We start from the raw sequence: 43,634 nt of genomic DNA, 5'->3' as shown, positions 1-43,634 counted from the left end.
TCTTGCAGGAAGACGTACACAAAACGAAAAAACTCTGCATGCTGACTTAATCCTTGCCGGTATCACCCAGCTCATAACAGTTGTACTTGCTGATAAAATCAAACATCACGAATATATTCGCAGTTTAAAACCGCTAATTGCTTAGGACTTACCAACTTCAAAAGCTGTTAAGCTTATTAAAGTGCGTCAAAAATCTTTCAACATCACCCTCTATCTCTGAAATCGTGTAAAGCACGATTTCTACCTTGTTTTGAATCAAGATTGCGAACTTGTTTCGCAATTACCTAAATTTTCTGATTATAATACATTCAGATACTGTGTACTTTAGATTTCTTTTCTGTAGTTCAACTACTTGAAGGAGTTGATATTTATAGGTTTATACCGTCATTGTGCAGGTTTCTGCGTTGTACGATTCTCCTTCCTTTTATACTGCCTTAAAAATACTGCCCCAAGAACAGACAATGCCGCCAAAGTTACTGCCAGACCTGCAACAGGCAATGCAGTTTTATCACCCGTCTTAGGCAAGCCAACCGGTTTCTCACCATTCGGCTCTTTCAGTTTCTCACCATTCGGCTCTTTCGGTTTCTCACCATTTGGCTCTTTCGGATCCTCTCCATTTGGCTCTTTGGGCTTATCCTCTCCATCTCCTTCCGCAGCAAAACCAGTCACTACCACTTCGCAGCGTTCAGCCACATCAGGATTTATCAAAGATTGCGCTGTGATGAATGCTTTCCCATCCCCTCTCGCCGTCACTGTACCGTCCTGACCAACTACAGCCACTTTTTCATCCGTACTGCTCCAAACAACACCCGAATCACTAACCGCTTCCGGTTTTACCTGCGCTGTTAGCCGCCCGGTAGGAGACTCTTTTGTTAAAACCAATCTGTTTGCCGATAAAATAATTTCACTCACTGTCACCTTCGTCTTTCCTGCATTAACATCATCTATGACATAAGACGCAGAGACAATATCCTCACCCAGCAAATCGCTGTTCTCCCACATATATATGCTTATGTTGGTTATCTTTTCCGCATTCAGTCCAGCATTAGCGCCGAAATATCCTTCCTCCGCGCCCCATACATCCTCAGATTTTCCAAACTCAGCTATCTTTAGCGTTCTTGTATTTTTGGACGGTATTACAAAATAAAACGTTCTGATAGAACCGCCGTTGTCTGTCACATTGACACGTATCTGTATATCAAAGGGGTTAATGTTGGTTACATTCAGTGCTAACGGCATACCATCATCAAAATCCCAACCTTCTGCATTATTTGCCTGAAGCAGACTAAAGTTCCATGCATTAGGGTCTTTCACCAGCTCATTGACCGTAACTCTAAGCGCCTGTTTTCCCTCAGTAACACCTTCCCCAGTCACCCGTGCAATATGCATTGGCCTGCCAGCAGTAATTGTAAAAACATCCTCTTCGCCTTCTTCAAATGAAACATTAGGGAATTTTTTTCGTTCTGATTCCTGAAAACCTGATACTGTCACAGCGCAGCTTGCCGCGAGCTGCCGGTTATCCTTGGATGTCACAGTGATAACTGCCGTTCCATTCTTATGCGCCGTCACAAGACCGTCCTGGCTGACTGCCGCTACCCTTTCATTCGAGCTGCTCCATAATACTTCCCGATTACTTGCCGTCTCCGGCAGCACCTCCGCCGAAAGCCGCAGGTCACGTTCCGCCGGTGTGAGGGAAGCCTCGCTCTGGCTTATTGATATACTGGCGGCGGCTGTATAAGTAAGCCGAATATCATAAGCACTTTCATTGACTGCCTTGGCTGCTGCGACCAGTTCGGCATAGGGCTGATCTGTCATATCTACAAAGCCACAATTAGAATTTTCACCATCCCATGCCCTTCCCAAAACAGGCTGGTCATAGTATTGGAACCAGTGAGCGCCCACAAGATATTCATTTTGGAATACTCCTGTCATATAGTTCGTGTAGGCATTCGCCCTTGCTTCCTGGGTACCGACCTGCACTAACCCCGGTGCAAAATGGCTGCGGTCGCAGGCATTGAAATGAAATTCGCCGATAATAACTGGCTTATCGTAAGTACCCAACTGCATAAACTCCTGTTCTGCATCTGTTTTATAACAGTTAAAACTTACAACATCTGCATATTTCGCACATGCCTGAATCACCTCGCTGCCGCAGCCCCACTGTGCCAGCCGTGAGCCCAGGTACAGAATATCCGGTAATTTCTCCTTCACAGCCGCACTGATTACACGATAGTATTTATCAGCTAATAAACTTAGGCACATAGATGCGTCTTCTTCTGCAATTGCTCCGTCATATGATGACTCAACCGACTCCCATGATGCAAGCTGCGTCCCCCATGCAGTATTCAATTCGCCAATATCCGCATACTTGTCCTTCAGCGCTGCAATAAATTCCTTTTTTGCATAAATATCAGCCTGGTTCGCATCCCTCTTAAATGCTTCTTTGATCACAGAAAATCTTTGAGCCGGAACCCCTGAATTTCCCCAGGCTATCTCATTGTCAACGTAGATTCCCATACAGTAAGGATCAGAATTAACTCCTTTATCAGCAAGTGCCTGCATCTGCCCCATTGCTTCTGCCGCAAACGCCGGATCGAACGGATCCGAAATATCTCCCCATGAACCGCCGCTGGATAACTTTGCATGGTTTTGGTTCACCCATGCATGGGCAACATAAGGGAATTCATATTCCGCCCCTTTTCCATAGAACATGTCCGGATCTGCCCAGCAGCCCATAGAAGAAAACCCCCATGCCTTGAATCTCCTGACAGCATTCTCCTTCCAGGCTTCCTCCCATGTATCCCCATACTTGCGTTCCAGATTCGCAGTATAGAAATTGAATGCCTTGCCCGCGTTCTGTCCAAACGGCGGACGCAGGCAATTTGCAACATCTGCATAGTGTTCGCCTAATTCTCCGTCCTGCGCCGGAAGCCCCTCGAACATAAATTCCCTCCCGCTTACCCATGTCTGGGCATCAGCCAAGCGAATAATATCCAGGCCTGTGGATACATAAGGATACCCTTGAGGATCAATCAGCATCCATTTCCCTTCCAGCTTTTTTGTGTAAAAATGCCCGGTAGCCTCTTGTCTGTAAGCCTCATTCTTCATACCATAATAAGCAGAGATTTCTCTCGCCTTTGTCTGCTCAAGCTGCTCGGCAAGCAATATCTCCTCCGTATTTTTACTTGTCTGGAAGTCTTCATCAGAACGTATTTTATTGCTGTGATCTATCCCGTTATACTGCCCATAGGTATCCACCAGATTAGAATAGGAAGACTGAAGATCCTGATTAGGGTCGCTGATCACGGAGATATTATCAAAAATAAGCGTTGTTTCCTTCGCACAGCCATTCAGCCAGAAGGTAATGTGTTTGATCGCCGAATAATCAACAACACCGGTTCCCCATCCGTAGGCGGCTGACACGCCTGCATTGCTCGGAGGATTCGCCAGCATCCCCAGCTCAGCCCCCGTTGCTGATGCTGCTGTATTTACCTTTATCGTCTTTTCCGCTGGTATAGTCACCTTAAAGACAGCATCCTGACCGACATCATTAGCCACTGAACAGTCAAACTTTACACAAAGCTCCACTGCATTCTGCATTGTATTCGTCACATCAAAACTTAGACAGCTATCTGTTCCAAAATCCCAGACCTTCCCTTCTTCCGCATATAAATGAAATCCAGGCCACAGGCTGGCGCCATAGGTCACCTTCATTGCTCTGTTTCCATCTGTAATTCCTTCATTTTCAATGACTTCTATTTTTACCGGATTAGCCTGGTCGTTTCCATTGCTGTAATTCGTGTATGTTTCCCCTTGCTCAAAAGAAATCTTCGGCAGCGGAATCTTTTCGTCCCCGCTGCGATTTGCCTGCGCCGTTATGTCTGTGTTATTATCCACAACATCTGCCTGATCCATATCTTCTGTCATGGCCTCGTCTTCCTTTCCTTCACTGCCTATTTCTTTTTCCTCATTCGTATCAGCCATACTCACACTCGCATAAGGTACAGACACGGAAAACACTATAGCAGCGATACAACATGTCATCAATTTGCATATAAATCTCTTCACCCTCATTCTTACACCTCTTTCACTGATTTTTCGACGAAATGGTTAATCTTTTAATATACTTGATATATTACGCGGCAAATTCCCCCCCCTCTTCTTTTAGTATTTTATTTTCTTGATTTCTCGTTTTTATTGTATACTATTAATAGTTTTTAATCAACCATTATTGTTTTTTTATAACTTTTTGCCAGTTTATTATCAGTCTTTTTGTGCACAATAGCCTGAATCTTAATTGACTTTGGCATCACAGAACTCCATAATGAAATACCAATCAAAAGCGGGAACCGCATACCGCCAGCCCCCGCCTTGATTTCCGTATCAAAAGATTCCCCGCATCCTCTTCCGGAACTCTCTGGGAGATCTCCCGTCATTTTGTTGAAAAAATCTGGAAAAATAGAACGCGTCAGAGAATCCGAGTAAACCTGCCACTTCCTGAATCTGCATATCAGTCATGAGGAGATATTTACGCGCTCTGTCCAGAAGCAGTATTTCCATATACTTTTTCAGTCCCATGCCAGTATCCCTTTTAAAATTCCGTGATAATGTATAGTAGGAAACATGGTGTGCGGCTGCAATATCTTTTAAGGTAAGCTTTGCGGAAATATGCTTTTCCAAATATGCAAGCAGCTCCTTCTGTTTCCAAAACCCCTGGTAATTCTGCAAACCACCCTGTTTTTTACTGGCTTCACCGAAAAAAATCGAAGCATATTGATAGAGTATGCCTTTTATGCGTAGTGCATCTTCATTCCCGCCTTTATCCAGCGCCTGCATGAGCACTTCCAAATCACGTCCATCGCACTTCTGCCCCATCACCTCATTACAGCCATAAAAACAGTCCAAACCAGAAACCCACTGTATCTGCATATGAAAGTACAGCTTCCTTATATGGCGTATCTCTCTGTAGTCATAACAGGTTCCTGCCGGTATAAAATATACAAAACCTTGTTTCAGCCTTACGCTTTGATATTCATTTTGCACTTCACCCTCCCCTTCCAGCATAAAATACAGCCTGTTGAAGGGGGATATGATCTTGCGGTAATTCCACCCTCCATCGGTTTCCAGCAAGCCATGTTCCAGAACGACCATATTGATTTCATTAAAGCTATTGTCCATTACTTGATACTTCCTATTATTCATGCAATTTTCTCCATGTTTTAAGCAACTTTCCCCATGTACATATTCACCGTCTGAATTATACTTAATTATATAAAAAACTCTTGAAATTGGAAAGGATAATTTAATATGTCATACAAAAATGGTATAAACGCACTGCATTTGGAAATGCCGGATAAAATTCCGCGCACCGAATACTCCGCACATTTCTACTGGGATCTGATTCAAAAAGTGACAGGTATTCAGGTAAATTCAAAGAGCAGTACTGAAACGCAAAAAAAAGCTTCGGGAGAATTCATAAAAGCCTGGGATTATGGCCTTGTCTGGAATGTACTTCCTTTCAGTGAACAATTTGGCGAACTTCGTACAAGAATGGGTCACGCAAACTTCGCTCAGGACGGCGCTGATTTTTCTGATAACGTACATACATTTATAGAAGAGCCTGAAGACGTGTTTGATTTTGACTTTTTCGAAGCCTATGGAAACCGCCCTCCATCCCTGCTCACCCCGCTTTTTAACGAAAACTATAAACAGATGCAAGATGCGTACCCTGACACGGTAAACATGACAGGAATCTATACAACCTGCATGTCCGGCGTCATTGAAATTCTCGGATGGGATATGCTGCTTTTAGCCGCCGGCATTGATTCTGATGAATTCGGCAGCTTCATGAACCGCTATGCAGAATGGAACATGCAGTATTTTAAGGCTTTGGCACACTCTGATTCTCCTGTGGTTATGGTTCATGATGATATTGTATGGACACAGGGCGCTTTTCTGCATCCCGATTTCTACAGAGAGTATATTTTCCCAAACTACAAAAAGCTTTTCGCCCCCCTACACGAGAGCGGAAAGATCATACTTTATACATCGGATGGGACTTACAGCGAATTTATAGATGACATCGCTTCCTGCGGCATCAATGGATTTGTAATGGAGCCAACAACAGATATGGAATACATCTGTAAGAAATATGGCCAAACCCATTCAATTATTGGGAATGCAGATACTCGTATTCTTTTGAAGGGATCTAAGGAAGACATAGAAAGAGAAGTAAAACGCTGTACAGATTTGGGGCGTAACTGCCCGGGCTACTTCCTCGCAGTCGGCAACCATATTCCTTCCAATACACCGTTGGACAATTGTCTGTGGTACAATGATATGTATGAAAAGTATAGCCGGAGATAGCAACTGTTTTTAAGAAGAAAACAAGAAAATGGAGGAACATAAATTGCAAGCAGAACAGATGGAAAACAGACTGGATATTCTAAAGCAACACTTAAAAAAAATTGATGAAGTAATTGAAAATGGCCCCTATAAAGCTCATTGGGATTCCCTTGCTTTTCATAAAGTACCTGACTGGTACAAGAATGCAAAATTCGGCATTTTTATTCACTGGGGCGTATTTTCAGTACCCGCCTATGGAAGTGAGTGGTATCCAAGATGGATGTATAAAGAAGGAACCGATGAGTACAGGCACCATACCAGTACCTATGGTCCACTGGAACAATTTGGTTATAAGGATTTCATACCGATGTTTAAGGCTGAGAATTTTAATCCAGCAGAATGGATTAACCTGTTTAAAAAAGCCGGGGCTCAATTTATTATGCCAGTTGCAGAGCATCACGATGGTTTTCAGATGTATGACAGTGAACTTTCAGAATGGTGTGCCTCCAAAAAGGGCCCCTGTAAAGATATTTTAGGTTTATTAAAAGCAGAAACAGAAAAAAATAATATGACCTTTACCGCCTCCAGTCACCGTATAGAACATTACTGGTTTATGGGAGGAATGCGTCAGATAAAAAGTGACCTCCCAGCCAATCTTCATTACGGCGATTTTTACTGGCCGTCCTATGAGGAACCATTCGGAGATATGGGGCAGGATGCAGTACAGGGATTTGATGTGGAACCACTGTACATGGAAGACTGGCTTGCCAGAACCTGTGAAATTGTAGATAAATACCGTCCGAAAATCATGTATTTCGACTGGTGGATACAAGTAAATGCAATGAAACCGTATCTAAAAAAATTTGCGGCATATTACTACAATCGGGCTCTGGAATGGGGAGAAGAAGTTACAATCAACTTTAAGAACGATGCCTTTATGTTCGAATGTGCAGTACGGGATATAGAGAGGGGCCAGCTGGCAGATATCTCTCCCTCTTTCTGGCAGAATGATACTTCTGTAGCCAAAAATTCCTGGTGCTATACAATAGGCAACGATTACAAAGAACCTCATGAGGTCATATGCGATCTTGTAGATGTTGTGAGTAAAAATGGTTCTTTACTATTAAATATAGGTCCCAGAGCAGACGGAACGATTCCTGATAAGGATAAGGAAATATTAACAGCAGTAGGCAGGTGGTTGGAAACAAACGGTGAGGGAATTTATGGAAGCCATTACTGGAAGAAGTACGGGGAAGGACCTACGCTTACAAAGGAAGGACACTATACCGATATATTAAGAGATTCTTTCACCTCAGAAGATTTTCGCTTTACTTATAAAAACGGGTATATCTATGCTTTCGCAATGAAATGGCCTGAGGATGGTATCGTTAGGATACACCTGCTGGGCAGAAAATCAAAAACCTTCAATGGAGTCATTAAAAATGTACAGATATTGGGGGCAAAAGAAGATTGCCGGTATATGCTTTGTGATGAGTATCTTACGGTTATGGCAGAGGGTATTCACACAAAAGCCCCGGTAGGGATTAAAATTACGATAGATTAATATGAGTATATAAGTAGTCTACAATATTATTTAACAACGGGTCAGGCGTGTTAAACCCTGACTCGTTGTTCTAAGAGAACTTTTAAAACAGTACCTCTAAGCTTCAATACCAAATGACCTGGGAGCATTGTAAAGAGCTTCTATATTTTCTAATGGCACATCACTTTCAAATGCCTGACTTGCCATTAATATGTAGCCGCCATTACGATTTAGTGTTTTCATAAAATATTTCACTTCTTCCTTTACCTCTTCTGCTGTACCAAAAGGAAGAAGGTATTGCGTATCTATTCCTCCATGGAAGGCAATCTTTCCGCCAAACTCCGAATATAGCTCTTCCGGCTCAAGACCCTTTACTTTCTGTATCGGCTCGAGTACATCTACTTTACATTTTATTAATTCTGGAATCAGCTCTCTTACCGCCCCGCAGGAATGCTGCTGATAAAACACATCATATTGATGTGCAAGATCTACTAGTTTTTTTGTATTCTCTTCAAAGAATTCTCTCCACATGTCAACGCTGAATAATAAGGAAAGCTGGGTACCATAATCATCATGTGGGCGCAATATGTCTATCCTGCCTTCTGCAGCTTCAAAAATTCTTTTATAATACTCCAACTCAAATGCAACCATCTTATCCAGAATGTATTTTGCCACCTCCGGTTCCTCTAACATAAGTACAAAAAATTCTTCCATATTCATCAGGCAGGTTACCTGCTGAAATGGGCCCTCATGCCCTGTAATAATTGCTTTATCTGGATATTTGCAACACTGCTCTTTTATGGACTTATAATCAAACCAGTCCGGATCCGGAACTATAAATTTTTCTGCATCAGATTTGCTTTCGATCCCACTTAAAGGATAGTATGAGACTACCGGATATACATCCGTTTCTGTTTTATGCATTGTTGTTTCATACCCCCAATACGATTCCTTTACCTCCTCGCCTTTGGAATTGATATAACGCTTCAGTTCAGGACCGATATAGCACGGCTCAACCGAAACGATATCTATATGGAATTTATCAATCAGCTGGCTATACTCTGAAAATCCATAGCATTTCATAAGCTTTTCTGTTACGCACGCTACTGCTCCATATGCTGCCGGCACCCTGTCTGGATTCTGATGCCGAATTGCCGCCCTTACTCTTTCTCTTGATGTCATCATAGTCATCTCTCCTCTATGCTCTGTTTTGTACGCCTGCGATATTCTGTAGGTGTCATATTCTCTGTCTTTTTAAAAACTTTAGAAAAATATAATTGATCTGAGAACCCCAAAGCCTCCGCGATTTCTTTTAAAGATAATTCTGTCTCTTTCAGCCATGTCTTGCTTTTCTCAATTCTGACCCTCTGTAAATATTCCATCGGTGACTGTTGAAACTGCTGCTGGAATATGGTCCTGATATATGCCGGTACAAAACCAAACTCATCAGACAGGGTCTGATTCGACACATGCATACTATAATGCCCTTCCAAATAATTTCTCACCTCATAAGCAAATTTTTCTTTATTGCCGCTTATTACCGATTCCTCGTAAAAAGCATCGACTATCAGTTTTTTTACCTCCTGATATAGAGCTTCCATGGAATACACGCTTTCTATTATGCTGTTCACAGACTCTTCCAGATAGATGTTATTGTACCTGCATGGAAATTTGCCGCTGTAAATTAAAAAAGCTGCCTTTAACACGCGCAAAATATCATAACGTTTTTTCCCCCGTTTCTCTATCTCTTCCCTCACAGCCTCATACATCTGTGCCGGAAAATGAACAGCTTCCAGTAAGCTCATCTTCATATCCGGTTCTATGGCTTCACATTCTTCCAACTCAAACAGGCCGCTCTCTTCCACGCTCATAGAAAGCATGGCGCCGCGCCGCATCTCCTTCTGCGCCTTGTAGATCTCGTGCATATACAGGCTTCTGCGGTACAAAATAATGGTTAACACGATTGTAGTGTGGGATTCCGACTTTAGAAACCGTCTTAGAAGCTCGCCTAACCGTCCATTTCCCTGGCGCAGCAGGACAAACTGCTCCTGTGCATTTTTCCCAGGAATCAACCAGAATTCCTCTTCATCAAGCTGGGAATGTAAAAACCCTCTCAATCTTTCTTCCATACGCTCCTGTAAAACAGAAATTGTCTGTGTGTATTGCTCAATGGAAAATGCTCCAAAACAGCACAAAGCAAATTCATATTGTACAGATTCTTTTTTGCCGTCCGTCTCTGCCTCCCCATCCAGTCTTTTCGGTGTATCACAGCAATTTCGTTTTATAAAATATTGTTCCGCCTTATTAAGGATCTGCCGCAATTCTTCCATTTTTACAGGCTTAAGCAAATAATCCATCGAACCATGGCGTAAGGCTTGCTGTACATACTCGAAATCTTTATAGCCGCTGACAACAATAACCGGAATTTCTAACTCCTCCTGCTTCATGTGCCTCATCACTTCCAGCCCATCCATTACCGGCATCCGGATATCCAGAAAAATCAGATCAACCGGCTGCGTCCGTATTACTTCCAATGCATTCTTCCCATTCTGGGCCCTGTAGTATACCTGGAAAGCCGGATTGCATTTTTCTATCAGCCGGCAGATATTTCTTAAGATAGGCGCCTCATCTTCTACTACCAATACTTTCATATGCTCACCTTCTCCCTGCTTAATTCGTATATTTTCTGCCTCAGCTTCTCATGATCCCTGGGCGTAACAGACAGGCTTGTCTGAACTGTTCCCATCGGGCAGTTACATTTTAATGCCGCCGCCAAGATAGATAACCGAAAACTTATCTTTTTCACTGACCACCTTAAAAATCATCTCTTCCTTATATTCTAAATAGAGCCTTGTCATAATATTGCGGATGCTTAGTCCGCCTACCTTTAAATTATGATTGATAATCTCCTTGTCACCAGACATTAACTCCTTTTTAAATGCATTTATCTTCTCTATTTCCTCACTTGTAAACCCAATACCGTTATCATAGACCTTAACGAACCATTTCTCCCTTCCCCAAACACAGGTTATCCTGATATTCCATGGAAATTCCTTTGTCTGCAGGCCATGACTGAGGGAATTCTCTATCACCGGCTGCAGGATGAACCGCGGAACCTTTATAGAACCCTCAGGTATATAATTCTCCAGTTCATACTCCACCCCATTTTCGTACCGCATCTTAACAAGCCTCATATAATTCCCAACATGCTCTATCTCATCCTCCAGGTAAACAGACTGGTCTGTAAACTCATTGCTGTATCGTATCATATCTGACAGATGTTCACAGATTTCAATTACGGTCCGGTAATTTTCTTCTCCTGCATATGCCTGTATGATGGACAAAGTATTGTGTATAAAGTGGGGATTCATCTGGGCCTGCAGTGCGAACATATTTGCCTTTACCTCCGCGGTTTTAATCGCCACATTCTGTTCCATAGATTCATGCAGGCTCTTCATCATTTCCTGAAATGCATCAGAGATAACCTGAAATTCATCGTCGTATTTGGGTACTGAATCCAGCACTTCCTTTTCCAGCTTTGTATTTCGGGCGGTTTCACAAAGTGCAAGAAGCGGCTGAGTCAGATGAGAGGAAATCTTTTTCTGGAGAACGGCCAGGACTATTGCCAATATGACCAGTATAAGGGTGGCGTACAGAACAAAAAAAACGATTAACTCCCGCTGTTCCTTTTTATTTCTAAGCGCAAGAATCCCAATACCATATTCCTCAACTGTCACATCCTGTATATAGTATTGTTCTCTGTACTGCTCTTCTACCCTCTCTTCATCCAGAAGATCTTCATCTGTAAGCCCATTCATAACCGTTTTCGGAATCTGGTGAAAAAACAGCGGGGTTTTTGTGCCGGTATTATATACAATATATCCATCCGTACTGGTGTCATCCCCGAAAAGCTGCTTTTCCCACAGCCCAAGAGCAAGCTCCGCCTCAATATAGCCGACAGTCTCCATGCCGAAAATTGGGCTTGTTTTTATTTTACGGACCACAGAAATACGATCTGCATCAAGGCAAAACCAGTCTGCCGCTTCCTGCTTTTGCTTAAACACCTCGGGGATATAGCTATGTTCACGGTACGACACACTTTCCTGTTCATCAACCGCTTCACCTACATAAACAAAGGTGCCTTCATCATTATAAGCACTGATCCTGCTGACCTTTTCACGTTCCAGGATATACGGCCACAGGATCTTATAGACCTCTGTTTTAGCTTCTGTGTCTATGTCAAATAAATCCGGGCTTTGCCGTGCTGCATTTAATTTACCCGCAAGAAAATCATTTGTCCCGGTCTGCAGGCTTACTGTTTTTAACAGTTCTATCTGGTTCAAAATATTGCGTTCTATCCCCCTCAGCTCATTCTGCATATCGGCTGTGGACTCACGTTCTTTAGCATGAACATATACAACAATACTGAACGAAAAAATAACAAATAAAACTGCGAATAGAAGAGCTGTATTAATTGCCCATAGTTTTACGCTGAAGTTCTTTCTCATATCCGGCCTCCCTGGATTTTCCGTCTCCGCACCCCACAGCCTGTTTAAAACTTACATGTAAGTCTCCGGGAGCACAAATAATAACACTTACGATTCTTTCAGCCAATATCTCCGTCCCATAGGATGTGCTTCGTCCCCCCACTCATCCTTATACTCTGACAGAATCTGCTCCAGTCTGAGTCTTGTAAGGCGGCATGCTTCTTCCTCTGCAAGATTCTCTGTTTCATCGGGATTATTTTGCAGGTCAAACAGCTGTGTACAGTTTGATACGTTCCGATACTGGATCAGTTTATAGCGTCTGTCTTTCACACCGCGTATCAGATCATTATAGGCAAAGTACAAAGTTTCCCGCGTTACTGATGTCTCCTCACCAAAAACCTTCTCAAAGCTTTTCCCTTGTACTGTGGGGGGTATGCTTATCCCCAATATATCACAGAGAGTGGGATAGATATCCAAAAGATACACAAATTGATCTCTTACTTGCCCTTTGGGAATCCCCGGCCCTGCAAAGATAAGCGGTATACGGATGCTTTCTTCATAAAGATTCTGCTTTCCCATCAGTCCGTGGCTGCCGATTGCCAGTCCATTATCGCCTGTCAGAATGATTATTGTATTCTCCCACTGCTGATTTCTTTTTAAAGCCTCCATAATTTTTCCTATTTCATCGTCCAGATGAGTAATCATCGCATAATACTCCGCAAGCTGGCGGCGCATCTCTTCCTCTGTTCTCGGATAAGGTGCCAGCAGCTCATCCCGGATTCCGGAAACCCCAAATTCAAAATGCTGCTTCTGAAAATTGACAGGCAGTGTCATGTTTTCCGGTTGGTATAATTCCTTATATTTATCAGGCATCGTCCGGGGGTCATGGGGCGCAAGATACGCAGTATACAGGAAAAACGGCCTGTCTTCTGTATACTCGTCCAAAAATGAGACTGCCATATCCGTCAGCAGTTCCGTTGAATGGATTCCGGGATGGAATCTGTCACAATGCTGTCTGATTACTTTATTTTCTTCCCAAAAATTAGCGACAAAATTAATTTCATTATCATATTTACCCGTTGGGTCATAATAACACGTAGGCACATTCCAGTGATCCCACATGCCGCCAAAAAATATGTTATCTCCCTGGTGGAAACTCCGGGTAAAAGAGGGCGGGCCATTATGCCACTTTCCCGTCCCATAGCAATAATATCCCGCCTCTTTTAAAGTTTCTCCCAATGTCTTATGTTCCACAGGTATGTTCTGCCCTTCATCCTCCAGTTGAAACAGCGTCCGCCCGGTATGTATCATTGCCCTGCTTGGCATACATACCGCTCCGCTGGTTCCCCCCGGAATATGGGCCTGCGTAAATGAAGTCCCGCATCTGGCAAGTGCATCCATATTAGGTGTTATAATCTCCGGATTTCCTAATTTCCTGATGGTGTTATACCTTTGATCGTCTGTAACAATAAACAAAATATTAGGTTTCTTCGAATGTTTCATATAATCTTTTCAGCTCCTTATAATCATAATCTTCATCCCTGTATTTTTCTTTCGCTTTTTCCATCTGCCGCTTCAATTTTTCCTGGATTTCCAGATATGCGGGCTGCCCATATATATTGTTCAGTTCCTGTGGATCCCGGATCAGATCATACATTTCAAATCCGGGCTGCGTAGGCTGTTTCAAAGCCCCCTTCGCATCCAGAGGCATACCATAATAAAACGTCAGCTTATATTCTTTTGTTCTAATGCCGTAATGGGCAGGATTATCGTGATTGTGTGCCAAATGCATCCAATATCGGAAGTATATATTTTCATGATATTCTTCCTGTTTCTTTCCTGCAATCATATTCCGGCATGAGATTCCCTGTATGTCTTTTACTATATCACATCCTGCATAATCCAGCAATGTAGGTGCAACATCTATGTTGGACATCAGTTCACCGCAGACGGTGCCCGGCGGAATTTCTTTTGGATAGCGGACCAGCATTGGTGTCCGCAGGCTTTCTTCAAAGCTCCACCTTTTATCCTGATAATCATGTTCTCCCAAAAAGATACCTTGATCTGATGTATAAATCACAATTGTGTCATCTAAGATTCCCTGTTCTTCCAACTCATTTAAAATATTTCCCACTGACTCGTCAATGGCCGCCACAGTCCGCAGATAATCCTTTAAGTATTTCTGGTACGCGGCATATCCTTTTTCTTCGAAAGACATTGTTTCTGTTTTGGTCAGCGGCCCTGTGACATAATCCGGTCTGCAGAAGTCTTCATACAGGCTGCGTATTTTACTTCTGGGAGTCACTGAGCTCCCCCGCTCTCTTGTAGCGGGACTTCTGTGTACCTTATTCTCAAATAAGCTGCACGGTACCGGTATCTCTTTCTCTGCAAACATGTCTTCATGCCTTTCATGGTATTCCCAAAAATCATGCGGTGCTTTATGGTTGCACATCACAAAGAACGGTTTCGACCGGTCCCGCTCTTTCAGCCACCGCGTCGTCATATCTGTGATAATATCCGTCACATATCCTTCATGCTGTCTGATTCCCTTTTGCCGCTCTTTAAAAAATGGATTAAAATATACCCCCTGTTCACCTGCTTTCCCTGTCCCATCCGATAAATACTTATATTCATCAAATCCCAAAGGCTCACATCCCAGATGCCATTTTCCAAATAAAGCCGTAGTATATCCCCCATCCTGTAAAAGTTTTGCCAGATTAGGCCCTTTCTCTGGATTCCAGTCATCGTCCAGCGTCCTCACTCCATTTATCTGCCCATACTGTCCGGTCATAATGGTTGCCCTTGCCGGTGTACAAACTGCATTTGTAGCACAGTATGCGTCCATGCGGCATCCTTCCTTTGCAAGCCGATCCAGATGTTTTGTGTGAAATACACCAGATAAAATGGACTGGTAACAGCTTATGGCATTTAAGCTGTGGTCATCCGACATGATATATAATATATTTGGTTTTTTCATTATGTCATCCTTTCACGGCACCAGACGTCATGCCTGATACAATATATTTCTGCAGGAATAAAAACAAAATAATAATTGGCAGGACTGTAAGTGTCAAAACTGCAAAGACGTAATTCCAATTTCTTGCAAACATACCAAAAAAATTATAAACAGACAGTGTTACTGTCCATTTCTGCGCCGATCCCAAATAGAACAGCGGAACCATAAAATCATTCCAACAGCTGATTGCCGTAATCACAATATTGGTTACCGTAATCGGTTTTAATATCGGAAGCAGAACCCGGACAATCATCGTAAACGGCCTGCAGCCATCAATCATGGCAGCCTCATCAATCTCACGGGGAATCCCTTTAACAAAGCTGCTGAAACTCATAATGGTAAATGGCATCCTCATGCCTATATAGATTGCAATTACAGCAAATCTTGTTCCGTAAATATTCAGAACTTTTAACAATGCAAATGTACTGGCGGTCTGTAATGTCATGGTAAGCCCAAAAATAAAGTAGTAATATAATCTTTTCGATGTTTTATCACTCCTCCGGCTTATTACTATCCCGGCAAATGCGCCGAACAGTATGGTAAGTACCGTAGCACTGACTGTAATAACAAAACTGTTCATATAGCCTCTGAGTATATTACCATGCTCAAAAACATACGAATAGTTTTCAAAATGAAATGACTTTGGCCAGGAAAGGTCGAACTGAAGTGCCTGGCCGGCATCCTTTACAGAGCCTAATAACATCATGATAACGGGAACCAGAAACATGGCAGCGAGGATAATCATGAAAATATATTTAATAACGGTTCCTGCTTTTATCCTTTTCATCACATTTCTACCTCCCTTTTTGCAAGATATCGGTTCAGCAGAAACGATATGCATACAACGATCAATGATAATATGACACTTGCAGCACTGGATTCTCCCAGCAGCCCCAGACCAAATGCCTTGTAAACAAATGTGCTGAGCACCTGCGTGTCAAATCCCGGGCCGCCTTTGGTCAGCACGTATATCAAATCAAATACTTTTAAGCTTCCGGTAATATTTAAAGTGATAATAATGGTAAAGGAAGGTATCAGCAGCGGAAGCGTAATATGCCTGAACTGCTTCCATTTTGAAGCCCCCTCAATACATGCGCTTTCATAATAGTCTGCCGGGATAGCCTGCAGGCCGGCGATAAAGATAAACATATTAAACCCCGACCACATCCAGCCTTCAATCAGGATCACAGACCCCATAGCCGTTATATAGTCTGCCAGCCAGTTTACCGCCAGGCCGGACAGCCCTATGCCTGATAGCATGTGATTTAAAAGACCGTCATTTGCCAGAATTGACGTAAAGATAACACCTATAATCATTGGACTTAACACACAGGGGACATAGTAAATTGTCCGGAGTACATTATTCAATTTTGATGCCTTTACTAATGCCAGTGCCAGCAGAAGACCAAACAATGTCTTTAAAATTGTAGTGCTGACAGCAAACAGCAGAGTATTTTGTATGGATCTGATAAAGACGGGATCCTGAAAAATCTTTATGTAGTTGCCCAGCCCCCTGAATACTGGATTGTACATTCTTTCAATATTCCAGTCCGTCATGGACAGCACCGTGCTGATCACAAATGGAAGTATAATAAACAATGTGTATACAAGCAGTGCCGGTGTCGCAAAATAAATTGGATATCGTTTTTTGTTTAATTTCTTGTGCATAATAAAACCTCCTTTCAAAAAAGGTACGGCACATCTGTACCGTACCTTTTTGTTTTTATTCGAATCCCGGTGCCTGCTTCTCTTTCATGTATGCATTTACATCCTTCTGGAATTGAGTCAGAAGTTCTTCCCCTGTCATTCCTTTTGCCGGTGCATCCAGATAGTAAACCCATAATGTTGTTTTATATAATGGCTGTATATCATTCAGATAATTATTCATCTCTCCCACGATCTTCCCTTCAGAAGAATACTTTTCATAAAGACTTAAAACCTCTTCATTCATCGGGCCTCCGTCAGCCCCTTCAAAGGCCGGGAAACCGGCATTGTCTTCAAACCACAGGTTTAAATATTCAGGCGTTGCCCATAAATCAAAAATCTTCTTCACCGTATCAAGATTTGGGCTGTTTTTTGAAGCGGAAAAGCCGATAGAGAATAATCCGCTGACCAGTAAATCATTCTTGTTATAATCAAACGGTACATTAAACATCCCGATTGGCGCATCCGGAAACGTCCCTTCTATAGAGCTCAGGATGCCTGCTGAGCCAAACAGCATTGCGCCTTCCCCATTTGCAATACGTTCCAGATTGGCATCATGGCTTACCGTCAGATAGTCTTCATTGAAGTATCCTTTCTCAAACATCGAAAGATACGTATCAACTGCCTCCACCATTTCCGGATAATCTGTAAACTCTTTCTCATGTGTCAGTATACTGTCTGCAATGGCTTTGGCACTATCCACGCTCCCGGCAGCAAGCCCCTGCCCTGTAGACATCCATATCTGTGGTACCCAGTTATCCGCCGGCAGTAATAATGGAGTAATTCCCTTTTCTAATAATGCATCGCACACAGCATCGAATTCCGCCTCATTGGCCGGTATCTCCAGATTGTTCTCCTCGAATACCTGTTTGTTGTACAAAATTCCAGATACCCCGGAACTTTCCTGAAATGGGAAGCCATATATTTTCCCGTCTTTATGTGTTACTACATCCGGATTCTTCAGATTACCAACCCACTCCTCATCCGATAAATCTGCCAGATATGTCTCCGGATCAATCAGGCCATAGATTGCCGGCAGATTATAATCAATCATATCCGGTGCCTCTCCTGAATTGATTTTCATCTGCAGAAGATTATTATATTGGTCATCCGGGACGATCTGAAGATCCACCGTTATATTTTCTTCTTCTTTCAATTTCTCAACCATTTTTTGCAGACCCGGATAATTTCTGGACTGCTGCAGCAATGCAGAAACAGTCACTTCTTCCTTCTTTTGGCTCTTTTCGTTCTTTTCATCCGCCCCCTCTTTTGCAGTACCGCATGCGGCCATGCTTCCTGCCAGACAGACTGTACACAGAACAGCCAGACACTTTTTTACCACTTCTTTTTTCATTTCCTTTCCTCCTCGTTCATTTGATACGTTTAGTTAACCATATTTTCCCCTTTGATTCTATGGAAAATTAATTACATATTTATGTAAAATCAGAAACTTCAAGGAGTGTCATCTACTTTCTCAACCTCCACATAATAAGCTCCAAAGGATTTATGACTGTCATCCAGAAAACCCGCTTCTAAAACCGTATCCTGTGCAGCATTCACCTCCAGCTCAAAACTGATTTCCTGACTGTCCGGCTTTACCGCCTTATATTGCTTCATATGATCCAGCTTAATCCATGCATCAGTATACTTCACGTGACACATTGGATAGTCGGGCTTATATGGCGCCAGTCTGTCAATATCCCCATATTCCTCATTAAGGGGTAATTGCAGTTCTGCCGGCCAGCGTCTGAGTTTAAAGATATATTTTCCGGCACCGCTGAATCTTACAGGCCACCGGCCACAGCTCTTTGCTGCTTTTGCAACCATATCCTGGCTCCACGCCACATCCCCCAAGACATCCATTGCATTCAATGTGGTTGGATTTTCCTTCGGGTGTCCCAGTATGATTGGGCAATAATCCTCCAGAGATTCTTTCACTTCCTCCCACCAGTCTTCGTGGGCTTTGCGCAATTCCCGTGTAATTTCCGGATATTCTCCTGAAACTTCCTGTATCTGCTGGGTATCCTTTTCAATATTGTAAAGTTCCTTCCCTCGCACCAGTCTCCATGGGCCTTTCAGCACAGTATTTTCCCACTTTTCCGGGATGAATGTGTCCTGACGGTACTGGATGAATTCTATTCTTTCTTTATTTACCTCTATTCCTGAGAAAGCCCGGGCGAAGCTTGTGCCATCCATTTTACAGTCCTCAGACAGATCCAGCCCACACAGACTGATCAGAGTCGGCATAATATCCGTATACATGCTCAGGCTGTTACAATCTCTTCCCCCGCTGATCCCCAGTCCAGGACAGCGTATAAAAAACGGCACTCTATGACCGCCTTCGTAATACGAGCCCTTCTTCCCCCGCATCCCTGCATTGAACCCTTTTACCACAAACTCCCGTTCATCAACTACGGCGCCGCCCGATGTTCCATTATCCGTCATAAATATTAAGATGGTATCCTCTTCCAGATTTTCTTCTCTCAGGAAGTCTCTTAATCTGCCAAAGTTTTCGTCTATACAGGTTATCATTCCATAAAATTCCGGGTAACATATGTCTTCTATGTTCTGATACTGCCTGCTGTATCTTTCCTCAACCAGATATGGGCTATGCGGGGCATTCGTTGCAATGCAGGTAAAAAAAGGCTGCCCTTCCCTTTCTTTCATAAACCGCATTGCCTGTTCAAACCAGATGTCAGTGCAGTACCCTTCATACTTCCGTGGAACTGAATTATCAAAATATGTATCATCAAAATAATGATTTCCCCAGAAATCCGGCGTCTGTCCCACGCCTCCGCCTTTATGCGCGACAACCTTTGTAAACCCTCTGTCCTGAGGTCTGTAGGGATAATTATCCCCTAAATGCCATTTTCCGAACAAGCCTGTTATATAGCCGTTATCCTGAAAGCATTCCGCAAGCGTGTACTCTTCCTGCTTAAGTAGCGACCTTCCCCAACAGGTTGCCCATACCCCATTGCGCAAGGGGCGCCTTCCTGTCATGATGCCACCGCGGGTAGGTGCACACATAGGCGCAACATGAAAATCGGTGAAGCGGACACTATCCTGATAAAACTGGTCAATATTGGGGGTATGGATCCGGCTGTTTCCTGTACATCCCAAATCGCCGTATCCCTGATCATCGGTAATCACTAATATTACATTTGGATGTTTTATCAAACCTCTCATAATTCATGCTCCTTTTTAACGAAAGATGTTATTTTGCCGACATGCTATTATTGTACTTCCTGAGGAATGATATGAACATGGCTAAATGGATGCTTTTATATGGAAAAATAGAAATAAACCTATCCACTACTATCTTGATCAAACCGCTCTTTCAACATTTGGATATCAATTTTCAATTTTTCTGACTTAACCTGTAATCCTGTTACGGTTAGTTGACTAAAATGCTGATATTCAATTACTGTGCACGCCAGAAGGTGTGAAAATAACGATTTTCATAATCGAACCTAATTTATACATTTCTTGACATTTTAATGGGACAATTTTATAATTTAAATTATCCATGATTACACAATGAAGTGAATAAAAAATATGGCGTTTCACAAATTCCCTTGCGTAAGGCTTTAAGAATATTATCTGTAAAGGGGTTATTCATTACTAAGCATGGGGAAGTTTCCTTTATTAATTATAGTATCCATTGCTTTCACATAAAAAGACACAAAAAAAACATAGAACAGGAGTACATACAATGCCCGCAATCAGTGTTTTAATGAAACCATCTTCCAGCATGTGCAATATGTCATGTGATTATTGCTTTTACTGCGATGAAGCTCAAAAACGTAATCAGAAGTCTTATGGATTCATGAGTGAGTATACTCTTAAGAATATCATACGCAAAACCATGCTCCGGGCTGAAAGGATGATCAGCTATGCGTATCAGGGGGGGGAGCCAACTCTGAGAGGGCTGGAATTTTTTGAAAAAGCTGTTGCCTATCAGAAACAGTATAACAGGAATCAGATTCAAGTAACAAATGCCCTGCAGACTAATGGATATTCAATTACTGAAGACTGGTGCAGTTTTTTTAAAGAGAACAACTTCCTGATCGGTCTGTCCGTGGACGGCACACCAGACATACACAATACTTTCCGCCACGATAAAAAGGGGGGAGCTACCTATGCCAGAGTTAATCATGCTGCCGAGTTAATGGACAGGTATGGTGTTGATTACAATATCCTTACGGTCGTAACCCCGCTTGTTGCCGGCAATATTACAGATATCTATACTGCCTACAGGAAGCGCGGCTGGAATTACCAGCAGTATATTCCCTGCCTGGACCCCTTATATGAAGGGCATGAGAATACCCCCTATGCCCTGACCCCTGAAGTATATGGTCAGTTCCTAATTGATCTGTTCTTCCTCTGGTATCGTGACCTGAAGCATCAAAAACAGCCATATATCCGGCAATTCGAGAATTATATCAGCCTGGCTGCCGGATACATGGCAGAATCCTGCGACCAGCGCGGCGTATGTGGTATTCAGAATGTAGCCGAGGCGGACGGAAGCATCTATCCCTGTGATTTCTACATGCTGGATGAATATCGTCTTGGGAATTTTAATGAAGACCGGCTGGATCAGATTAATGAGCGCCGTAAAGAAATCAGGTTTATCGAGCGTTCTCGGATGGTTGATGAAGCATGTCATGAATGCCGCTATTACCGGCTCTGCCGGGGAGGCTGCCAGCGCAGCAGGGATTATAATCCGGCTGACGGAACCTATAAAAGCTATTTTTGTAAGAGTTTTCAGATGTTTTTTGAAAAATATTATGACACAATCATGAACATTGGGAGACAGATTTCTTCTCGAATGTGACAAGTCAGGAATTGGAAAAGGGGAGGTAAGTTTATATTTGTCCAGTGATGTGTTTGAAAAATCTTTCCGTTTCATCACCGTTTATCCTGAGGATATCTGCCTGTTTAAGTGACTACCTACCCAAAATCCCTCCCTGAGTCTGCGAATAGATTTTTTTGGGGAGGATTTTTTATTTTGAATGCATGGAAGGGGAAGTCAGTTAAAGCAATCCATTGTATTTTGGTAAGGGATAGTCTATTTCATAGTTACGACAGAGATCAAGAAACGCTTTTGCCGTTGGTGTCAGATATTTGTCTTTATGATGGATGATGTAAAAGCTGCGCCTGAAATCCATACCATCCGAGCCAATGGTGACTACCAGACCACGCTCCAGCGGTCCTTGTATCATTCGGTGGGGTAGAACAGCAATACCCAGACCATTGATAACAGCATTGACGAGGGCGGTGGTGCTTGTTGCCTCCCAGATCGGCTTTATGGAGAAACCTGCGTTTGCTACCGCCCTGTCAAAGACCTCCCTTGTGCCGCTCCCCATCTCTCGCAAAAGAAAACGCTGCTGCCTGAATTGCACCAAGGTTAACTTCTGGCCCTGCTGAAAGCCTTCTTTGGGTGAAGCGATAATACTCAGGCGATCTTCCATATATTCCTCAGTGTACATAGCAGGGTTGTGTGAAGTGCCCTCTATCAACGCAAAGTCCAGTTTGTTATTCATAAGAGCTTGCTCCAGTTGGTCGGATGGGGCAATCGTAACATTTACCTCAATGCCTGGGTGCCTGTGATAAAACGCTTTTACATAGCTGGGAAAAAACTGCGCACCTATGGTAATGCTTGCCCCTATTCGCAAAAGACCGATGGAATCCCAATTCCGCATTTCTCTCTCCATATCGTCAAACTGAGCGGAGATACGAAGTGCATATTGGAGAAAATTTTCTCCTGCCGGAGTGATTTGAAGCCGCCTTCCAATTCGGTCAAAAAGAACAATGCCGTAATACTTCTCCAATTCCTTGATGGCGAGGCTAACCGCTGGCTGGGTCATATTCAAGTTCTCTGCTGCTCTAGTTGTATTGTAGTTCGCATCACAAATGGCGCAAAATATTTTCATATGGCGCAAAGTCATTTTTTCACTCCTCCTTATATCAAAAACCGTATTATTCTGATTTAATTATATTATTTCCATTATCAGAAAACAAGTGCTATCATAATACCCATGGAGGGTGATAACATGAAAAATAAAAAAAAATACTGAGTTAGTAAAACTGTTTTTCTCTGTGTTCAAACTGAGCGCCTGCACCTTTGGCGGCGGATTTGTCATCGTCCCGCTGATGCGAAAACGGTTTGTAGAGGAATTAAGCTGGATCGAAGAACAAGAAATGCTGGATATGACTGCCATTGCACAGTCATCCCCGGGTGCGATAGCTGTAAACGCATCAATTCTGGTCGGATATCATGTGGCAGGTATCCCCGGTGCATTACTGGCTGTATTTGGAACAGTGACACCGCCGCTGATCATTATTTCGATCATCTCACTGTTTTATCAAGCTTTCCGTGCCAATACCATCGTCAATCTGGTCATGGCGGGAATGCTCTGTGGTGTAGCTGCGGTGATTTTTGATGTAGTCATTGATATGTCCAAAACACTCATGCAAACAAGGCGGATTTTACCGGTATTAGTATTGCTGGGCGCATTTGTTGCCGTTCGCTTCTTTTCCGCTAACATTATTCTGGTGATCCTTGTTTGCGGCATCATTGGAGCGTTGGAAACGCTGTATAGAGAAAAGCTGCATAAGGAGGAGAAGCGCAAATGATTTATCTGGAACTGTTTTGGAGTTACTTTCAAATTGGTCTGTTCAGCATTGGCGGAGGGTATGCAGCTATGCCTTTGATCCAGCATCAGGTAGTAGAAGTGAATTCCTGGTTGACCATGGCCCAATTTGCAGATATTGTTACCATTGCGGAAATGACACCGGGTCCTATTGCAATCAATTCCGCAACGTTTGTAGGCACGATGGTAGCCGGTCTGTCCGGTGCTGTCATTGCAACCATCGGCTGTGTATTCCCGTCCTGCGTTATTGTGTTGACACTGGCCTATGTTTACTATCGTTTCCGAGGATTAAGTATTGTACAGGGCGTTCTCGTCGGACTTCGTCCTGCTGTGATTGCCATGATCGCCTCGGCGGGAATCAATTTGTTTTTCACAGCGGTTTATGGCACTACAACTTTGCCTTCTGATCTTGCCAGTATAGATATTCCGGCTTTGGTAATCTTTCTCGTCGCATTCTTTGTACTGCAAAGGTGGAAGGTAAATCCTATTAAGGTAATGTCAGGGGCAGGAGTATTTGGTTTAATCCTGTTTTCCTTACTCTAATTCGGAGGTGAAATTATGCGGTATATGATGAAATCAGGAACACTATCCAACCCTAAAAACGGAAGAATGCTTGCCCAAATCAAGAGTTCTTTTTGGGGAGCAAGGAAAACCATTTTTCTGTCAGATGATGATAAACAGTATCATACAGATATTAACATATTAGGTGCTCCGGCAAAAAAAAGCGGGAATGTTCGTTTGAGAATTTTTACTTTAAATAACAATAACGGCGAAGTGCTGATGGAAGCTCATCCCTGCTACGCTAAAGACGATGATCCTGACATTGTTGGCTGGCCGATCTGTCGTACGCCGAAGATCGATCATGCAGATTTATCCATCGGGGATATCGGGTATCTGCTGGTCATGCACAACAACCAGAACTATTCCCTGAAAGATAAGATTGGCACTATTATACTGCAAATCATGCACAAGGGAATCTCTGGCGGATGGACGATTGATACTACTGAAAAGTTTCCAGCACAAGTGCTTTGTGGTCTGTTTATATTCTGTCGTTACATAGAGCAGGAAAACGAATTTATAGTTGTTTGAGTGAGGACGGATTAGGTATAGCCACGATACGCGCTTCTCCCCCTCTTTTGTCCAAAGCTTCAGCCGCAGCTATTACATTGTATGCTAATGTGCCAGTGACAATGAGCGTTACGTCATCCTCCTTCACATATAACATTACCTTTACCTACGACAAACTGCTGTATTCTTTCGAGGTCCAGCAGTTATTTTTTTACGAAATTTTACTTACCGGTCATCTGTCCTTTCCGCTGATCAAAAAAGAGCCGCACACTAATTACTTAGTGCGACAGCCCCATTAAAACTTTATTTGGATTCATCCCATTGCTGTTTTATATATCCGAATACTTTTTCTTCTTATATATTATAACAACTAATAAACCTATGGCAATTCCCAAAACAATAGTCGGAGTCAGAATATCTGTTAAATCTCCTGTTTTCACTGCCGGATTTTTTACACTATTGCTTATATCCCCCGTATTTGTATCACCAGGATCTGATTGGTTAGTGCTCTTTTTTTCAAATACAGCACTAATCGTATGTTTTCCACTCACATTTTTAAAATAATATTTTGTGACTGCCCCTGCTGAATTTTCATCTACAAAATCATCCTTAATAAAGTATCCCTTATCAGCCTGAATTTTAAACTCCTGAGATTCACCTTCCTTAATTTCCAAACTGTCTGGAGTGATTTTCCCTCCTTTTGACTGCAACACTGTAATCTTATGTTTTACAATCTTTTCTGCATTAACTATAACATTACATGAAGCTGTATAACCACCGTCTTCTGCAGTAACTGTTATTTCCGCAGTTCCGGCTACAAAACATCAACCCAATCGTTCCCATCATGTTTTTGTACTGTCAGACCCATAAGACGATTTCCATTATTATCTCTCTCATATATCTTAATTGTATTAACCCCTGTCATTTTTCCAAAATCCACCTGCAGCCACGGTTCAGGATCAACTGTCTTATCATTCGTTGGTGTCCAGATATTATAATTATTAAATTGCATAATTCCATCAAACGCATACTGTGGTTTGGTAAATACATTTTTATTATTTGTAAATGAAGAGCTGGCTGAATATGCTGCATCACCTAATCCTATTGCAAGATTAGCCGGCTGTTCTAATATTTTAACTACAGCCGTATCCTTAAACGCTTCATTATCTAATGATTTAACTGTCACTTCCAGGGTTTCTGCAGTTTCATTTTTTCCTACTGTCAGTATCCCCTCTTCAGAAATTGAAGTTTCCTGGCTTTCCCCTGTCAGCCCCCATTGAACATCCTTAAAAAATTCACCTTCACCTTTTAAACTGGCATCAAATCTCTTTGTGCTCCCCTGATAAACAGATGTTTCAGAAGGAATAACCATAATTCCAGTTACACTTCCACTGTCAGCGGATCTGAATTCAGCTGTTACCGTAACCTCTTCTGCCGGCATAGTAAAAGTATTCTCATCCATCTTTACAGCTTCGTCATTTACTTTCAGGCTTCCCGGTACCAGTTTATAGCCTTCATCCGGTCTGACATCTACAGTTACGGTATCATACTGCTCCGCACTTGTCACATCACACTCAACAGTGCCATTGTTTCCCCCTGGGACAATAATATTATGCTTTGGCATAGGATTAATTTTAAAAATATAATTTTGTGAAGCTCCTAAGCCATCTATACTGATCGCGGACGCAGCATAAAAATATGCCGGATTTCCATCAACAATATGAATTTCAGGTCGTTCCATACGGGCCAACTTATGATATGTAGCTGTCGATCCGGCCGGGCGTTTGACATAATCGCTAATTACTCAATATCCAATTTGGGTATCAGCGATTTTAAAATTCAACCCATCCTCAGATACCCAGAGCATGCCTGCATTTCCACCACCAGTCATACTTCCGCTGTGGTCATAGGTCATCATAAAATATTTGCCCTTCCATTCGAACACACAGCAATCTTCTGTAGATCCATAATTATCCATCACTCTGTTTTTAACTGTATAAGATCCTGTTAAACTATCTGAAACAGCTACAAAAAAACTAATCCCTGCGTCTGGAACATCTGTTTTAAAATATAAATGATATTTATCCCCTACTTTTATAAGATCGGGATTATCGGCTTTTCCATTATAAGCAACTACTATTCCATCTTCTCCTGCTAACTTCCATGGACCGTTGGGCGAATCAGAAGTCGCCATACAGACTTTATGGCCTTCGCTTGTTTGTACCATGTATAATAGACAATACACTCCATCTATCTTCGTAATCCTGGGATTATGTGCTGCTGTCTGTCCCTCCGGCAAGTTTTCATTCGAAAAAACTGTTCCTACTTCTTCGAATGGGCCTTCAGGGCTCTCTCCTACAAAATGTGCGATCTCACTTACTGTTCGCCATCCCACATCAAAATTAACATCTGACGGCCACCTTGCTACAAACAGATGGGTATTTCCTTCCTCATCATCTACCGCTGAAATACACCAGTAATGATAACGCTCGTCTGAAATTAGAATGAAAGGGCAAAAAAAATTAAGATTGAAAAAATTGTTTGTTCTATGTTTTAGTCTGTTTTTCTTTTCCTCCATAATCTTTAAGCTAAATTCATCGTTTATCTCTATTTTCTTCTTCGTCTTCTTACTATTACTGCAACAAATAAGACTATAGAAAGTACAAGGATTCCGCCCCAAACACCGATGTTTGATGAATCGCCGGTCTTAACACTCTGACTGTTATTAGTTTTCCCAGAATTTTTATCACCCTGGTTCTTATTTCCATCATCTTTATTTCCATTATTCTTATTATCATCTTCTCCATCATCTACCTTTGGAGGCTCTGGATTTCCTTTTGCAGGAATTATTTCTGACTCCTTTTGTCCGCAGTTTTTACATATTCTCTCTTGATTTCCTTCCGCATCGGCCGTCGGTTCATTCACAACGATCCATTCACCGAAGGAATGTCCTGTTGCGGTTCCCTCTGCCTTACAGGTATCTGTCACATCGCAGCGGCTGCATTGCGCTGTTTTTGTTCCGTCCCCTTCACAGGATGCATCGTTATTGAATATGTATTCTGCAAAATCATGCCCCAGTGCAGGCATTGTCTGCTGTTCTTTTATTTCCTCACATTTATTGCAGTGAATGGACTTACTCCCCTCTTCCGTACAGGAAGGAGCTTTATCTACTGTAAAGTCATCATCAAACACATGGTCACAGAATACTTCCAACTCTGCTGCCTCTGATATACTGCTGCCCTTTTTGTTTGTTGCAATACAACGATACCAGCCGCCATTCTCCTGAATGGTCAATGCTTCTGTTGTATACTCTGAGGAAACCGCAGCTTCAATGATCTCCCATGACCGGCCCTGATCCTTGCTCACCTGCCACTGATAAGCCGGCTCTGGAGTTCCTGCTGCCTTTATTGAAAATGTAGCCCACTCTCCGATTTCTGCCCGCTGGTTCTGAGGCTGAATCTCTACCTCCGGTACAGTTGGCATATTATAGACCTCAACCTCCAGCAGGTGTACGAATTTAGAGCTGTCGATTGTCTTTTGATTTGCAACGCGCATGTACTGCTTCGTCACTGTATCAAATCCACATTCCTTAACATTTTCATCTCCATTAAACACAAAATCCTTAGCCCTTACATTGTCCCACTTTATTCCATCATCAGAAACCTGGATTGCTACAGATGAAAAGCGTCCTCCATTAGCCTGTCCATAGTCATAAAGCTTCACAGAATTGAATTCCGTTGGCTGACCAAAATTAACCTGTATCCATGGATCCGTATCACCTGCTTTTGGCGTCCAGATTTTATTCACACCTGTATAGGTCTTCACGCCGTCAAACGCATTCTTGGGGAAACATTTGACCGTTCCCGGCGCATTTTGGTGATGAGTGCTTGCTGTATAAGCACTTTCATCCAGGCCCAAGGCCAGGTTGGAAGGTGCCTCTACTACGAATATTTCTGCTGCTGCAGACTTGGTGGGGTTCTCTACAGATACAGCTTTTACAGTGAGTGTCTGTGCCGGTTCTTCTGCATCTACACTCAGGACACCGCTCTCTGATATAGCTGTCACGCCATTGCCCCCTTCTACACTCCATGTAACCTCTTTTGAACAATCTTCATTCCCTATGACAGATGCCATAAATACCTGCGTCTCGCCTCTCATTGCCTCTGCTGATTTAGGCGTTATCTCAACCTTCTCAACAATACCAGGCTTCTTAAATTCTGCCGTAATAGTCACATCACCAGATGGCATCATAAAGCGGTACTGATCCTCGTCTAATGTCTCAATCTGAGGAGAATAAGGCCGTCCCATTGCATCAACACTGCTGATCTTCAATGTACCGGGCACAAGTACATATCCCTCATCAGGTACTATATTAAGGATAATATCATCGAATATCTCTGCCTCGGCCACATTATCCTTAACTTCAATCTTTCCGCCGTTAATACTGTCATCAATCACTACTTCATGCTTTGGCAGCTGATTGAATTTAAATGTATAGGATTGTGTTACCTTATTTCCGTTTACATCCGCAGAATTAGTTCCTATAAAATAAGCCGGCTCATCATCTTCAAAAACGATATATGGGCGTTCCATACGGGTCTGTCCACTGTATGCATGTGTAGTACCCTCTGGCATATTAACATAGTCCGGTAAAAATCCGGCTGTGATCCAGGCATCCTTGAACGAAAAACCGTATGGCGTACGTGAAGGAATCAGCATCCCCACAGAGCCGGCTCCAGAGATACCAGAACCAAGATCATATGTCAGCATGAAATACTTGCCTTTCCACTCAAATACACTTGGATCTTCTATTGTTGTTTTAGAGTCTGTAGCTTCTCCCTGGAACGTATATGGTCCCTCTAACTTGGAGGATGTTGAGTAGTAGAGAAAATATGGTGCAGATTCTATATTTGGATTTTTATTTCCTTTGAAGTACAGAACATATTCATCCTCACCATTCTCATTTTTCACTTTAAACATATCGGGATTAACAGCCTTAACTCCGTATCTCGTAATAACACCATTAAGCTTACTGCTGTCATCTGTATCGGGAACTAGAGTCCACTTATCTATGGTATCACTTCCCGGTTCTGTGGGCAGTTCATCAATTGTAGCCATGCAAGTTGCCTGGCTTCCTTCCCGTCCAGCCCCCTGGTAGTTATAACGTACGATATATAGCAGGACATACTTATCGTCAATTTTCTTAATTCTTGGGTTATGGGCGGACATCTGTCCGTCAGGCAAATTGGAAGGAGAAAACGGAACCCCTACTTCTGTAAACGGACCTTCTGAACTGTCTCCTACAAAATGTACGATCTCACTAGTGGTCTTCCAGCCAGGTATAAATTTCGTTGCCTTCGGAACCCGTGACATAAACAGATGGATCTTTCCATTATCATCTGTAACGGAAGAATAACACCAATAGTGATATTCATCATCTTGAATTGTAGGCCCCAGATACTCCATATTTGAAGCCAGATCTGAAACTGGCAATTTAAGATTATCCTTTGCATCATTCAAACTCTTCAGACCATTGGCGATATCCATCTTTTGAGTAATTCCGATTTTTTTTAGATTACTTTCACAAAACTCATCTCCTGAATTGTTAACAGCTTTTACTGACAATGTATGCACCCTATTCTCTGTCAAATCTGCAGCTGTATATGTTGTACCTGTGAGCGGAGTGCTGTTCAGTTTCGTTTTGTTTCCATTCACCGGCTGTTCATACACGTTATAGGCAACAGCCTCCTCACCCCCTCCTTCCCAGTTAAGCGTGACAATATTATCCGCAGTCCTGTAGATACTAAGTACCAGTTCATCTGGCTCAGCCGCGCTGACTGAAATCGCACTTGAAAACGCCATAACAAATGACAGTACTAACACAATTAGTGCCCTTAAAGATTTTTTCATTCCACCTTCTCCTTTTTGTTTTATTATGAAATGTGCGCACATTTCACACTTTTTTGTAATTATATCAGATAATATCACCAAAAAACAGATGCTTAAGGAAAGAAAAATCTAAACGTTTAGAAACATTGAAGTAACTTTATACAGGGCATCATGATTCATTCGAATCATGATGCCCTATATTAGTGTTTCTATTTCCCGACAGCCTTTTTATATCGTCATCCACGCGGTCATTCATACCTCCCGTCCCTTTAATGAGCAACACGGTTGACCGCATTGCCCTGCTGCCGCAGCCGCCTCCCGGTTGGATCCTTCCGGAAGCTCTCCATCACCCATAACATAAAAAACTTTCTGCGGTTCTTTTCGCAGACCTAAAGCCATTCCCGCCGCGATCGAAAGCCCATGTTCCAAGACACCGGTATTCGCTTCAACTCCCGGGAGTTTATACATATCCGGATGTCCGGGAAGTCTCGTGCCAAGGTGTCCGTACGTATCTAATAAACGCATAAAATAATGAGGAAATACTTCAAAGAAGGACGCATGCAGGCACGCTACTCATCTCACAACGGCTTTAAAACAATATACCTATATGATTATGGCTTCAAAAAGCAACCAAACATCACGAATCATACAAGCAAAAAACAATCCAAAGAGTTGCTTACACACTTCTCTAAAGAATGTTGTGAGCTTTGCGGTGAGACAAAATCAGAAAACATCGTCCACCACATAAGGAAACTGTCAGAGCTGTCCGGAGCCACAGACTGGGAACAAAAATGCTGGCTATTTAACGAAAAAAACTGATGGTATGCGAAACCTGTTACAGCAAAATAATTAGTGGGTTTAATCAACACAAATGGAGAGCCGTATGCATTGAAAGGTGCACATACGGTTCGCGGGCAAGCACGCAAAAACCTGCCTTGGGGGTAAAAGCATATGTGCTGGCTGTCTTTAACCTTTGTATTGACCGTTACAACGGGGATGCCCGCTTTCTGACAATTATCTATACATTCCGCAATTTCTTCTGCATTGATCGGATTTTACATAATTTTTTTATGTGTTTTTTTGACTATTGCACATATTATGGATATACAGTTCTTTTCTGCTACAATGTTAAATGCAAAAAAGACAAAAAAAATTTTTAATTTTCCACTTTAATGTATTTCCTGATTAATGCGAAACAGAAAACACCTCAAGATTGTCCACATATTCACTGAATATAATCTATATTTTATAAACTAGTCAAATGCTATAATGATTTTAATAAAAAAATTGTAGTGAGGAGGAATTATTTATGAAACAAAAATCAATTGCCTTATTATTGTGTGGTATATTAGTGGCCAGCCTTGTTGGCTGCAGCAATCCACCGTCTGAACAATCCGACAGCGAGAATACTTCGAGTGGAAACAGCGGAAAATTATCGGTCTTAGTAGCTTCTACCACAAATACAGAAGCTCTCCAAAATGTTTACAAAGGGTTTGAAGAAGAAACAGGAATCAAGACCGATGTTCAGGTTGTTCCCGGAGCAACAGATCAGTTTATGCAGATTGTGCAGTCAAAATTAGCAACAAAGGATTATCCCGATGTTATGATTTACTTTGGGTCGCCGACCTATATTGCACAGATTCAGCCGGATAAGCACGCAAGAGCACTTGATAATACAGAATGGATTGGCCAAGTTATGGATGGGATATATGACCTTGGCGGAAGTTATGAAGGAAATGTTTACGGATTACCCATCTCGGGCGTTGATTTTGCAGGAATGTTTTATAATGAGGATATTTTTAATGAACTTGGTGTCAAAGTACCCACAACGTATGATGAATTATATGATGCCTGCCAGAAAATCAAAGATTCAGGAAAAGATATCATCCCTATATACGAGATGGGCAAACAGGGTGGACCACTGCAGGCATTTTCTATGACATATTTGGCATCCTATTTTAAATCGGACGAAGGCCAGAAAGCCATGAAGCAATTAAATGACGGTTCACTCAAATTAGAAGATTCTAAAATCTTAGAATCTTATCAGGCAAAGATGAAACTTCAGGATGCCGGCTTTATGAATGACAAGACTGATATGATGACAGGAACATGGGATACTATGTTTGAGGCACTTGCCAATGGAAAAGCCGCTATGTCATTTGCATATTCCAATATGCTGCCAAGTTTATATCAAAGCTTTCCTGATGCTAATATCAATATGACAGCATTAGATGGTGTTGCATCGGGAACATGTACGCAGTTTGCCTACTTAATGAATTCCGGAAATACAGAGGCTCAGGATGCTTTTATGAATTATCTTCTGGAAAAGGATGTTCTGGAAAAATATTATAGTGAAACAAAGCTGCTTTCACCTTACAAAGAGATTACGAATGAACTAGTAAAACCTATAGAATCTATGGCAGGCTTCTACAAAAAAGGAAATTATACATTGAATTACAGTGATGGTTTATATCTTTCCAGCGGAACAATTATTCCTTTATTACAGGAAATGCATGTGAAAACAAAAACACCTGAAGAAGTATGCCGGACCGCTACAGAAGAATACACAAAATTTATTAAAGAAAGTGGTAAAAATGAAGAATAGTAAAATACGGATCAAATCATATCCCTATTATTTCTTACTGCCTGCATTGATTATTTACTTTGTGTTCTACTTATTGCCGACTGTTTTGGGATTTGGATACAGTTTTACTGATTGGAGTGCATATGGAGAAACAATCAACTTTGTTGGATTTGAACAATTCAAGAAAATATTCCAGGATCCGGTTATTCTTATTTGTCTTCGGAATACATTATTATATGCAATCGGAACAGCTTTTTTACAGAACTTCCTTGCACTCGTGCTGGCTGTTTTGTTAGACAATCAGATAAAACTTTCTAAAGTTTACCGGGCATTGTTCTTTTTTCCGGCAATTTTGACACCGCTTATTGTAGGATACGTTTTTCAGGGGATTTTTCAATATGACGGCATTTTCAATACAGCATTATCCTTTTTTGGTCTTGGCGATGCAGTGATCAACTGGCTGGGAGATGCCCGATCCAGTCTGTTTATTGTTATTCTGGTCGCAGTATGGTATGGAACCGGGCTGCATATGACAATTTATTTGGCAGCACTGCAAGGTGTGCCGGAAGATATTATTGAGGCGGCCAAATTAGACGGAGCTACCGGTTTCCAGACATTGATTTATGTAAAATTAAAGTTGATTACCGCAGGCTTCACTGTTAATATTATTTATTCTATTATCAATTCCCTGAAAGTATTCGGTATTGTCTTCGTATTGACAGGAGGAGGACCCGGACGGGCAACAGCAGTATTTAACACATATATATTTGAGAACTTCTCAGAAGGAATGTTTGGATATGCATCTGCCATAGGAACATTATCTTTCCTTATGATTTGCTTAATTGCCTTTCCTGTAATGTTTTACCTGAAGAGAAAAGAGGGCTGAGCATGGTTAGAAAAGCGAAAACAAACAAAATAATTGTTAATATAGTTTTGCTTCTTGTGAGTCTTTCGATCCTTATCCCATTATGGATGATGTTTGTTAACTCTTTTAAAACTCCGGGAGAGGCTTTGACGCTTGGTCTGGGTCTGCCAGAAACATGGATGTTTGAAAATTACTACAATGTATTTATAGAAGGACGGTTGTTCAGAGGATTGATGAATAGTTGTCTGATTACCTTTTTTTCCGTATTTTTAACATTATTTATTGGTTCTCTCGCATCATTTATCATTGCAAGAAGAAAAACAAAGTTTACAATCGTTATCAAAACGATTATAATCGCAGGAATGGTTGCTCCTCCGCAGATGGTTACTACAGTTAAAGTTTTACAATTTTTAAATTTGCACGGAACATATCCGGGAGTCATTTTATTCTATTCGGGGTTGTTTTTGCCTTTTGTCGTATTTTTAATGTCAGAATTCGCAGAAACACTCCCGATTGAATTAGATGAATCCGCTATGATGGATGGGGCATCTCCGTTCGTGTTGTTTCTTAGAATTATTATGCCGCTGTTAAAACCGATTTACGTAACAACCTTCGTACTGGTATTTATGTTCGTATGGAATGACTTTAACTATCCATTGTATCTTTTCAAGGAAACATCAACATGGACAATTCCTATGTCGGTATATAATTTCACATCGGCATATGGAAATAAATGGAATTATGTTTTTGCGGACTTGATCATGGCATCAGTACCTGTTATTGTTGTATATATATTTGCACAGAAGCATATTATAAGAGGTCTGACATCAGGTGCCGTAAAGGGTTAAGCGTTTCCTGAAATTATATAAAAAACGGCAGACTGGTAATGCTGCAAAAAGCTACAGAGACGTTAAGCGTATACTGTAGCTTTTTGCGGCATTCCAGAAAAAGGAGTGAAACCATATATGGGCAAACTGCTGAGGGTTTATAGCAACAAAATGTTTGTTATCTTCTCCGGTATTATTCTCATTGGCATTACATCAATGACGCTGATACTGAGTATATACCTGGAGGAATTATACAAAACCCAGTCAAAGGAATTGATCGATGAACTGACTAATAAAACAGATAACGCGTTTCAGCATTATTTCGGAAATATGGACCGAATGGCTATTCAGTTGATGACGAATAAGAATGTGACACGAATTCTCAGATCGGAATATGACCAAATGCCCCCGGAGGATAAGTTGTCTTACAGAAAAGAAGCTGAGGGTATCCTGATGAATGTAATCAGTCCGATTTTTGAAATGAGAAGAGTTTCTGTATTTTCCGACTCAACATTTTTTACAGTAGGTGTAAGCGAAACAAAAAATGGAATTAAAAAAGTGAAATATGAGTATATTGAATATCTAAAACAATATTTCCAGGATCAATCCAGAGACATCTATATCAGCCCGGCTTCAACCGATTTATGGAGCGATAATCAGACCGAACTCGTGTCTTTTGTACGCTGTATTCGCTACGGAGATGGTAAAGTTGGATTTATTGAGATTCAGCAGGATTACGATAATTTATATGATGAACTGCAGACAGACAGTGCTGATAATGCACCGTACATTCAGGTAAATAATAGGGATAACGAAAAAATATTCTCGAGCCGTAAGAAAAACAAAACATTACAAACTATTTTGAAAGAGAACTTTATACAATGTCTGGGGAAAGAAGTGTTAAATGGAAATGGATATTATTATAAAGTTTCACAGCAAAATGATTATCAATTGCTTATCTTTGTGGCACAGTCAAAAGATCTGCTCTTTCAATATTATTACAGACAGAGAACTTTAATGATCACAGGTACCCTTGTATTGCTTTGCGTACTATTCTTAACTTCATGGTATGCATCAAAACGTCTGACCCGGCCATTAAGACAGTTAAAAAAGCAAATGAACGAATTAAATATTGAAAAACTGTCGGAACATTTAGAAATTGACGCAGACGATTATGACGAAATCAAACAAATTTATGAAACATTCAACAATATGAATGAGAAGCTTCAGGAGTCCATTTCAGCCCTTATTGAGAGCAAAAAACTGGAATACAGAGCTCAGCGTGCATCACTGCAATCACAAATATCACCTCATTTTATAGGTAATACTTTAACTGTCATAGGCGCAAAGGGATATGAGTGCGGAGTGTTTGCTGTAGACGAAATGTGTGTACTGCTTTCTACGATGATGAGATATATTACAAAGCAGTCTGACTTTTGCACTACGATTGCAAATGAAGTGGCATACACTGAAATGTATCTAAAATTGATCAAATATAGGTATGAGGAGCGGTTTGACTATCAGATTGACGTTGATGACAGAATCAAAGAGGTGAAGATACCTATGCTGATTATCCAGCCAATTGTAGAAAACAGTATTTTATATGGATTTATCCCGGAAAAGCCAAATTTAAAGGTTTGGGTAACGGGAGAATATTGTGATCAGGGATGGAAAATTATTGTAAAAGATAATGGGCAGGGATTCTCAGATCAAAAAAGAAAAGAATTATTGGAAAAATTAAAGTCCTATGAATCCAATCAGGAACTTTCCGGACTGGGAAACGTAAGTGTGGGACTTATAAATTCATATTTAAGGCTGAAATTAGACAACAATGGAAATAACATTTTATTTGACATCATCTCAAATGGGGAGTTTACACAGGTCATTATAGGAGGTGAGATTCATGTATAATATACTTTTAGTAGAAGATGAACCTTCCGTTTTAAAAAATCTGAAAATGAAAATAGAAAGCAGCGGAGTACATTCATTTCAAATTATTGAAACTGCATATACCGCAGAAGAAGCATGGAAAAAACTGAAGTCACTTTCGGTAGATGTAGTCATCTCAGATATCAGAATGCCCGGTCTTGGAGGTTTATGGTTGTTTGAACAAGTCAGATGCAGTTTTCCAGATATGATTTGTATTGCTCTAAGTGCATATTGTGAGTTTGAATATTTACAGCAGTGTATTCGTATTGGGATTGAGGATTACTTTCTGAAACCTGTTTCGCTGGAACAGGTAAAAGAAAAGCTGCTCTCACTTGAAAAACTGTTGCGCAAAAAAAAGGAAGAAGGGATAGAATTTCAGCATTCCTGGTCTCTGGATAATACTGATCTCTGCAATAAGATTGACAAATATATAAAAATCCATTATTCAGAGAAAATCTCTTTGAAGCAAATGGCTGACTTAATTGGATATAGTCCACAGTATATATGTGAAGTTTACAAGAAGAAAAGAAGGATCACCTTAGGAGATGCTATAGCACAGTACAGGCTGACCAGAGCCTGTTCTCTGATACGCCAAAACCCGGAGCTGTCATTTTCAAAAATAGCAGAGCTTGTGGGATACACCGATTACAGATATTTCAGCCGTGTTTTTAAAAAGCAGTTTGGAATGACTTTGTCGGAATTTAAAGAAAAAGAGGACTAAAAAAATGAACAATATTTTATTTGTTTTAACAGATCAGATGCGATATGATGCAATTCATGCACACGGAAATTCTATGGTTAAAACGCCTGTCCTGGATAAGCTGGCGGAACATGGGGTTTCCTTCACACGTGCGTATACTCCCTGCCCAGTATGTGTGCCTGCGCGTTACACGCTGCATACCGGGGAGATGCCCCATAAGACAGGTGTGTATGAAAACTATACATTACCATCGGAAAAAGCACGGAAGAGCTTCATGCAGCATTTGCAGGATAATGGTTATGAAACATTTGGCGCAGGAAAAATGCATTTTACATTTCCAGAAGGAAGTTGTACAAAATGGGGTTTTGATGAACGAAAAGTCTGTGATGAAGACCATGATATGGAAAAGAATGATTTTTATAAAGATATAAAAAAGGAAGGGTACGGGCATGTAACGGATTATAAGGGCGCACGCAGTGAGATGTATTATATTCCACAGGTGTCGCAGCTGCCTGAAAGATTGCAGCACAGCCACTGGACAGTCGATAAATGTATTGAATTTTTGGATCGCAGAGATGAAGAAAAACCATTTTTTATGATGGCATCCTTTGAAAAGCCGCATCCGCCATTTGAGCCTCCTGTCCCCTGGAACAGGTTATATCGCGGCCCGGACATGCCCCTGCCAAAACAGGCGCCGGACAATGAGGACGTTATCACCTTATGGAATCGATTTCAAAACAGATACAAATACCGGGATCAGGGGACAGACCAAAACCTGGTCAGGCAAATAAAAGCGCATTATTATGGTGAAGTATCATTCATGGATTATAATTTAGGGCGTTTGCTGAAGCAATTGGAGACGAGGGCTCTTTTAAAAGATACACTGATCATATTCACAGCGGATCATGGGGAAATGCTTGGTGATTATAATTGTTACGGAAAGAGATGTTTTCTGGATTCAGCTGCAAGAATCCCCTTAATTATGTATGGTGCGGGATGCAGACCATTGAAATGCGATACACCGGTTTCTTTGTTAGATATATTCCCAACATTTTTAAAATATGCAGGGATTACTCTGGAGGAAGAAAAAGAAGGCATAAGCCTTATCGATGTTTATACAGATGGTTGTGACAGAAAGTATATTTATGGTGAATATGAAAAGGATGAGTATGCAAACTACATGATTTTAGGGGAAAGTTATAAATATATCTATTCTGTCCCGGATGAAAAGGAATACTTGTTTGACTTAACAAAAGATCCCGATGAACTAATGAATCGTGCTCAAAATCCATTATACATAAAATTGACGAAAGCATTGCGGGAAAAGCTGATTGAATACCTGGAGAAAAATGGGCTTCATGTGGGAAATGAAGATGGTACATGGATCAGACACGGAAAGAAAACAATGGAAGGAAGTCCGGATCAATATTTACTTTTCCAGGACTCCGTTGGAAGTATACCACACAAAAAAGGCTATAGTTCGGAGGAAAACCAAAAATTAAATTATGAGTTTTCCTGGCTGAGCGATAATTTTGAAGGATAAAGGGGGAGAATCAGGAAATGAAGAATATGAGAGATAAATTTCCAGATCATTTTTTGTTCGGCGTTGCAACGAGTGCGCCCCAGGTAGAAGGGGCTTTTGATAAAGATGGAAAAGGATTGAATATATGGGATGTTTTCTCACGTATTCCGAATGTGATCGCAGATGGCACCAGACCAGATATTGCATGTGATATGTATCATATCTGGGATAAAGATCTACAATTAATGAAGGAGTTGAATATACAGTCCTACAGGTTTTCATTTTCCTGGGCACGTATTTTTCCAGAAGGGAAAGGGAAAATCAACCAAAAAGGATTAGACTATTATAAACGTATGGTAGACCGGATGTATCAATATGGCATAACAGCCAATGCTACGATTTATCATTGGGATCTTCCTTATGAATTAGAACGGGAAGGCGGGTGGTTAAATCGAGACACCGTAAATTGGTATGGGGAATATGCTTCCATTCTATTTAGAGCATTCGGAAACGACATCCCTTTGTGGACAACGATCAATGAACCTATTGCAACATACGTAGGGTATGCGTCAGGGATTTTTGCACCTGGAAGAAAAAACGAAACTTTTGGGCGGCAAGCGAACCACCACATATTACTTGCTCATGGTAAAGGAGTCGAACGATTCCGAGAAGAAAATTTAAAACAATCGAAAATTGGAATTGTGGTCGATATCTGGAATCATCATCCATTACGGCCGGATGTTAAGGAGGACGTGGCACTTGCGGAGCTGGAAAACGAAAAAACTTATCGATCTTATTTAAATCCTATATTTAAAGGATGTTATACCGACGAACTCTTAAAATACATGGAAGATCATGACTGTATGCCCCAAATTCAGGACAATGATATGAAAAAGATATCACAACCTATTGATTTCTTTGGATTAAATTGTTACAACCGCGTGGTGGATTGTGCAGATGCCTCACTTATCAAGCAAAAGAAAGCAGAGGTAGTCGGCGGCAATTTTATGGATAATGGAACTGAGTTTTATCCCAAAGCTGTTTACGAAGCAATTCACATCTTGAAAGATCTATATAAGCTGGAAATTCCTATTTATATCACTGAAAACGGCACATTTAACTGTTGTGAGGAAATAACACAGGACGGCAAAATCCATGATAGAGAACGAATTGAATACATAGAAGGATTTTTATATTGGATCAGTAAGGCATTGGAAGAAGGAATTGATATCCGTGGATATTATCTTTGGTCATTATTAGATAATTGGGAATGGAGTGCAGGGTTTACATTTCGTTATGGAATTGTTCATACCAATTTTGAGACCCAGGAGAGAATTTGTAAAGAAAGTGCTTATTGGTACAGAGATTTTATCGCTGGAATAAAAAGGAGTGAAACAAACGAATGATGAGGGCAGGTATTGTAGTATGTATTGCCAAAGTTTCACTTCCCTGGATAAAACGCTGAATAGCCTGCCTTTCAGTTATCACGAGGTGCTGAGAATAATCCCAGCACCAACTTTGTCTACAGTCTGAAGCTGGTATCCACATGATACCAGCTTAATTATAATATCATATCAAAATTCAGGATAAATCTATTCTCTTCCTTTCCTTCATATAAAAAAACATCCCTAAAATAGTCCATGCAATCAGACAAATATAAGATTCTTTACCTAGAGAACAATTTAATCCCGGAATCGGAATCAATAATAATATCGTAAAGAAGACCGCTAAACAAACACCAATCCAACCCATTATCAAAAATGTAATGGATTTACCTTCCTTTGCACATTTAATAGTTGCCGCTGACGTATATCCATATCCAATTAATGCCCCTAAAGATGACATATCAACTAACCATCCCAAAGCATTTCTTCCGAAAAACGGTGCTGCTATTGAAATCAAAATCAAAAATACAATTGCATTTCTAGGTGTTTTATACTTCGAATGCACTTCCCCAAACCATTTCGGAATCACACCATCTCTCGACATTGAAAACAGTAAACGGCTGGTAGCTATATAGAAACCAACAATTCCTGATAACACAGCCGCCAGAACTGCTATTCCTATAGAAAATACTCCTGCTTTTCCAAGCAATTCATATGCAGCGTAAAACGTTGGCAATGAAATCAAACCATCTAAATTGCTTGCGTCTTCTATATATTCAACCCATGATCCATAGTTATCCGGTATTACAGATGCCGTCACTGTATTTAAAATGATATATACAAATCCGCCAAAGACTATTGAAAACAGCATTATCATCTTTGTCTTTCTTGGTGAAAATTTAAATTCTTCAGCAACCTGTGGAATCGTATCAAATCCAAAGAAGGCCCATGGTGATATAATAATTATTGCAAAAATACTGGATAACACAGATGTTTTCGTTGTATCCGGAAATAATGGGTATAAATTCTCTAATGAAGCCTTCGGACTTACGATAGCACCCACACCAATAACCACAACACCGAACACAAGCATGATTGTCAGTATCACCTGAAACAGCCCTGCAAACTCTACGCCTCTTATACACAAATAACCAAATAAACAAACCGCAAAAATAGCTAACAGCACTTCACCCAAATATACTTCATATCCGGTAACATTGTAATGAAATCCAACCTGAAATACATTATTCAGTAAATTTCTTCCAATTAGTGCCAATGCTGTAGAATTCATTGAGATAGGTAAAATATATGCTAACGCTAAAAACCATGCACAAATATACGAATGCGTACCTCCAAATACAATTCGTGTATATTTGAACTCTCCTCCGGCCAAAGGATATCGGTTAACCATATAGTTGTAATTAAGTGCAATTATACCCATAATAACTATGGATATCACCATTCCCAAAAGAGTTCCCATCGGACCTGCATTTCTAAGGAATGTCTCACCCGGCATTACAAATGCGCCCCAGCCTATAATGCATCCAAAAGCAAGAGCCCACACACTTAAAGGCGAAAATTTTTTCTCAAGCTTTTCTTCTTTTTTCATTTTTACATTATCCTACTCTCGCTACATTGTTATTCTGTATCTTATAAAGCTTTTTTATAAAGCTCTACTAAATCTCTCAATGTTGTTTGTCTTGGATTCACCAATACATTTCCGCTCTTTAATGCATCCTCTGCCATTTCCTGAATGCACTCTTCAGTCACACCTACTTCTGACAGCGACTGTGGAATATTCAACTGAGCTGTCAATTTTTTTACTTCTTCAACTAACATTTCCGCCTTAAACGAAGTTACATTCTTATTTGTTTCATGTATATAATCATAGATTTTTTTATAACGGCCATTGTCTGCTAATGCATTAAATTCAAGAACAACCGGTAACAAAATAGAATTGGCAACACCGTGTGCCACATGATAATATGCACTAACCGGATGACTCATTGCATGAACATTTCCCAACTTTGCCCAGGCAAAGGAAATTCCCGCAAAAGTACATCCTATCATCATTGCACTTGCCGCCTCAGCATCTTGTCTGTTTGCTACAAATCTTCTAATATTTTTACCAATCAATTCCATTGCCTTTTCTGCCATAGCATCTGAAAATGGAGATGCATTCGTTGACAAATATGCCTCGATTGCATGAATTAGCGCATCTACGCCTGTTGGTGCAGCAATAGAAGCCGGCAAGCTCATTATCAATTCCGGATCTAATATCGCATATTTCGGGAGAAGTTCATAGCTGATTACAGATAATTTATAATTTCTCGCTTCATCTGAGATAACGGCTGACGCTGTTACTTCACTTCCGGTTCCGGCAGTTGTAGGAATCGCAATTATCGGAACAATGCTTCCCGGAACATTATCAAAACCTTCATATTCTGTAATTTCTCCACCAAAAATAGCAAGTACACCTACCGCTTTTGCAACGTCCATTGAACTTCCACCACCCAGGGCAACAATAGCTGCTGCTCCGGAATCTTTATATAATTGTGTTGCTTCATTTACTATATCTACTGTAGGATTCGCTATGACATCTAAAAATTGTGTACATACAATTCCTTGCGCTTCTATAATGTTACTGATTTTTTTTACTACTCCGACTGCTTCCAAACCGCGGTCTGAAACAAGAAGTACATGATCTGATTTAACTGCTCGAATTTTTTCTGGAAGTGTTTTTAGACTCCCTACACCAAATTCTATATTTTGGGGTATCTTAAAAGTAAAATTTTTCATTGTACTACCTCAATTTTCATTGTTTTTCTTTAGTGCCCACCTGACAGTGAATTCCACGATTATTGAAATAAAGCGCAATTTGGGTAAACGTCAAACCATCCGCCTTTCTTTCTGATGAGTTTTATGGCACACTTGAAAAAATGCAAAAAACTAACTAGTTTTTTCAAGTGGAGGTAAATACTATGGATAAAACCACTCATGAAGTAAGGCTTGCTAATTGGAAATCAATTATTGAGCAATGTCAACAGCGACCGGAAGGACAGACTGCCAAACAGTGGATGATGGATCATGACATCAGCGAAAAGAGCTACTACTACT

The 43,634-nt window shown here is 41.1% G+C and carries 32 protein-coding genes; 13 read left to right on the top strand and 19 right to left on the bottom strand.

The annotated features are described in order from the left end of the window. Nucleotides 1–384: 384 nt before the first annotated feature. Together HMPREF0240_RS23460 and HMPREF0240_RS12080 are read right to left on the bottom strand one after the other, a co-directional pair. Nucleotides 385–3,984, bottom strand: coding sequence for an Ig-like domain-containing protein (locus HMPREF0240_RS23460; RefSeq protein ID WP_207636761.1), 3,600 nt, complete (start codon nt 3,982–3,984; stop codon nt 385–387). Nucleotides 3,985–4,383: 399 nt separating this feature from the next. Beyond that, nucleotides 4,384–5,202 (bottom strand): AraC family transcriptional regulator, encoded by an 819-nt coding sequence (locus HMPREF0240_RS12080; RefSeq protein ID WP_009003694.1) that lies wholly within the window; start codon nt 5,200–5,202, stop codon nt 4,384–4,386. A 105-nt stretch (nt 5,203–5,307) separates the two neighbouring features. Here HMPREF0240_RS12080 and HMPREF0240_RS12075 point away from each other — a divergent pair, with 105 nt between their 5' ends. Beyond that, entirely contained in the window at nt 5,308–6,366 is a 1,059-nt protein-coding gene (locus HMPREF0240_RS12075; protein ID WP_009003693.1) for a uroporphyrinogen decarboxylase family protein, read from the top strand. 43 nt (nt 6,367–6,409) lie between these two features. Then, the gene (locus tag HMPREF0240_RS12070; protein WP_242833337.1) at nt 6,410–7,909 is read left to right on the top strand and encodes an alpha-L-fucosidase; all 1,500 of its coding nucleotides are present in this window, start codon (nt 6,410–6,412) and stop codon (nt 7,907–7,909) included. A gap of 96 nt (nt 7,910–8,005) precedes the next feature. Here the strand turns inward: HMPREF0240_RS12070 and HMPREF0240_RS12065 are convergent, their stop codons facing one another. From HMPREF0240_RS12065 to HMPREF0240_RS12025, 9 genes are all read right to left on the bottom strand, one after another. Continuing rightward, nucleotides 8,006–9,073, bottom strand: a complete 1,068-nt coding sequence (locus tag HMPREF0240_RS12065) for a uroporphyrinogen decarboxylase family protein (protein ID WP_240285835.1) — start codon at nt 9,071–9,073, stop codon at nt 8,006–8,008. 2 nt (nt 9,074–9,075) lie between these two features. Further along, nucleotides 9,076–10,539 carry a response regulator gene (locus HMPREF0240_RS12060; protein ID WP_025656325.1) on the bottom strand — a complete coding sequence of 488 codons (1,464 nt, stop codon included), beginning with the start codon at nt 10,537–10,539 and terminating at the stop codon, nt 9,076–9,078. 102 nt (nt 10,540–10,641) lie between these two features. After that, on the bottom strand, nt 10,642–12,396 hold the full coding sequence (locus HMPREF0240_RS12055; protein WP_009003689.1) for a histidine kinase: 1,755 nt from the start codon (nt 12,394–12,396) through the stop codon (nt 10,642–10,644). Nucleotides 12,397–12,483: 87 nt separating this feature from the next. Next, nucleotides 12,484–13,878 (bottom strand): sulfatase-like hydrolase/transferase, encoded by a 1,395-nt coding sequence (locus tag HMPREF0240_RS12050; protein ID WP_009003687.1) that lies wholly within the window; start codon nt 13,876–13,878, stop codon nt 12,484–12,486. Then, on the bottom strand, nt 13,856–15,352 hold the full coding sequence (locus HMPREF0240_RS12045) for a sulfatase (protein ID WP_009003686.1): 1,497 nt from the start codon (nt 15,350–15,352) through the stop codon (nt 13,856–13,858). The genes HMPREF0240_RS12050 and HMPREF0240_RS12045 overlap by 23 nt, the downstream gene beginning before the upstream one ends. A gap of 4 nt (nt 15,353–15,356) precedes the next feature. Continuing rightward, nucleotides 15,357–16,178: a carbohydrate ABC transporter permease gene (locus tag HMPREF0240_RS12040; protein WP_025656322.1), complete on the bottom strand. Its 822-nt coding sequence runs from the start codon at nt 16,176–16,178 to the stop codon at nt 15,357–15,359. Then, on the bottom strand, nt 16,178–17,059 hold the full coding sequence (locus tag HMPREF0240_RS12035; RefSeq protein ID WP_009003684.1) for an ABC transporter permease subunit: 882 nt from the start codon (nt 17,057–17,059) through the stop codon (nt 16,178–16,180). Before HMPREF0240_RS12035 ends, HMPREF0240_RS12040 begins: the two co-directional genes overlap by 1 nt. Nucleotides 17,060–17,114: 55 nt before the next feature. After that, nucleotides 17,115–18,449 (bottom strand): extracellular solute-binding protein, encoded by a 1,335-nt coding sequence (locus HMPREF0240_RS12030; protein WP_009003683.1) that lies wholly within the window; start codon nt 18,447–18,449, stop codon nt 17,115–17,117. A gap of 98 nt (nt 18,450–18,547) precedes the next feature. After that, complete coding sequence (locus HMPREF0240_RS12025) at nt 18,548–20,281, bottom strand: arylsulfatase (protein ID WP_009003682.1); 1,734 nt, start codon at nt 20,279–20,281, stop codon at nt 18,548–18,550. A gap of 526 nt (nt 20,282–20,807) precedes the next feature. Between HMPREF0240_RS12025 and HMPREF0240_RS12020 the strand changes: the two genes are divergently transcribed. Next, nucleotides 20,808–21,929, top strand: a complete 1,122-nt coding sequence (locus HMPREF0240_RS12020) for an anaerobic sulfatase maturase (RefSeq protein ID WP_009003681.1) — start codon at nt 20,808–20,810, stop codon at nt 21,927–21,929. A gap of 199 nt (nt 21,930–22,128) precedes the next feature. Here the strand turns inward: HMPREF0240_RS12020 and HMPREF0240_RS12015 are convergent, their stop codons facing one another. Next, a complete protein-coding gene (locus tag HMPREF0240_RS12015; protein ID WP_009003680.1) occupies nt 22,129–23,043 on the bottom strand; it encodes a LysR family transcriptional regulator in 915 nt (304 codons plus the stop codon). 112 nt (nt 23,044–23,155) lie between these two features. Here HMPREF0240_RS12015 and HMPREF0240_RS12010 point away from each other — a divergent pair, with 112 nt between their 5' ends. Genes HMPREF0240_RS12010 through HMPREF0240_RS25025 form a run of 3 tightly spaced genes read left to right on the top strand, consistent with a single transcriptional unit; the run spans nt 23,156 to nt 24,837 of the window. Next, the gene (locus HMPREF0240_RS12010) at nt 23,156–23,731 is read left to right on the top strand and encodes a chromate transporter (protein WP_035313280.1); all 576 of its coding nucleotides are present in this window, start codon (nt 23,156–23,158) and stop codon (nt 23,729–23,731) included. Further along, the gene (locus HMPREF0240_RS12005) at nt 23,728–24,291 is read left to right on the top strand and encodes a chromate transporter (RefSeq protein WP_009003678.1); all 564 of its coding nucleotides are present in this window, start codon (nt 23,728–23,730) and stop codon (nt 24,289–24,291) included. Before HMPREF0240_RS12010 ends, HMPREF0240_RS12005 begins: the two co-directional genes overlap by 4 nt. 15 nt (nt 24,292–24,306) lie before the next feature. Continuing rightward, nucleotides 24,307–24,837: a hypothetical protein gene (locus HMPREF0240_RS25025; RefSeq protein WP_009003677.1), complete on the top strand. Its 531-nt coding sequence runs from the start codon at nt 24,307–24,309 to the stop codon at nt 24,835–24,837. Nucleotides 24,838–25,145: 308 nt separating this feature from the next. On the opposite strand, the gene HMPREF0240_RS11995 is transcribed toward HMPREF0240_RS25025, so the two are convergent. The 5 genes from HMPREF0240_RS11995 to HMPREF0240_RS11975 form a co-directional block, all read right to left on the bottom strand. After that, nucleotides 25,146–25,526 (bottom strand): hypothetical protein, encoded by a 381-nt coding sequence (locus tag HMPREF0240_RS11995; protein ID WP_207636760.1) that lies wholly within the window; start codon nt 25,524–25,526, stop codon nt 25,146–25,148. Nucleotides 25,527–25,630: 104 nt separating this feature from the next. Continuing rightward, nucleotides 25,631–26,557 (bottom strand): discoidin domain-containing protein, encoded by a 927-nt coding sequence (locus HMPREF0240_RS11990; protein WP_009003675.1) that lies wholly within the window; start codon nt 26,555–26,557, stop codon nt 25,631–25,633. A gap of 63 nt (nt 26,558–26,620) precedes the next feature. Next, nucleotides 26,621–27,394 (bottom strand): glycoside hydrolase family protein, encoded by a 774-nt coding sequence (locus tag HMPREF0240_RS11985; RefSeq protein ID WP_009003674.1) that lies wholly within the window; start codon nt 27,392–27,394, stop codon nt 26,621–26,623. Nucleotides 27,395–27,423: 29 nt separating this feature from the next. Next, entirely contained in the window at nt 27,424–30,726 is a 3,303-nt protein-coding gene (locus HMPREF0240_RS11980; RefSeq protein WP_035313278.1) for a discoidin domain-containing protein, read from the bottom strand. 231 nt (nt 30,727–30,957) lie between these two features. After that, nucleotides 30,958–31,230 (bottom strand): transketolase, N- subunit, encoded by a 273-nt coding sequence (locus tag HMPREF0240_RS11975; RefSeq protein ID WP_009003672.1) that lies wholly within the window; start codon nt 31,228–31,230, stop codon nt 30,958–30,960. 784 nt (nt 31,231–32,014) lie between these two features. Between HMPREF0240_RS11975 and HMPREF0240_RS11960 the strand changes: the two genes are divergently transcribed. From HMPREF0240_RS11960 to HMPREF0240_RS11930, 7 genes are all read left to right on the top strand, one after another. Then, nucleotides 32,015–33,310: an extracellular solute-binding protein gene (locus HMPREF0240_RS11960; protein WP_009003670.1), complete on the top strand. Its 1,296-nt coding sequence runs from the start codon at nt 32,015–32,017 to the stop codon at nt 33,308–33,310. After that, the gene (locus HMPREF0240_RS11955) at nt 33,300–34,175 is read left to right on the top strand and encodes a sugar ABC transporter permease (RefSeq protein ID WP_035313271.1); all 876 of its coding nucleotides are present in this window, start codon (nt 33,300–33,302) and stop codon (nt 34,173–34,175) included. Before HMPREF0240_RS11960 ends, HMPREF0240_RS11955 begins: the two co-directional genes overlap by 11 nt. 2 nt (nt 34,176–34,177) lie before the next feature. Next, nucleotides 34,178–35,002: a carbohydrate ABC transporter permease gene (locus HMPREF0240_RS11950; protein ID WP_009003668.1), complete on the top strand. Its 825-nt coding sequence runs from the start codon at nt 34,178–34,180 to the stop codon at nt 35,000–35,002. Nucleotides 35,003–35,119: 117 nt separating this feature from the next. Further along, on the top strand, nt 35,120–36,892 hold the full coding sequence (locus HMPREF0240_RS11945; RefSeq protein WP_035313268.1) for a histidine kinase: 1,773 nt from the start codon (nt 35,120–35,122) through the stop codon (nt 36,890–36,892). Continuing rightward, nucleotides 36,885–37,631, top strand: coding sequence for a response regulator (locus HMPREF0240_RS11940; protein WP_009003666.1), 747 nt, complete (start codon nt 36,885–36,887; stop codon nt 37,629–37,631). Before HMPREF0240_RS11945 ends, HMPREF0240_RS11940 begins: the two co-directional genes overlap by 8 nt. A gap of 4 nt (nt 37,632–37,635) precedes the next feature. Further along, nucleotides 37,636–39,153, top strand: coding sequence for a sulfatase-like hydrolase/transferase (locus tag HMPREF0240_RS11935; RefSeq protein WP_009003665.1), 1,518 nt, complete (start codon nt 37,636–37,638; stop codon nt 39,151–39,153). Nucleotides 39,154–39,170: 17 nt separating this feature from the next. Further along, on the top strand, nt 39,171–40,538 hold the full coding sequence (locus HMPREF0240_RS11930) for a GH1 family beta-glucosidase (RefSeq protein ID WP_009003664.1): 1,368 nt from the start codon (nt 39,171–39,173) through the stop codon (nt 40,536–40,538). 175 nt (nt 40,539–40,713) lie between these two features. Here the strand turns inward: HMPREF0240_RS11930 and HMPREF0240_RS11925 are convergent, their stop codons facing one another. Continuing rightward, nucleotides 40,714–42,126 carry an APC family permease gene (locus HMPREF0240_RS11925; protein ID WP_009003663.1) on the bottom strand — a complete coding sequence of 471 codons (1,413 nt, stop codon included), beginning with the start codon at nt 42,124–42,126 and terminating at the stop codon, nt 40,714–40,716. Nucleotides 42,127–42,167: 41 nt separating this feature from the next. Continuing rightward, nucleotides 42,168–43,316, bottom strand: coding sequence for an iron-containing alcohol dehydrogenase (locus HMPREF0240_RS11920; protein WP_009003662.1), 1,149 nt, complete (start codon nt 43,314–43,316; stop codon nt 42,168–42,170). Between the last annotated feature and the right edge of the window lie 318 nt (nt 43,317–43,634).

The sequence above is a fragment of the Clostridium sp. D5 genome (assembly GCF_000190355.1).
Lineage (GTDB): Bacteria > Bacillota > Clostridia > Lachnospirales > Lachnospiraceae > Faecalicatena > Faecalicatena fissicatena_A.
Note: the sequence above shows the minus strand (reverse complement) of the source record. Positions and strands in the feature narration are given on the sequence as shown.

Bases quoted from the DNA above. Each gene is read 5' to 3' on its own strand.
- HMPREF0240_RS23460 (WP_207636761.1), bottom strand. From the start codon at position 3,984: ATGGCTGATACGAATGAGGAAAAAGAAATAGGCAGTGAAGGAAAGGAA.
- HMPREF0240_RS12080 (WP_009003694.1), bottom strand. From the start codon at position 5,202: ATGAATAATAGGAAGTATCAAGTAATGGACAATAGCTTTAATGAAATC.
- HMPREF0240_RS12075 (WP_009003693.1), top strand. From the start codon at position 5,308: ATGTCATACAAAAATGGTATAAACGCACTGCATTTGGAAATGCCGGAT.
- HMPREF0240_RS12065 (WP_240285835.1), bottom strand. From the start codon at position 9,073: ATGATGACATCAAGAGAAAGAGTAAGGGCGGCAATTCGGCATCAGAAT.
- HMPREF0240_RS12060 (WP_025656325.1), bottom strand. From the start codon at position 10,539: ATGAAAGTATTGGTAGTAGAAGATGAGGCGCCTATCTTAAGAAATATC.
- HMPREF0240_RS12055 (WP_009003689.1), bottom strand. From the start codon at position 12,396: ATGAGAAAGAACTTCAGCGTAAAACTATGGGCAATTAATACAGCTCTT.
- HMPREF0240_RS12050 (WP_009003687.1), bottom strand. From the start codon at position 13,878: ATGAAACATTCGAAGAAACCTAATATTTTGTTTATTGTTACAGACGAT.
- HMPREF0240_RS12045 (WP_009003686.1), bottom strand. From the start codon at position 15,352: ATGAAAAAACCAAATATATTATATATCATGTCGGATGACCACAGCTTA.
- HMPREF0240_RS12040 (WP_025656322.1), bottom strand. From the start codon at position 16,178: ATGAAAAGGATAAAAGCAGGAACCGTTATTAAATATATTTTCATGATT.
- HMPREF0240_RS12035 (WP_009003684.1), bottom strand. From the start codon at position 17,059: ATGCACAAGAAATTAAACAAAAAACGATATCCAATTTATTTTGCGACA.
- HMPREF0240_RS12030 (WP_009003683.1), bottom strand. From the start codon at position 18,449: ATGAAAAAAGAAGTGGTAAAAAAGTGTCTGGCTGTTCTGTGTACAGTC.
- HMPREF0240_RS12025 (WP_009003682.1), bottom strand. From the start codon at position 20,281: ATGAGAGGTTTGATAAAACATCCAAATGTAATATTAGTGATTACCGAT.
- HMPREF0240_RS12020 (WP_009003681.1), top strand. From the start codon at position 20,808: ATGCCCGCAATCAGTGTTTTAATGAAACCATCTTCCAGCATGTGCAAT.
- HMPREF0240_RS12015 (WP_009003680.1), bottom strand. From the start codon at position 23,043: ATGACTTTGCGCCATATGAAAATATTTTGCGCCATTTGTGATGCGAAC.
- HMPREF0240_RS12005 (WP_009003678.1), top strand. From the start codon at position 23,728: ATGATTTATCTGGAACTGTTTTGGAGTTACTTTCAAATTGGTCTGTTC.
- HMPREF0240_RS25025 (WP_009003677.1), top strand. From the start codon at position 24,307: ATGCGGTATATGATGAAATCAGGAACACTATCCAACCCTAAAAACGGA.
- HMPREF0240_RS11990 (WP_009003675.1), bottom strand. From the start codon at position 26,557: ATGGAACGACCTGAAATTCATATTGTTGATGGAAATCCGGCATATTTT.
- HMPREF0240_RS11985 (WP_009003674.1), bottom strand. From the start codon at position 27,394: ATGGAGGAAAAGAAAAACAGACTAAAACATAGAACAAACAATTTTTTC.
- HMPREF0240_RS11980 (WP_035313278.1), bottom strand. From the start codon at position 30,726: ATGAAAAAATCTTTAAGGGCACTAATTGTGTTAGTACTGTCATTTGTT.
- HMPREF0240_RS11975 (WP_009003672.1), bottom strand. From the start codon at position 31,230: ATGCGTTTATTAGATACGTACGGACACCTTGGCACGAGACTTCCCGGA.
- HMPREF0240_RS11960 (WP_009003670.1), top strand. From the start codon at position 32,015: ATGAAACAAAAATCAATTGCCTTATTATTGTGTGGTATATTAGTGGCC.
- HMPREF0240_RS11955 (WP_035313271.1), top strand. From the start codon at position 33,300: ATGAAGAATAGTAAAATACGGATCAAATCATATCCCTATTATTTCTTA.
- HMPREF0240_RS11950 (WP_009003668.1), top strand. From the start codon at position 34,178: ATGGTTAGAAAAGCGAAAACAAACAAAATAATTGTTAATATAGTTTTG.
- HMPREF0240_RS11945 (WP_035313268.1), top strand. From the start codon at position 35,120: ATGGGCAAACTGCTGAGGGTTTATAGCAACAAAATGTTTGTTATCTTC.
- HMPREF0240_RS11940 (WP_009003666.1), top strand. From the start codon at position 36,885: ATGTATAATATACTTTTAGTAGAAGATGAACCTTCCGTTTTAAAAAAT.
- HMPREF0240_RS11935 (WP_009003665.1), top strand. From the start codon at position 37,636: ATGAACAATATTTTATTTGTTTTAACAGATCAGATGCGATATGATGCA.
- HMPREF0240_RS11930 (WP_009003664.1), top strand. From the start codon at position 39,171: ATGAAGAATATGAGAGATAAATTTCCAGATCATTTTTTGTTCGGCGTT.
- HMPREF0240_RS11925 (WP_009003663.1), bottom strand. From the start codon at position 42,126: ATGAAAAAAGAAGAAAAGCTTGAGAAAAAATTTTCGCCTTTAAGTGTG.
- HMPREF0240_RS11920 (WP_009003662.1), bottom strand. From the start codon at position 43,316: ATGAAAAATTTTACTTTTAAGATACCCCAAAATATAGAATTTGGTGTA.